52 protein-coding genes are annotated in these 56851 nt (G+C 62.8%); 31 read left to right on the top strand and 21 right to left on the bottom strand.

Features of this window, described 5'->3' with window-relative positions; genetic code table 11:
• Positions 1-226 precede the first annotated feature (226 nt).
• Positions 227-1144 (bottom strand): LysR substrate-binding domain-containing protein, encoded by a 918-nt coding sequence (locus ACIPL0_RS27100; RefSeq protein ID WP_400601087.1) that lies wholly within the window; start codon positions 1142-1144, stop codon positions 227-229.
• A gap of 182 nt (positions 1145-1326) precedes the next feature.
• On the opposite strand from ACIPL0_RS27100, the gene ACIPL0_RS27105 reads away from it, so the two are divergent.
• From ACIPL0_RS27105 to ACIPL0_RS27115, 3 genes are all read left to right on the top strand, one after another.
• Positions 1327-2589, top strand: a complete 1263-nt coding sequence (locus tag ACIPL0_RS27105) for an MFS transporter (RefSeq protein WP_400601089.1) — start codon at positions 1327-1329, stop codon at positions 2587-2589.
• 43 nt (positions 2590-2632) lie between these two features.
• Positions 2633-3301, top strand: a complete 669-nt coding sequence (locus ACIPL0_RS27110) for a type 1 glutamine amidotransferase domain-containing protein (RefSeq protein WP_400601091.1) — start codon at positions 2633-2635, stop codon at positions 3299-3301.
• Between the two features lie 235 nt (positions 3302-3536).
• Complete coding sequence (locus ACIPL0_RS27115) at positions 3537-3842, top strand: DUF1330 domain-containing protein (RefSeq protein ID WP_400601093.1); 306 nt, start codon at positions 3537-3539, stop codon at positions 3840-3842.
• 574 nt (positions 3843-4416) lie between these two features.
• Here ACIPL0_RS27115 and csgH read toward each other — a convergent pair.
• From csgH to ACIPL0_RS27150, 7 genes are all read right to left on the bottom strand, one after another.
• Positions 4417-4722, bottom strand: coding sequence for a curli-like amyloid fiber formation chaperone CsgH (csgH, locus tag ACIPL0_RS27120; RefSeq protein WP_400601095.1), 306 nt, complete (start codon positions 4720-4722; stop codon positions 4417-4419).
• Between the two features lie 5 nt (positions 4723-4727).
• Entirely contained in the window at positions 4728-5249 is a 522-nt protein-coding gene (locus ACIPL0_RS27125; RefSeq protein ID WP_400601097.1) for a curlin-associated protein, read from the bottom strand.
• Positions 5233-6132 carry a CsgG/HfaB family protein gene (locus ACIPL0_RS27130; protein WP_400601099.1) on the bottom strand — a complete coding sequence of 300 codons (900 nt, stop codon included), beginning with the start codon at positions 6130-6132 and terminating at the stop codon, positions 5233-5235. Before ACIPL0_RS27130 ends, ACIPL0_RS27125 begins: the two co-directional genes overlap by 17 nt.
• Before the next feature lie 95 nt (positions 6133-6227).
• On the bottom strand, positions 6228-7463 hold the full coding sequence (locus tag ACIPL0_RS27135) for a hypothetical protein (RefSeq protein ID WP_400731628.1): 1236 nt from the start codon (positions 7461-7463) through the stop codon (positions 6228-6230).
• Positions 7464-7593: 130 nt separating this feature from the next.
• Entirely contained in the window at positions 7594-8016 is a 423-nt protein-coding gene (locus ACIPL0_RS27140) for a curli assembly protein CsgF (protein WP_400601103.1), read from the bottom strand.
• Positions 8017-8027: 11 nt separating this feature from the next.
• Entirely contained in the window at positions 8028-8471 is a 444-nt protein-coding gene (locus ACIPL0_RS27145) for a CsgE family curli-type amyloid fiber assembly protein (protein WP_400601105.1), read from the bottom strand.
• 422 nt (positions 8472-8893) lie between these two features.
• On the bottom strand, positions 8894-10225 hold the full coding sequence (locus tag ACIPL0_RS27150) for an amidohydrolase (protein WP_400601107.1): 1332 nt from the start codon (positions 10223-10225) through the stop codon (positions 8894-8896).
• A 281-nt stretch (positions 10226-10506) separates the two neighbouring features.
• Here ACIPL0_RS27150 and ACIPL0_RS27155 point away from each other — a divergent pair, with 281 nt between their 5' ends.
• From ACIPL0_RS27155 to ACIPL0_RS27175, 5 genes are all read left to right on the top strand, one after another.
• Positions 10507-11433, top strand: coding sequence for an MBL fold metallo-hydrolase (locus ACIPL0_RS27155; RefSeq protein ID WP_400601109.1), 927 nt, complete (start codon positions 10507-10509; stop codon positions 11431-11433).
• A gap of 1007 nt (positions 11434-12440) precedes the next feature.
• Entirely contained in the window at positions 12441-13862 is a 1422-nt protein-coding gene (leuC, locus tag ACIPL0_RS27160; RefSeq protein ID WP_400601111.1) for a 3-isopropylmalate dehydratase large subunit, read from the top strand.
• A 1-nt stretch (position 13863) separates the two neighbouring features.
• Positions 13864-14493, top strand: coding sequence for a 3-isopropylmalate dehydratase small subunit (leuD, locus tag ACIPL0_RS27165; protein ID WP_400601113.1), 630 nt, complete (start codon positions 13864-13866; stop codon positions 14491-14493).
• A 24-nt stretch (positions 14494-14517) separates the two neighbouring features.
• Complete coding sequence (locus tag ACIPL0_RS27170) at positions 14518-14973, top strand: GNAT family N-acetyltransferase (protein ID WP_400601115.1); 456 nt, start codon at positions 14518-14520, stop codon at positions 14971-14973.
• A 110-nt stretch (positions 14974-15083) separates the two neighbouring features.
• The gene (locus ACIPL0_RS27175; protein WP_400601117.1) at positions 15084-15590 is read left to right on the top strand and encodes a GNAT family N-acetyltransferase; all 507 of its coding nucleotides are present in this window, start codon (positions 15084-15086) and stop codon (positions 15588-15590) included.
• A gap of 157 nt (positions 15591-15747) precedes the next feature.
• On the opposite strand, the gene ACIPL0_RS27180 is transcribed toward ACIPL0_RS27175, so the two are convergent.
• The 3 genes from ACIPL0_RS27180 to ACIPL0_RS27190 form a co-directional block, all read right to left on the bottom strand.
• Positions 15748-17391 (bottom strand): acetolactate synthase large subunit, encoded by a 1644-nt coding sequence (locus tag ACIPL0_RS27180; RefSeq protein ID WP_400601119.1) that lies wholly within the window; start codon positions 17389-17391, stop codon positions 15748-15750.
• A 236-nt stretch (positions 17392-17627) separates the two neighbouring features.
• Positions 17628-18185: a GNAT family N-acetyltransferase gene (locus ACIPL0_RS27185; protein ID WP_400601121.1), complete on the bottom strand. Its 558-nt coding sequence runs from the start codon at positions 18183-18185 to the stop codon at positions 17628-17630.
• A 121-nt stretch (positions 18186-18306) separates the two neighbouring features.
• A complete protein-coding gene (locus tag ACIPL0_RS27190; protein ID WP_400601123.1) occupies positions 18307-20130 on the bottom strand; it encodes an NAD(P)/FAD-dependent oxidoreductase in 1824 nt (607 codons plus the stop codon).
• A 257-nt stretch (positions 20131-20387) separates the two neighbouring features.
• Between ACIPL0_RS27190 and ACIPL0_RS27195 the strand changes: the two genes are divergently transcribed.
• The 5 genes from ACIPL0_RS27195 to ACIPL0_RS27215 all read left to right on the top strand — a co-directional run bounded on the left by ACIPL0_RS27195 (position 20388) and on the right by ACIPL0_RS27215 (position 27911).
• Positions 20388-22292 carry a sigma-54-dependent Fis family transcriptional regulator gene (locus ACIPL0_RS27195; protein ID WP_400601125.1) on the top strand — a complete coding sequence of 635 codons (1905 nt, stop codon included), beginning with the start codon at positions 20388-20390 and terminating at the stop codon, positions 22290-22292.
• Positions 22293-22792: 500 nt separating this feature from the next.
• Positions 22793-23245 carry a (2Fe-2S)-binding protein gene (locus ACIPL0_RS27200; protein WP_400601127.1) on the top strand — a complete coding sequence of 151 codons (453 nt, stop codon included), beginning with the start codon at positions 22793-22795 and terminating at the stop codon, positions 23243-23245.
• On the top strand, positions 23245-25497 hold the full coding sequence (locus tag ACIPL0_RS27205) for a molybdopterin cofactor-binding domain-containing protein (protein WP_400601129.1): 2253 nt from the start codon (positions 23245-23247) through the stop codon (positions 25495-25497). Before ACIPL0_RS27200 ends, ACIPL0_RS27205 begins: the two co-directional genes overlap by 1 nt.
• Before the next feature lie 17 nt (positions 25498-25514).
• On the top strand, positions 25515-26879 hold the full coding sequence (locus tag ACIPL0_RS27210; protein WP_400601131.1) for a c-type cytochrome: 1365 nt from the start codon (positions 25515-25517) through the stop codon (positions 26877-26879).
• Positions 26880-26891: 12 nt separating this feature from the next.
• The gene (locus tag ACIPL0_RS27215; RefSeq protein ID WP_400601133.1) at positions 26892-27911 is read left to right on the top strand and encodes an XdhC family protein; all 1020 of its coding nucleotides are present in this window, start codon (positions 26892-26894) and stop codon (positions 27909-27911) included.
• Here the strand turns inward: ACIPL0_RS27215 and ACIPL0_RS27220 are convergent.
• Entirely contained in the window at positions 27883-29214 is a 1332-nt protein-coding gene (locus tag ACIPL0_RS27220) for an MFS transporter (RefSeq protein WP_400601135.1), read from the bottom strand. The genes ACIPL0_RS27215 and ACIPL0_RS27220 overlap by 29 nt on opposite strands.
• Positions 29215-29365: 151 nt before the next feature.
• Here ACIPL0_RS27220 and ACIPL0_RS27225 point away from each other — a divergent pair, with 151 nt between their 5' ends.
• Entirely contained in the window at positions 29366-29803 is a 438-nt protein-coding gene (locus ACIPL0_RS27225; RefSeq protein ID WP_400601137.1) for a GFA family protein, read from the top strand.
• On the opposite strand, the gene ACIPL0_RS27230 is transcribed toward ACIPL0_RS27225, so the two are convergent.
• A complete protein-coding gene (locus tag ACIPL0_RS27230) occupies positions 29794-30492 on the bottom strand; it encodes a phytanoyl-CoA dioxygenase family protein (RefSeq protein WP_400601138.1) in 699 nt (232 codons plus the stop codon). The genes ACIPL0_RS27225 and ACIPL0_RS27230 overlap by 10 nt on opposite strands.
• 178 nt (positions 30493-30670) lie before the next feature.
• Between ACIPL0_RS27230 and ACIPL0_RS27235 the strand changes: the two genes are divergently transcribed.
• Positions 30671-31534 (top strand): DMT family transporter, encoded by an 864-nt coding sequence (locus ACIPL0_RS27235; RefSeq protein ID WP_400601140.1) that lies wholly within the window; start codon positions 30671-30673, stop codon positions 31532-31534.
• A gap of 38 nt (positions 31535-31572) precedes the next feature.
• Here the strand turns inward: ACIPL0_RS27235 and arsH are convergent, their stop codons facing one another.
• The 3 genes from arsH to ACIPL0_RS27250 are packed head-to-tail and all read right to left on the bottom strand — an operon-like array spanning position 31573 to position 33198.
• On the bottom strand, positions 31573-32286 hold the full coding sequence (arsH, locus tag ACIPL0_RS27240) for an arsenical resistance protein ArsH (RefSeq protein ID WP_400601142.1): 714 nt from the start codon (positions 32284-32286) through the stop codon (positions 31573-31575).
• A gap of 45 nt (positions 32287-32331) precedes the next feature.
• A complete protein-coding gene (locus ACIPL0_RS27245; RefSeq protein ID WP_400601143.1) occupies positions 32332-32802 on the bottom strand; it encodes an arsenate reductase ArsC in 471 nt (156 codons plus the stop codon).
• A gap of 39 nt (positions 32803-32841) precedes the next feature.
• Positions 32842-33198 carry a metalloregulator ArsR/SmtB family transcription factor gene (locus tag ACIPL0_RS27250; protein WP_400601215.1) on the bottom strand — a complete coding sequence of 119 codons (357 nt, stop codon included), beginning with the start codon at positions 33196-33198 and terminating at the stop codon, positions 32842-32844.
• A gap of 274 nt (positions 33199-33472) precedes the next feature.
• Between ACIPL0_RS27250 and ACIPL0_RS27255 the strand changes: the two genes are divergently transcribed.
• Complete coding sequence (locus tag ACIPL0_RS27255; protein WP_400601217.1) at positions 33473-33871, top strand: DUF411 domain-containing protein; 399 nt, start codon at positions 33473-33475, stop codon at positions 33869-33871.
• 58 nt (positions 33872-33929) lie between these two features.
• Here the strand turns inward: ACIPL0_RS27255 and ACIPL0_RS27260 are convergent, their stop codons facing one another.
• Positions 33930-34241, bottom strand: coding sequence for a hypothetical protein (locus ACIPL0_RS27260; protein WP_400601145.1), 312 nt, complete (start codon positions 34239-34241; stop codon positions 33930-33932).
• A 180-nt stretch (positions 34242-34421) separates the two neighbouring features.
• Positions 34422-35306, bottom strand: a complete 885-nt coding sequence (locus ACIPL0_RS27265) for a LysR family transcriptional regulator (RefSeq protein ID WP_400601147.1) — start codon at positions 35304-35306, stop codon at positions 34422-34424.
• Between the two features lie 133 nt (positions 35307-35439).
• On the opposite strand from ACIPL0_RS27265, the gene ACIPL0_RS27270 reads away from it, so the two are divergent.
• From ACIPL0_RS27270 to ACIPL0_RS27280, 3 genes are all read left to right on the top strand, one after another.
• Positions 35440-36429 (top strand): zinc-dependent alcohol dehydrogenase family protein, encoded by a 990-nt coding sequence (locus ACIPL0_RS27270; RefSeq protein WP_400601149.1) that lies wholly within the window; start codon positions 35440-35442, stop codon positions 36427-36429.
• 446 nt (positions 36430-36875) lie between these two features.
• On the top strand, positions 36876-38249 hold the full coding sequence (locus tag ACIPL0_RS27275; protein ID WP_400601150.1) for a purine-cytosine permease family protein: 1374 nt from the start codon (positions 36876-36878) through the stop codon (positions 38247-38249).
• A gap of 217 nt (positions 38250-38466) precedes the next feature.
• Positions 38467-39681, top strand: a complete 1215-nt coding sequence (locus ACIPL0_RS27280) for an MFS transporter (RefSeq protein WP_400601152.1) — start codon at positions 38467-38469, stop codon at positions 39679-39681.
• Between the two features lie 185 nt (positions 39682-39866).
• Here the strand turns inward: ACIPL0_RS27280 and ACIPL0_RS27285 are convergent, their stop codons facing one another.
• Entirely contained in the window at positions 39867-40895 is a 1029-nt protein-coding gene (locus ACIPL0_RS27285) for a LacI family DNA-binding transcriptional regulator (protein ID WP_400601154.1), read from the bottom strand.
• Between the two features lie 547 nt (positions 40896-41442).
• Between ACIPL0_RS27285 and ACIPL0_RS27290 the strand changes: the two genes are divergently transcribed.
• From ACIPL0_RS27290 to ACIPL0_RS27345, 12 genes are all read left to right on the top strand, one after another.
• Complete coding sequence (locus ACIPL0_RS27290) at positions 41443-43098, top strand: choline dehydrogenase (protein WP_400601156.1); 1656 nt, start codon at positions 41443-41445, stop codon at positions 43096-43098.
• Positions 43099-43171: 73 nt separating this feature from the next.
• A complete protein-coding gene (locus ACIPL0_RS27295; RefSeq protein WP_400601158.1) occupies positions 43172-43924 on the top strand; it encodes an SDR family oxidoreductase in 753 nt (250 codons plus the stop codon).
• Positions 43925-43934: 10 nt separating this feature from the next.
• Positions 43935-44534: an NIPSNAP family protein gene (locus tag ACIPL0_RS27300; RefSeq protein WP_400601159.1), complete on the top strand. Its 600-nt coding sequence runs from the start codon at positions 43935-43937 to the stop codon at positions 44532-44534.
• 63 nt (positions 44535-44597) lie between these two features.
• On the top strand, positions 44598-46085 hold the full coding sequence (locus ACIPL0_RS27305; protein WP_400601160.1) for an aldehyde dehydrogenase family protein: 1488 nt from the start codon (positions 44598-44600) through the stop codon (positions 46083-46085).
• 63 nt (positions 46086-46148) lie between these two features.
• Complete coding sequence (locus ACIPL0_RS27310; RefSeq protein ID WP_400601162.1) at positions 46149-47183, top strand: proline racemase family protein; 1035 nt, start codon at positions 46149-46151, stop codon at positions 47181-47183.
• A 72-nt stretch (positions 47184-47255) separates the two neighbouring features.
• Positions 47256-47789, top strand: a complete 534-nt coding sequence (locus ACIPL0_RS27315; RefSeq protein ID WP_400601164.1) for a cupin domain-containing protein — start codon at positions 47256-47258, stop codon at positions 47787-47789.
• A 10-nt stretch (positions 47790-47799) separates the two neighbouring features.
• On the top strand, positions 47800-48567 hold the full coding sequence (locus tag ACIPL0_RS27320) for an alpha/beta fold hydrolase (protein ID WP_400601166.1): 768 nt from the start codon (positions 47800-47802) through the stop codon (positions 48565-48567).
• On the top strand, positions 48564-49376 hold the full coding sequence (locus tag ACIPL0_RS27325) for an aspartate dehydrogenase (protein WP_400601168.1): 813 nt from the start codon (positions 48564-48566) through the stop codon (positions 49374-49376). The genes ACIPL0_RS27320 and ACIPL0_RS27325 overlap by 4 nt, the downstream gene beginning before the upstream one ends.
• 225 nt (positions 49377-49601) lie before the next feature.
• Positions 49602-50360, top strand: coding sequence for a precorrin-6A synthase (deacetylating) (cobF, locus tag ACIPL0_RS27330; protein ID WP_400601170.1), 759 nt, complete (start codon positions 49602-49604; stop codon positions 50358-50360).
• A 141-nt stretch (positions 50361-50501) separates the two neighbouring features.
• Complete coding sequence (locus tag ACIPL0_RS27335) at positions 50502-51209, top strand: tRNA (adenine(22)-N(1))-methyltransferase (RefSeq protein WP_400601172.1); 708 nt, start codon at positions 50502-50504, stop codon at positions 51207-51209.
• 389 nt (positions 51210-51598) lie between these two features.
• Positions 51599-53797: an OsmC domain/YcaO domain-containing protein gene (locus ACIPL0_RS27340; protein WP_400601174.1), complete on the top strand. Its 2199-nt coding sequence runs from the start codon at positions 51599-51601 to the stop codon at positions 53795-53797.
• Between the two features lie 642 nt (positions 53798-54439).
• The gene (locus ACIPL0_RS27345; RefSeq protein ID WP_400601176.1) at positions 54440-55618 is read left to right on the top strand and encodes a GGDEF domain-containing protein; all 1179 of its coding nucleotides are present in this window, start codon (positions 54440-54442) and stop codon (positions 55616-55618) included.
• A 25-nt stretch (positions 55619-55643) separates the two neighbouring features.
• Here ACIPL0_RS27345 and ACIPL0_RS27350 read toward each other — a convergent pair whose 3' ends face one another.
• Entirely contained in the window at positions 55644-56078 is a 435-nt protein-coding gene (locus ACIPL0_RS27350) for a nuclear transport factor 2 family protein (RefSeq protein ID WP_400601177.1), read from the bottom strand.
• A gap of 235 nt (positions 56079-56313) precedes the next feature.
• Positions 56314-56718 carry a nuclear transport factor 2 family protein gene (locus ACIPL0_RS27355; RefSeq protein ID WP_400601179.1) on the bottom strand — a complete coding sequence of 135 codons (405 nt, stop codon included), beginning with the start codon at positions 56716-56718 and terminating at the stop codon, positions 56314-56316.
• Positions 56719-56851: the final 133 nt, after the last annotated feature.

The following is a 56851-nucleotide window of genomic DNA, read 5'->3' on the forward strand; positions in this document are numbered from 1 at the left end:
AGCGTTGTGTCATTCAATGTTGCATTGGCTGACCGGATGGGTTCGCCAGCAAGCCGGCTCCTACAGGTTTTTGCGTCATGCCTACATTCATCCGACACCACTAAACCTGTGGGAAGGAGCCCTGCTCGCGAAAGCGTCGGGTCAGTCGACATCGTGGTATCTGACCTATTGCCATCGCGAGCAGGGCTCCCTCCCACGGCCTTCGGCCGGACTCAAAAACCGGATGCTACGAGGTGGCCGTTTCTGCACATACTGCGTCCGCCATCTCCACCAGCAACTCGCGAAACCAGCGATGTGCAGGGTCGTGGCGGTAGCGGACGTGCCAGGCGATTTCCACCGGGAAGGTGCCGAGGTCGACCGGTGATGGCACGATTTTCAGACGCGGGTCCTTGGCGATCTGTCGGCAGATGTGCCGGGGCAGGGTGGCGCAGTATTCGGTGGTGGCGATGATTTCCGGCACGGCGAGAAAGTGCGTGACCGAGATCGCCAGTTCGCGGCGCAGGCCCTGGCGTTCCAGGCTCTGGAACAGGCCGACGCGCAATCGCCCCGGTGGCAGCACGTTGACGTGGCGCAACTGCTCGTATTGTTCCCGCGACAGGCTGTCGCCGATGTCCGGGTGATCGGCGCGCACCACGCAGGCCAGGCCGTCGTCCATCAGGTGCTGGATCACCACGTTGTCCGGCGGGTCGACGATCCGCCCCAGGGCCATGTCGGTGGTGCCCGAGGTTACGCCGGTGTCGGCCAGGTCGTTGCCGAACGGCGTCAGCGACATCTTGATCCCCGGCGCCAAATGGCGCAGGCGAGCGATGATCTTCGGCATAAGGACGATTTCGACGTAGGGGTTCGGCGCAATGTTGAACTGCCGGGTCGAGGTCGCCGGGTCGAAATGCTGACGCCCCAGCACCACGTCGTCGAGCCGGGCCAGAGTTTCGATGATCACTGGCGCAATCTCTTCGGCGAACGGCGTCGGCTTGATGCCATAGCGCTCGCGGATGAACAGCGGATCACGCAGGGTGTCACGCAGCCGGTTCAGCGCGTTCGACAACGCCGGCTGGGTGATGCCCAGACGCGTAGCCGCGCGAGTGACGCTGCGCTCGTCCATCAGGGCGATGAAAACCGGCAGCAGATTGAGGTCGTAACGCATGTCTTATAACGCTCGGTGAATATCTAAGATCCAGAAAGTAAATTTCTCGAATATCTGGCGCTGGAGCAAAGTTAGGCCATCCGAAGGGAAACGCCAACCGCGGAACGCTGACACCCGTCGAGCTTCCCCACCCGGCCCCTGCAGTTCGCCTGAACGCGTCCATTTATATCGAGGAATTGAACATGACCACTCCGGCACAACTGACGGGTGACGGCGCACACAGCGCCAGCGCTGAACGCGCTCAGCCCGCCACCGATCTCGCCCGCCGTCTGGCACTGTTTGCCCTGGCGCTGGGCAGTTTCTGCATCGGCACTTCCGAATTCGCCAGCATGGGCGTGATTCAACTGTTCTCCGCCAGCCTCGGCATCGACGTGCCGGAAGCGACCAACGCGGTGACGGCCTACGCCCTGGGCGTGGTGGTCGGCGCGCCGTTGGTGACGCTCGCGGCGGCGCGCCTCAACCGGCGGACCTTGCTGTTGGCATTGATGGCGCTGTTCGTGGTCGGCAACGTGCTGTCGGCGGCGGCGACCAACCTGCCGCTGCTGATGGCGGCGCGCTTTATCAGCGGTCTGCCGCAAGGCGCGTATTTCGGCGCCGGGGCGATGGTGGCTTCTTACCTGATGGGACCGGGCCAGGCGGGCAGGGCGTTTGCCATCGTCATGACCGGCCTGACTGTGGCGACCATCATCGGCTCGCCGCTGGCAACCTTCCTCGGTCAGCACCTCGGCTGGCGGGAAACCTACCTGGCGGTTGCCGCGTTGTCCGGTCTGGCCTGGCTGGCGATCCGCCAATGGCTGCCGCGCACCGCTGCGCTCAACGGCGCGCCGGTGACTCAGGAACTCTCGGCCCTGCGCAAGGGCCAGGTGTGGGGTGTGATGGCTGTCGCCACCACCGGCATCGCCAGCCTGTTCGCGGTGTACACCTTCGTCGGCCCGATCGTCACTGATGCTGCTCATCTGGCGCCGGCGATGATCCCGGTAGCGCTGGCGATCTTCGGCATCGGCATGACCGCCGGCAACGTCGTCGGCGGTCGTCTGGCCGACCTGTTCCCGATGCGCGGCATCGTGCTGGGCTTCGGTGCGGCCCTTGCGGTACTGGCGATCATCGCCACCAGCGGGCAAACCCCCTGGGTGCTGTTCCCTGCGCTGTTCGTTCTCGGCGCCGGACTGATGGCGTCCATTCCGACCATGCAAGTGCGCTTGACCCGCTTTGCCCCCGAGGCGCCGTCGCTGATCGGTGCCATGACCCTGGCCGCCTGCAACCTGGGTAACGCCCTCGGTGCGTGGGGCGCGGGTGTCTCGATCGACGCCGGATTCGGCTTGCTGTCTGCGGGCTGGGCCGGGTTTGCGATGACCCTCACAGGCCTGCTGATTTTTGCCTTCACCCTGATCAACAGCCGTCGTCTGGTCCCTGCGGCCGACTTGGCGACCGTTTCCAGCAACTGACCCGTTCCATCACCGTTCTTTCTTGAAGCATGAGGATTCAACCATGAGCATCAAACACGTTCTGTTCATCCTGACCAACGCTGCTGAAATCGGTCCGAACCAGCGCCGCACCGGCTACTTCTTCCCGGAAGTCGCCCACCCTTACGAAGTCTTTGCCGAAGCCGGTGTGGCCGTGGAATACGCCTCGCTGCAGGGCGGCACGCCACCGGAAGATGGCTACGACGAAACCGATCCGGCGCAACTGGCCTTCCGCAACAGCGCCGCAATCCGTCGCATGGCCCGCAGCCGCAAGCTCTCGGAAGTCGACGTGCTGGACTACGACGCGATCTTCTTCCCCGGCGGCCTTGGTCCGATGGTCGACATCGCCAACAACCCTGAAATCCGGCGTGCGGTAGAACGCGCCTGGAACGGCGGCAAGATCGTCGCTGCGGTGTGCCATGGCCCGGCGGCATTGCTGGGGGCAAAGCTGCAAGACGGCACGCCGCTGGTGCGAGGTCGCAAACTGACCTCGTTCTCCAACGATGAAGAAGCCGGCTATGCCCAGGCCGACGTACCGTTCAACCTGGAAGACGCCCTGCGTGCCGAAGGCGCCGACTACTCGGCCGCCGATGTCTGGCAGGAAAAAGTGGTGGTCGATGGCCGCCTGATGACCGGCCAGAACCCGGCGTCCGGCGGTCCGCTGGCCAAGGTGATTGTTGAAGCGCTGCGCTAGCTTTGCCCGAAAAGTGGCTGCGCTCAGCCATGCAGCGTTAAAAACAGGCTCGGAATGCTCATTTACAACCCGTAGAGTCGGGCGCGACCCCGGCCGTTCCTCGCCTGTTTTTGCCTTGCCTGGCTTTCGCTCGCCGACTTTTCGTACAAACCTTTGCTTTTTCTTGTGAAAACCCGGCTAGACCGCAGGTCGAAACCGGGTTTTCATGCCTGTCGAATTCACTCAAGGAACCCTCATGTCTGCCTACGTCATCTTCATCCGCGAAAACACCCTCGACGCTTCCGAAATGCAGCAGTACGCCGAAAAGGCACCAGCAGCCCGTACCGGCCATGACATCACCCGCGTGGCGTTCTACGGCGACCTCGAAGTGCTGGAAGGTCAGGCCACCGAAGGCGTCGCCATCCTGCGCTTCCCTGACATGGACGCCGCCCGCGCCTGGTACAACAGCCCGGCGTATCAAGAAGCCCGCCAACACCGCCTCAAAGGCGCCGAATACCGCATGTTGCTGGTGGAAGGCAGCGATGTGATTCCGGCCAACTGAGCTGACATTGGTTTGTAGGAGCGCGCTTGCCCGCGATTGGGTTGGGTCAGACAGCTCTGCATTGCCTGACCTGACGCCTTCGCGGGCAAGCCACGCTCCCACGGGTTTGTGTCGTTCACAAAAATGGCGACGGGTACTGACCCTGTGGGAGCGGGCTTGCCCGCGAAAATGTTGTGTCAGTCGACATGGTGGTGTCGGAACCACCGCTATCGCGAGCAGAGCTCCCTCCCACGGCCTTCGGCCAGAATCAAAGGCGATGGCGCGCACGTATCTGTAGCCGTCCGGCTTGCCGGCGTCGGCATTCCGGAGATCGCAACCGCCGGCAAGCCGGACTGCTACGGGGTGGTGGTGTCCTGCCTGAATTTTGCTGACACCACAGAACCTGTGGGAGGGAGCTCTGCGTCGTTCACAAAAATGGCGACGGGCACTGACTCTGTGGGAGCGGGCTTGCCCGCGAAGGCGGTGGGTCAGTCGATACAGGTGGGACTGGTCTGACGCTATCGCGAGCGGAGCTCACTCCTACAGGTCTGTGTTTGTCCCGGAATCTGCATCCATCCTGTTCACGCGGAAGGCCTCAGGTACGGGTGTCGTCGCAGTTCTGGTCCAGGGTCTTGATCAGCACGCCGTCCTGAAACAGCTCCAGGTGAATCTGGCATTCGGCCTCGGGCGGGATGCTCAGGCGTACGAAGGCCGGTGTGGTGCCGGTCTGGACGTCGCCTTGCTGGCTGATGCTGGAGGTCCCCGCCGAGCTGCGCTGACGCACCGCCATGCGGTAGCGCAACGTCAGGGGCGTGGGGTTTTCGATGTGCGGGCGAATCAACACCGCCGTGCCTTCACGGTGGGTGTCGATGGCGACGATCAGTTGCGACAGATCGATCATGGCGTTCACTTCTGGGTGACGGAGGCGTTCATGTTGTTGCCGTATTGCTGGACGGTCACAGTACCACCGAAGCCGTTCTGGCTGACGGACGCTTGGTTGCCCTGACCGTACTGGCCGACGTACGCCTGATTGTAGGCGCCGCTTTGCACCACGTTGGCCTGATTGTTGGAACCGACCTGGCGGATCGCCGCCTGGTTGTAGCGGCCGCTCTGTTCCAGGCTCAGGGCGTTGGCGTAACCGCTCTGTTGCGCGTAGGCAGCGTTGTAGGCGCCGCTCTGGTTGATCCGTGCGCTGTTGGCGGTGCCGGTCTGCAATTCGACCAGACGCTGGCGGGTGCCGCTCTGGCCGACGTTGGCCTGGTTGGCCGAGCCGATCTGGCTCAGATCGACCCGGCTGCCGCTCTGGCCGAGTTCCGCGTAACGGGCCTCGGGCACCAGATCGCCGGCCTGACACAGCGGGCCGGCGAGTGCGCCGAAAAGCAGCGCGGCGGCCAGCGGCCACGGCGCGGATCTATTGCGTCTCTGCATGGGTTTCCCCTCGGAGCTTGCTCTGTTCGGCCGCGCTGATCGGCACGTTCATGGTCTGCTCGTCGTAGGCTTTGAGGTAGCCGGCGAGCAGCGGTTTCTGCAGGTCTGCCGGGTTTTTCAGGTTCCAGCTGCCATCACGTGCGCCTTGGGCGATCAGGTGAATCAGGCCGGCTTCGATGGCTTCGCGCACGCATTGCTGCACCGGTTCGTTGCGCGACAGGCCGGTCTCGACTTCCAGCAAATGACGCAGCGAGACGAACTTGAACACGCCGAAATCCAGCTGCACGGAAAACACCGTCTTGGTGGTGGTCACGCTCTGGATGATGTCGCCGCTGCGGATATCCACGGCGCGCAGGTTGACCGTCACCTGATCCTGGCGATACAGGTCCGACGGGCCGATGCCCAGATAACGCACGCCGAAACCGCCGGTGCGCACGTTGCTTTCGTAGGCGACGATGGCGCCTTCGATGATCAGGTTGGCCGGCCGCAGCGGAGGCAACTGGCCGACGGCTTTGTCTTGTGGCTGTTCGAGGGCTCGGACGATCTTGCGCTCGGTCAGCAGGTCTTGCAGGTTTTCGCGTTCCACCGGCCGGAACCAGCGCGAATCGCGCAACGCGTTGACCAGCAGCGACGCAGCGCCCTGGGTCACCGACGTGGAAAAGGAACTGTCCGGCGAGGGTTTGTACTGGCCGGTCTGGTCGCGCATGCCGTACACCGCCACCGGAATCACTCCGGCCGGAGGCGGCAGGGTGGCCAGATCACGGGTCGACTGCGTGGGCGGCGACACGGTCGCCGGAGAAATGGTGCCCGCCGGGCGCGAAGTAGCACAGCCGCTCAACAGGGCAGCGGCAAGGATCATCAGGGATAGCGAGCGGGCGCTCATGGTGTTGCTCCAATAAAACCCGCCAGCGAACCAGAGTGGGTAAAAACCTTCATGACGTTCTTAAGCACTCTGGAGCCGGCGGGATACGACCTGGATTAGCGCTGGGTGACGGTGGCTTTGTTGTTCGAACCGCCGGTTTGCGTAACGTTGGCGGTCAGGTAGCTGCCGGTCTGGGTGACGGTAGCGGTGTTCCAGGACGCGCTCGCGGTCTGGGTGACGTTGATGTTGTTGTAGTTACCCGACTGGGTCAGGTAGTCCTCGTTGTTGCGACCGGACTGGGTGCTGGTGACCTTGTTGCCGGTGCCATCCTGGCTGATCTCGGCTTTCAGGTTGGCAGCGTTGGGGTTGTTGCCACCGCCGGCGACGGTCTGGGTCGCGGTGATTTCGTTGAAGCTGCCGCTTTGCGAAGCGTTGATGCTGCTGTAGTCGGCGTTGTCCTGTTTCAGGTAACCGGTGTTGTTGCTGCCGGTCTGGGTCAGGCTGGCGTGGCTGTAGTCGGCATCGGTCTGGTAGACGGTGCCGTTGTTGAAGCCGCCACCGCGCTGGGTGACGGTCGCGTCGGAGCCCCAGGCCCAGTCCTGCGTCACGTTGGCGGTGTTGTTGTTGCCGCTCTGATCGACCTTGGCGGTCGAGGACCAGGTGTCGCCCTGCTGGGTGACAGAGCCCTGGTTCCAGCTGCCGCTCTGGGTGATTTCGCCCTTCGAGTCACGGGTGTTGGTCTGGGTGATCGAACCGGAGTTGTGGTCGCCCGACTGGGTGAAGTTGGCTTCAGCGTTGCTGTTGCGCTGTTGGGTGACCCAGGCCTGGTTCTGGTCGTTGTTCTGAGTGACCTTGGCGCTGACCTTGTTGTTGGAATCCTGGTTGATCCAGGCGCCGTTGCCGGTGCCGTCCTGTTTCAGCGAGGCGCTGTTGTCACGGCCGGTGTTCAGGTTCTGGGTGATGCTGCCGTTGTTCCACGCGCCAGCCTGGTTCAGCGAAGCGCTTTGCAGGTTGGTCTGGAAGAAGCGCTGGCCGGCGGCGGTCTGGTCGATGTTGCCGGTGTTGTGGTTGCCGGTCTGCGAAGCCGCGGCGCTGTTGTTGTCGTTTTTCTGATTGATGGTCAGGTTGCTGTCGCTGGAAGCCTGGTAAACCGCCGCGCCTTTTTTACCGGCGACGTTGTTGTCACCGGTCTGGTTGACGGTGATGAACGAGTTGATCGAGCCGCTCTGTTCTACCACGGTGCCGTTGCCGGAACCGTTCTGGGTAGCGTCGACATTGCCGTTACCGGCAAACGCGGCGCCCGAGAGAGAAGCGAGTACAGCGACGGCGATAAGCGATTTACGTGCTTGCATGGGTCATTACCTTCCTGATGATTTATTGATTTCCAGTTTCCTGCGGGCGAACGAGCCCGCAAGTTGATCGCACAGGGCACAACAAGGCTTACGGTGGAGTTACAGCAGAAACTTTTTTATCGGCGCTACATCATTGATTGATCTGGAATGATGTGGTTTGTCCGGTGGTTTTATCTGTCGTGGTGATCTGCAACAGGCCGGGAGACAAGTTGACGATTGAAATCGTGAAGTCGGTGGTTTCGACAGTGCCCGGGGTCAACTTGCCGTCGGCGCCGACAATGCTGGAAGTGATCGCCGAAGAGACCCGGCTGAGAATCGCACTCTGCAACATGCTGTTGAACTGGGTCAGGGTGTTTTGTGCAGAAGACGAGGAAGACGAATGATCGGTGAAGCCGTTCTGCGCGTTGGCCTGGTTCAGCAGCACCGGGCCGTTCAGCGGGTTGCCGCCGAACGACGGGTTGACCGGCACGTACACCAGTTCGCTGGCCTGTACGCTGGCCGACGCACCGGCCAGGGCCAGCAGACTCACGAGCACAACCGAAAATCGCTGCATGATGATTCCTTTCAGAGTTCGTCGCGTGCCAGGTCGCGATCGCCAAAAAATTGGGCCAGCTGGTAGTCCAGAATCGCCTGAAACACTTGTGCTGCCGTGTCTGCGCCAAGGGCGGGGATCAGGCTGCGGTTGGGCGGCAGGTTCAGTTGCAACATGCGGCGGTTGCCGTAATTGATGAAGACCTGGCTGCCCAGCCGTGCGGTCGGTCGTTCGGTGACCGATACGCTGAAACGTCCTGCTTCGTCTTTTTCACTGAAGGCCTGCGCGAAACTGTCGTAGAACGCGCGGCCGTTCTGAGTCACCGTCTGGCCCACCACCAGGCCTCCCACCTCCAGCCGATTGAGCGTGCGCTGGGTCGACAGCGCCGGTGTCGTGTTGACGCCGTTCTCGGCAAACGCCACGGCCGAACAGCAAAGGGAGAGCACCGTCATCATCCTTAAAGTGGTGTACTTCATGGGCCACACATGCAAGGTGTATTGAAGTTGACACAGTCTAAATACAGATAATGGGAAAATGCCACCACAAACTTAAAAATAATTTAATTATTTATTGGCGTCAGAAAGGCGACCGCGAACCGTGGCCCGCAAGGCCATTAACCGTGTCTGTTGGGAAGTTCGGTCTGTCTCTTTGATTGGAAGGGGGTGTCGCCATGTGTTTGTTGTGATTAATAAAATGGATTCGTTTGAAGGGCAAGGCGGGGCATGTTAGACGGGTATCTAATTAAATAAAGTATGTTTGTTGGCGCCAAATAATTGTTTGGCGGAAAGAGTGTTCAAGTGCAATTTCGACGGTGCAGAAGTGAGCCAGCCGGCGGCCGCGGGTATGGCGCCACCGCCGGCAACGCAGCGTGCGTCGCCGGCGGCAAGTTCGGCTTGGGTCAGCCTTGCGTGTTGCGCTGCGGGTAGTTGAGCACGAACTGCACGTGGGCTTTCACACCGGTCGCCAGGGTCGCGTCGTCGGCGGTGAAGTACGGGCTGTGGTTGTTCGCCACCTTGCTCATGTCCTGGCCTTCCGGGGTCGCGCCGAGAAACACGAACAGACCCGGCACCTTGCGCGCGTAGTACGAGAAGTCCTCACTCGGTGACAGCGACGAATCCAGTCGCGACACCTTGCCCGGTGCAGCCAGTTCCAGTGCTGGCACCATGGCTTCGGTGAGGGTCGGATCGTTGGTGGTCACCGGGGCGTTGTTCACCAGTTGCAACGTCGCCTGGGTCTCGTAGGCATTGGCGATGTTGCTCACCAGCGGCGGCATCTTCTGCAGAATCGCTTCGCGAATCTCGGCGTTGTTGGTGCGGATGGTGCCGCTCATTTCTGCCGTCTCGGGAATGATGTTGGCCGCCGAACCCGCGTTCAGGGTGCCGACACTGATCACGCCCATGCCCTTGGTCAGGTCGATGCGGCGGCTGACCAGCGTCTGCAAGCCACTGATGATGCCCTGGCTGGCAACGATCGGATCGACCCCGCTCCACGGCGCGGAACCGTGGGTCTGATGGCCTTTGACGGTGATGCGGAACGAGTCGCTGCTGTTGAGCACCGTGCCGGATTTGTAATACAGGTGCCCGGTCGGGTAACCCGCCATCACATGCACGCCGAATACGGCATCGACCTTCGGTGAGTCGAGCGCGCCGTCGCGGATCATTGCCTGTGCGCCAATCAGCGTGCCGGTCTGGAATTCGTCCACGTCGGCGGCGCCTTCTTCGGCCGGCTGGAACAGAAACACCACCGTGCCGTGGATCTCTTTGCGGTGTTCGGCCAACACTTTGGCTGCGCCGAGCAGCATCGCGGTGTGGGTGTCATGCCCGCAGGCGTGCATCACCGGCACGTCCTTGCCCAGCCGTACGCTGGTGGCCTTGCTGGCGAAGGGCAGGCCGGTCATTTCCTTGACCGGCAGCGCGTCCATGTCGGCACGCAGCGCCATCACCGGCCCCGGCAAGCCACCCTTGAGCACGCCGACCACGCCGGTCTTGCCCACCTGAGTACGCACCTCGATGTTCGACGCGCGCAGGCGTTCGGCGACCAGAGCGGCGGTCTTGAATTCCAGATTGCCGAGCTCCGGATGCTGGTGGATGGTGTGGCGCAGATCGATGACTTCCGGGTTGACCTTCGCGACGGCGCTGTCGATCCAATCGGCGCTGGCGGCGTGGCTGGAAGTGGTGGCGAGGGTGGTCAGCAGGGCGAGGCACAGCGGCGCTTTGCAGAAGCGGATCAAAATGGGGTTCCTTCCTGTGATTGTTATTGGCGACAAGGACTTGCCGCGCCCAAGGGTATGTTGCGAGGCCGTCGGGGACAAAGGTGAGTGGCCGGTAATCGCACGGCTTTTGCCTGGAGCAGAGGCGTCTTGCGTGGCCGAAACGGGCAATTATCGGGCCTGCATTTCTATACCTGAGTATGTATCGCGGGTGATGGAGGGCCGTGCACACTCGTTGCCAATGCGATTCACCGAGGTGGGTCGCGACCGAGATTTCTGCTCTGAACCTGAGGTGACCGAACATGACAACGCATCTGGACATTCCTGCTTCCGCGACAGCCGACAGCCACACCCACGAAGAGCTGGTGCCGTCGCGCTATGCCCTGAAGGTCGGCGACATCGACGTGATGGTGGTCAGCGACGGCGTGCTGCCGCTGCCGACTTCGACCATGTCCACCAACGTGGCGCCGGATGATCGCGAAGCCTGGTTCAAGGGCATGTACCTGGGGCCGGATGCGTTCGACTGGGCACTCAATGTCATGGTGGTGCGCAGCGGCGAGCAGGTCATTCTGGTCGACGCCGGACTGGGCGGGCAGTTCCCCGGCTTCCCCCGTGCCGGGCAGTTCCCCAAGCGCTTGGCGGCGGCAGGTATCGACCTGGCGTCGGTTACCGACATCATCATCACCCACATGCACATGGACCATATCGGCGGCCTGCTGGTGGAGGAGGTCAAGAACCGCCTGCGGGCGGACGTGCGGATTCACGTCACAGCCACCGAAGTCGCGTTCTGGGAGACCCCGGACTTCTCCATGACCGACATGCCTGCGCCGGTGCCGGATGTGTTGCGGACCACCGCCAACCAGTTCATCGAGGCCTATCGCAGCAGCGTGCGCACCTTCGACGACGAATACGAAGTGGCACCGGGCGTGGTGGCGAAACTCACCGGCGGGCACACGCCGGGGCATTGTGTGGTGTACGTGAACTCTGCGGGCGAACGCCTGACCTTCGCTGGCGACGCGCTGTTCCCGGTGGCCTTCGACCACCCCGACTGGCACAACGGCTTCGAGCACGACCCTGAAGAGTCGGTGCGGGTCCGCGTACGCCTGTTGCAGGAAGCGGCAGCCTCGGGCGAACTGTTCGTCGCCACCCATTTGTCATTCCCGTCCGTGGGCCGGATTGCCGTCGACGGCGACACGTTCCGCTGGATCGCGGCGATCTGGGATTATTGAGTCGTTGGCAGAGTTGATGTGCTGGATGATCTCCATTCCCTGTGGGAGCGGGCTTGCGCGCGAAAGCGGTGTGTCAGCCGACACTGATGTGTCCGGACGGGCCCCTCGCGAGCAAGCTCACTCCTACGAGGATTGCGGTGGGCCATTCGACGTTGTGGTGTGTGAGCGGACGGGTTCGCCAGCAAGGCGGTTCCAACGGGATTCCGGACATGACACAAAACCTGTAGGAGCCGGGCTTGTCCCGCGACCTGGCGCGCAGCGGCAGTCAATCCGGCAAATGCGGTGTGTCAGGAACGCATAGTCGTCAGGGTTTACGACGTGTTCCCCGCCGGTCGCAGGGCAAGCCAGCTCCTACAGGTATGAGGCCATTCAGGCACCCTTGCAGCGATTGGCACAGTCGCCATCGTCCGAATGCGGCCCAGACCAGGCGCGCTCCTGCGGGAATGTTCTGGATGATCTGCATCACTTGCATTCCCTGTGGGGGGGAGCCCTGCTCGCGAAAGCGTCATCCCAGGCGATGCAAAACTGATTGACCACAAACGATCCTGTAGCAGCATGACTTGCCAGCGGCGACTGACTTGAGATCGCTGCCGCCGGCAAGCCGGACTGCTACGGGGGTTGTGTGAGTGTTCGGGATGACCTGCATCATTTGCATTCTCTGTGGGAGGGAGCTCTGCTCGCGATAGCGCCAGTCCGGACAATGCTGTGTTGACTGACCCACCGCCATCGCGAGCAGAGCTCCTTCCCACACAAAAAATGCAGCGCACACTCTGTAGCAGCATGGCTTGCCAGCGGCGACTGCCTTGAGATCGCTGCCGCCGGCAAGCTGGACTGCTACGGGGGCTGTCAGGCGGCTGCGGTTCTTTTGTTCACGAATCGTAAATCGAGCAAACTCGATTGGCCCGTTTATCCATTTCCGCAGCTCTATAAGCTGGTACGCAGCACTGCAAGGCAGTGACCGTGACGCCTCCAGGGCGTGCCAATTACAACATTGGGTACCTGCTGCGATGAATGCCCCCAAGACGCTCTACCAGAAGCACATCGATTCCCACACCGTCTGCGAACTCGACGATCAAGGCCACGTTCTCCTTTATATCGATCGTCAGGTCGCCAACGAATACACCAGCCCGCAGGCGTTCAGCGGTCTGCGCGAGGCCGGGCGCCGAGTCTGGCGACCCGCGTCGACGCTGTGCGTGGTCGACCACGTCAACCCCACCGCGCCTGAGCGAAATGCCGACATGGCGGACGCCGGCGGCACCTTGCAGGTCAACTATTTCGAGCAGAACTGCCGCGACTTCGGCATCGAGCTGTTCAACGTCATGGACAAGCGCCAGGGCATCGAGCACGTGGTCGCGCCGGAACAGGGATTCATCCTGCCCGGCATGGTGATCGCCGCCGGTGACAGCCACACTACCACCTACGGCGCGCTGGGCGCCTTCGGCTTCGGCATCGGCACCTCTGAAATCGAACACCTGCTGGCCACGCAGACGCTGGTCTACAAACGCCTGAAAAGCATGCGCGTGACGGTCGAGGGCCGCCCCGGCTCCGGGCTGGTGTCCAAGGACATCATCATGGAGCTGATCCGCCAGATCGGTGCGGCGGGCGCCACCGGCTACGCCATCGAATTCGCCGGGCCGGCCATCAGCGCGCTGAGCGTCGAGGCACGGATGACCATCTGCAACATGGCCGTGGAAGCCGGCGCTCGTGGCGCCTTCATGGCCCCGGACGACAAGGTGTTCGCTTATCTGGCCGATAAACCCCGCGCCCCCAAGGGCGCAATGTGGGAACAGGCAGTGGCGCAATGGCGCAGCCTGTTCAGCGACCCGGGCGCGGTGTTCGACCGGGAAGTGCACATGCATGTCGACGACCTGCAACCGATGGTCACCTGGGGCACCAGCCCCGACCAGGCCGCCGCCATCACCGACCGGGTGCCGGACCCGATGCAGCAGCCCGATCTGATCCTGCGCCGGGACCTTGAGCGTGCCTTGCGCTACATGGATCTGACGCCGGGCACGGCGCTGGACAGCATCCGCATCAGCCATGCGTTCATCGGTTCCTGCACCAATGCGCGCATCGAAGACCTGCGCGATGCTGCCCGCGTGGTCAGCGGTCGCAAGGTCGCCGACGGGGTGCGCGCGATGATCGTGCCGGGATCGACCCTGGTCCGTGATCAGGCTGAAGCCGAGGGGCTGGCTCAAGTGTTCCGCGAGGCCGGATTCGAGTGGCGTCAATCGGGCTGCTCGATGTGCCTGGCAATGAACGACGACGTACTCAGCGCCGGCGACCGCTGCGCGTCCAGCACCAATCGCAATTTTGAAGGGCGCCAGGGGCAGGGCGCACGTACCCACCTGATGAGTCCGGCCATGGTCGCTGCGGCGGCGGTCACAGGTCATCTGGTCGATGTTCGTTCACTGGTCCGGGAGGCCTGACATGCAACCATTCCAAAACGTTGAGGGCGTGGCTGCGCCAATCCTGGCCGCGAACGTCGACACCGACGTGATCATGCCCAAACAGTTTCTCAAGGGCATCGACCGCAGCGGTCTGGACCGTGGTGCGTTCTTCGACCTGCGCTTCCTGGAGGACGGCTCGCCCAATCCGGAATTCGTCCTCAACCAGGCGCCCTGGCAGCAGAGCGCATTTCTGGTGGTGGGGCCAAACTTCGGCTGCGGTTCCAGCCGCGAGCACGCGGTGTGGGGCCTCAAGCAACTGGGTATCCGTGCGCTGATTGGCACCAGTTTTGCCGGGATCTTCTACGATAACTGCCAACGTAACGGGGTGCTGACCATCCAGCTCGCGCCGGCCGAACTCAAGGAACTGGGCGAGGTGGTCAGCCAGCCGGAGACGGCACATATTGCGGTGGATCTTGAGGCGCAGCATATTCTGTTGGCGGACGGGCGAGTGATCGCCTTCAACATCGACGCGCTGCGCAAAGATGCGCTGCTACAAGGCCTGGACGCCATCGGCAGCACCTTGCAGCGCAGCGAGCAGATCCGCGCGTTTGAAACCCGTCATCTGCAAGCCAACCCCTGGCTGCTGAACGGCGAAGCCGGGGCAGCCTGAACCCATACCGAGCGGAGTTTTTCATTGCACAACAGCGAACCCCTGCGCCGCGCCACGCCGGACGATGTCGACGGCATCACCGCGCTGGTCCACGAGGCCTACAGCCCCTACATCGCCAGAATCGGCAAGGCACCCGCGCCGATGCTCGACGACTATCGGCAGGTGCTGAGTGAAACCGACACCTTCGTGATCGAAGACTGCGGGCAGGTCGTTGGCGTGCTGGTGATGTGTGTGGAGGATCAGGACCTGCTGTTGGTCAACGTCGCGGTGCTGCCGCGCTGCAAGGGCAAGGGCATCGGCAAGCGCTTGATGGCGTTCTGCGAAGACTACGCGCGAAGCCGGCACTGCGATGCCGTCCGGCTTTACACCCATGAACGGATGGTCGAGAACATCGAGATCTACAGCAGGCTCGGCTATCAGGAAACCCACCGCGCGACGGAGGACGGCTTTGCCAGGGTGTTCATGCGTAAGGTAGTTTGAGGGCTGACAGGATGAAAAAGCCGGGCATGCCCGGCGTTTTCTTTTCACGCGTCGGCCGCCACGCCCAACGCCGGTAGACAAGCACTCCACTCGGGAAAGAAGGAACGACCATGTCGCTTCAAGTGCGGGACGCATTGCAAGAGGATTGCCAGTTCATCAGCGAAATCGCTGCCCGGACGTTTGCGCTGGCCTGCCCGGCAAACACACCGGTCGAGGAAATCGAGCGGTACATTCAGAGCCATTTGTTGCCGGCCCATTTCAAGGCACTCGTAGAGGACGACCGGAAAGAGCTGCGTGTCGTGCTCAAGGAGGCCGACGTGATCGGCTACAGCCTGATCGACCTCGCCCCCAAAGGGCTGGGCATCGCCGCCGCCGACCACGCCAGGGAGCTGACTCGCTGTTACGTGTCTGCCGCCGAACACGGCACCGGCGCCGCTCAGTTGTTGATGGATCGCTCGCTGGAACAACAGACCGGGCCCGTTCGGCTGACCGTCAATGAAACCAATGACAGAGCGATCCGCTTTTATCAGCGCAACGGCTTCGAGATCGTGGGCGAGACCACGTTCGTGTGCGGGGAGGATCTGCATCGGGACTGGGTGATGGTGCGAAAGGCTTGAGATGAGCGTTCGCTGGCGGCGCGGTCCGAAGCAGTCCAGCGCTCTTGTGTAACTGTGTGCGGTCTTGAGGGCGCATCAGTAGCCACGCCGCCTGTGCAGGCGGCAAGGCAAGCACGGCGGGCCATGGGCAGCCCGCCGTGGTTCATCTCAAACCGGATCAGATCGAAGCGGCGCGCTCGCGCAACTGGATGTTCAGGATGCGGTCGTTCTCGGAGTAGTCGACCGGGCAGTCGATCACGTGCACGCCCGGCGTCTTGATGCAGTGCTCCAGCAGCGGCAGCAGACCTTCGGCGCTTTCCACGCGGTGGCCGTTGGCGCCGTAGGCTTCGGCGTATTTGACGAAGTCCGGGTTGCCGTAATCCAGGCCGAAATCGGTGAAGCCCATGTTCGCCTGCTTCCAGCGGATCATGCCGTAGCCGTCGTCACGCAGGATCACCACGGTGATGTGCATGCCCAGACGCACGGCGGTTTCCAGTTCCTGGCTGTTCATCATGAAACCGCCGTCTCCGCATACCGAAATCACCGGACGATCCGGGTGTACCAGATGCGCCGCCATCGCCGATGGCAGGCCGGCACCCATGGTCGCCAGGGCGTTGTCCAGCAGCACGGTGTTCGGCTTGTGCGCCTTGTAGTTACGGGCGAACCAGATCTTGTAGATGCCGTTGTCCAGGGCAACGATGCCTTCGGACGGCAGCACGCGGCGGATGTCGGCGACCAGACGCTGCGGGTAGATCGGGAAGCGGTTGTCGTCGGCGCCTTCGGCGATCTGCTCTTCGTTGGCTTCGCGAATTTCCAGCAGGCGGGTGAAGTCCCAGTGGCTGGTTTCGGTCAGCGCTTCGCCGATCTGCCACACGGCGTTGGCGATGTCGCCGATCACTTCGATCTGCGGGAAGTACACGGCATCGACTTCGGCGGAACGGAAGTTGATGTGTACGACTTCAGTGCCGCCACGGACCATGAAGAACGGCGGCTTCTCGATCACGTCGTGGCCGATGTTGATGATCAGGTCGGCAGCTTCGACGGCGCGGTGCACGAAGTCACCGGACGACAGTGCCGCGTTGCCGAGGAAGCGCGGGTGGCGCTCGTCGACCACACCTTTACCCAGCTGGGTGGTGATGAACGGAATGCCGGTCTTGTCGATCAGTTGCTGCAGGACCTTGGCGGTCATCTTGCGGTTGGCACCGGCGCCGATCACCAGAATCGGGCTGCGGGCTTTCTGCAGTTTCTCGACGGCGGCTTCGACCGACTTGTGCTCGGCCAGCGGACGACGGTGCAGGCTCGGCGGAATCGGCATGCTGTCGGTCTGCTCGGCAGCGATGTCTTCCGGCAGCTCCAGGTGCACGGCGCCCGGCTTTTCTTCTTCGGCGAGGCGGAAGGCTTCACGCATGCGCGCCGGGATGTTGTCCGCCGAGGCGAACTGGTGGGTGTACTTGGTGATGGGGTCCATCATTCCGCACACGTCGATGATCTGGAAACGGCCCTGCTTGGATTTCTTGATCGGCTTCTGGCCGGTAATCATCAGCATCGGCATGCCGCCCAGGTAGGCGTAGGCGCCGGCGGTCACCAGGTTGGTAGCACCCGGGCCGAGGGTCGAGAGGCTGACGCCGGTCTTGCCGGTCAGACGGCCATAGGTGGCGGCCATGAAGCCGGCCGACTGCTCGTGGCGGGTCAGCACCAGCTTGATCTGGGATTTGCGCAGGGATTCGAGGAGGTCCAGGTTTTCTTCGCCGGGAATGCCGAAAACGTATTTAACGCCTTCGTTTTCCAGACATTGCACGACGACATCTGCGGCCTTGGCCATTCGCTTGTTACCTTGATCAGGAATTGAATGAAAAAGAACGATCCCCATCAGCCAGGCTGATGCGGCCCGCCCTCGCGAATTGTGTCAGGTCCAGTAAAGACGCTGGGTGTTTTCTATGGGTACTTTTTGTCGCACCTGTGGATGGCCGGTACTGCCGGATCAGGCAGGGCCATTAGTAGCGTTCAGGGGACAGGGCTGGCAAGCGAGGCAAAACTGTTTTGCCCGGAAGGAACGCCTTAGTGGTTGGGGTTGTCGGTGCTGACTTCGTCACCGTGAAACCGGCTTTCACTGATCTCGAACACCAGACTCGCCGGCTTGCCCGGCACGTCGTCGAGCAGCCCGCAGCGCTGCATACCGATCTTTTCCAGCACGCGAATCGACGCCACATGGTCCGGACGCACCAGCGCCCAGACCCGCTCGATGCCCGGCGTATTGAACGCGCAGCTCAACGCGGCCTTGCCCAGCGCGGTGCCATGGCCCTTGCCCCAGGCTTCGGTGGCAAAGCGATAGCCGAGATTGACCCGCGATTCACCCAGATAATCGTAATGACCCACACCGCCAAAGCCGATCAGGTGGTCAGGCCTGTCCCGCTCGGCCACGGCCCACCAGCCATAGCCATGCTGTCGCCAGTGCTCGATCCAGCCGCACAGCAACGCCTCGGCCTGAGCGACCTCGGTCAACGGCCCGGCGGGGTTGAAGCGTTGGGTCTGGGGATCGCTGTAAATGTCGAACAGGCGAGCCAGATCGCTCATCTGCGGCGGGCGATAGATCAGTGGGTCGGGAGCAGAAGACATGTTGTCGCGCCATGGGGTTGCGTCGGTGAGGTGTGTCCAACACTAGCGCGGTGATGGCATGGGGTCCAGCATCTGAACGCGTCCAGCAGACCGCCCGGCAAGCACCGGGCGGTCGTTCCCATCAGCCGATATGGTGACGCTCGGCCAGCGCATACACCGGCGTCGGCAGGCCTTCGAAGCGCGCCTTCAACTGCAGCGCCAGGTACAGCGAGTAGTGCCGCGACTGGTGCAGGTTGCCGCCGTGGAACCACAGGTTGTCCTGCTGTGTCGGCTTCCACATGTTGCGCAGTTCGCCTTCGTACGGGCCTGGGTCCTTGGTGGTGCCGGAGCCGAGCCCCCAGCAGCGACCGACCTTGTCGGCGACTTCCTGGGAGATCAGCTTGGCCGCCCAGCCGTTCATCGAGCCGTAGCCGGTGGCGTAGACAATCAGGTCGGCCGGTAAGCGTGTGCCGTCGTTGAGCACCACGGCATCGGCTTCGATGCGTTCGACGCCCAGACCGGGGGCGCTCTTGAGCTTGATGGTGCCGTTGGCGATCAGTTCCGAGGCACCGACGTCGATGTAATAGCCGGAGCCACGGCGCACATATTTCATGAACAGCCCCGATTCGTCGTCGCCGAAGTCGAGCATGAAACCGGCCTTGCTCAAGCCGTCGTAGAAGTCCTTGTCGCGTTCCTTGATCGCCTCGAACACCGGTTTGTGGAAGCTCGGCATGACTTTGTACGGGATCGACGCGAACAGCATGTCAGCCTTGTCGGTGGTCAGGCCGCCTTCGACGGCTTCTTCCGAGTACAGCCCGCCGAATACCAGGTCCATCAAGCTGTCCGAGCGCACGATGTGGGTGGAAGAGCGCTGCACCATGGTCACATCGGCGCCGTTTTCCACCAGATCGGCGCAGATGTCGTGAGCCGAGTTGTTGGCGCCGATCACCACCGCACGCTTGCCGCGCCAGGCATCGCCACCGGGGTGGCGGCTGGAGTGATGCTGCTGGCCCTTGAAGGCTTCGGCCCCCGGATAGCCGGGCACATTGGCGACGCCGGACATGCCGGTGGCGAGGATCAATTGCTTGGGCTGCAACACCAGACGTTCGCCGTTGCGCTCGACTTCCACGGTCCAGGTGCCGGCCTTTTCGTCGAAGCTGGCGCCGATGCACTCGGTGCGCGCCCAGTAGTTGAGCTCCATGACCTTGCTGTACATCTCCAGCCAGTCGCCGATCTGGTCCTTGGGCGTGAACACCGGCCAGTGATCGGGGAAGGGCAGGTAGGGCATGTGGTCGTACCAGACCGGGTCGTGCAGGCACAGCGACTTGTAACGCCCACGCCACTGGTCGCCGGGGCGTTCGGCCTTGTCGATGATCAGGGTCGGCACGCCCAGACGCTTGAGCCGCGCCGCCAGACCCAGGCCACCTTGGCCGCCGCCGACGATCAGGCAGTAAGGCTGCGTGGTGATGCCCAGCGAGGCCTCTTCGTCGCGGCGGCGTTCCAGCCAGTTGCGTTTGTCGGGGTGCCCATGGCCGTGACTGGCGCCCAATGGGCGACGACGGCCGCTGGGCTCTTCAAAGCCTTTGAGTTCGCGCATGGTGGTCAGCAGCGTCCAGCACAGGCCGTCCTTCAGGCGCACGTAGCCTTTGCCGCGTGCCGGGCCGGTTTCCAGGCTGATCCAGCCTTCCACCACGCCATCGTTCAGCGTCGCCTCGCCTTCGACCTTCCATTGCTCGGGGCGGGTCTGTTCCAGACGTTCTTGCAGCATGTCGCGGATGGCCGGCTTGCCTTCCAGCGTCACCAGGTTCCAGCTGAACAACAGCAGATCGCGCCAGTAGCATTCCTCGGCGAACAGTTCGAGGGTGCCGTCCAGATCGCGGCGGGTGAGGTGATCGTCGAGGTGCTCAAGCCAGGCGTTGAGCTGGGCAGTGGGGGTCTGCAGCGGCGTTTCAATCGCAACGTTCATGGGGCTTCTCCCTGTTTTTTGTTGTTGTGGCAACAGGGCTTCAGCAAGCACCGGGCCACCTCGCGCAAAGCCTTGTGGCAGAGCCGTTGCGGGATAAAAAGGAGAGGGGCGGGTGGGGCAGGGTCCTGCGCACTGTCACGATTTCGAGAATCGCCGTTGAACAAAGTGTCACGCGGGCAAATGAACATGGGGCGGCGTCTTTTGATCTAAGCTGCGCAACTGAACTGTGTCTTGCAACGCAGCGGAGAATAAAAACGATGACCTCTGCCTTGATCAGCGCCCATGCCCAGCAGGTGCTGCAAGCCGTGCATGGCTCGCCCGAGCGCCACGGCCCGACTGCCGATCCCGCCATCACCCGGTCCTGGCGCCGCTGCCTGGATCAACACCGGCTCGATCCGGCCAGCCACCGCGCGCCCAACGTGCTTGAACGCCAGTTTCTGCAGGATCACCGCGCGCCGCTGGAGCACATCATCAAGGTGGCGCGCTGGCAGATGAGCAGCCTGCATCAACAGCTTGGTGGCGATGGCCACGTGGTGCTGCTGACGGATGCCCAGGGCGTGGTGATCGACAGCGTGTTCAACGAGGCCGAACGGGTCGAGTTCCAGCGCGCCGGGCTGTGGCTCGGGGCGATGTGGAGCGAGGATCACGAAGGCACCAACGGCGTTGGCACCTGCCTGGTCGAACGCCAGCATGTGACCATCCGCCGCGACGAGCACTTTCGTGGTCGGCACGCGGGCTTGAGTTGTTCCGCCAGCCCGATCTTCGATCCGCGAGGCGAGCTGCTGGCGGTGCTCAATCTGTCCTCGGCGCGAGAAGAACACAGCCTGCACCAGCGCTTCCAGGCGATGGCGCTGACCAACCTGTCGGCGAAGCTGATCGAAAGCTGTTTCTTCCTCGGCCACGAACCGCAGCGCTACCTGCTGCGCTTTCATCCCGAGGCGCGCTTCGTCGGGTTGCTGGGCGAGGGGCTACTCAGTTTCGACGACAGCGCGCGCATCTGTTCGGTCAATCAGGCGGCACTGGATCTGCTGGGCCTGAGCCGCGAGCAACTGGTCGGCCAGCCGCTGGCGGCCTTGCTGGAAACGCCAGTGGAGCACGTGCTTGAGCACGCCAGTCCGCAACCGGGCATCTGTTGGCCGCTGCGCCTGGCCGACGGACGCCTGTTTTACGGCCAGTTGCGCACGCCAATCCGCGTGCCGGTGCGTGCCACGCCGAGCGAATTGCCCGGCATCGTCGATACCCGCGTCTGCCTCGAAGACCCGCGCCTGCAACGCGGCCTGAGCCGTGCCCTGCGGGTGCTGGAGCGAGATGTGCCGGTATTTTTGCACGGTGAAACCGGCACCGGCAAAGAGGCCTTCGCCGCTGCGCTGCACCGTGCCAGTTCGCGGGCCAGCCAGCCGTTCGTGGCGATCAACTGCGCGGCCATTCCGGAAACCCTGATTGAAAGCGAGCTGTTCGGTTATCGCGGCGGCAGTTTCACCGGCGCCCGCAAGGAAGGCATGGTCGGCAAGCTGGAACAGGCCCATGGCGGTATCCTGTTCCTCGACGAAATCGGTGACATGCCGCTGGCCCTGCAAACCCGTCTGCTGCGCGTGCTGGAAGAGCGCCAGGTGGTGCCACTGGGCAGCGCGACCCCACGGCCGCTGGACGTGCGCGTGATCAGCGCCAGCCACCAGGACCTGCAAACCGCCGTCAACGAAGGCCGCTTCCGCGAAGACCTGTTCTACCGCCTCGGCGGCTTCACCGTACAACTGCCACCCCTGCGCGAACGCTCGGACAAAGCCGGCCTGTTCGACCTGCTGCTGCGCGAAGAGGCCGCAGACGCCGCGCTCCAACTGGACCCCGGCGTCAAGGAGCACCTGCTGGCGCAACCCTGGCCCGGCAACGTCCGTCAGCTGCGCACCTGCCTGCGCACGCTGGTGGCGCTGGCCTGGGAAGGGTGCATTAGCCTCGACGACGCCCTCGAACTGCTACCGGGTGCTGCCTCCATCAAACCGCTGGACGACGACCCGCTGGGGACCTCCGAACGGCAGACCCTGATGACGCTGATCGACGATGAACACTGGCACATCGGCCGAGTGGCGGCGCGACTGGGGATCAGCCGCAATACGTTGTATCGCAAGCTGAAACTGCACGGGATTGTGCGGCGGGGTGGGGAGTGAACGGCGGTGATCAGCCTTGAGCGCGGGCGTGGCATGAACAGTGGCCGACGCCTCGCGCACCCTGAGCCAGACACCTCGCACCAGCGCGTCTATGTCTTGAAACGGGCCGAATTACTCATCGACACCCCCGGTCGTAGCGCAATCCTCTTGAATCCTTGCCTAATCCTCTGAGCTTGCAGGTGGCTGGATAGGCATGCCCCCGTCAGCGGACTAGAGTTTGGGCAAAGGAGTCTGTTAAACGATCCACGCCAGTTCCCGTGAGGCATCGCCTTTGGCGTCAAGCATCGATCCGCATCAGCCTGCCAGGGGATTGCAAACCCCGATCCCGTCGCTCCCGCTGAACTACATCGCATGGCTGCCCATCGAAGCACTGGCTCCGGACGTGATGACGCTCCACGGCAAAGCGCAACCAGAACCGCTCAGGCCTGAACAGATGACACGCCCCGATGCGCGTCACTGCCTATAACAACGCAATTGAACCGATGATCAGCGGGTGAGCCATGGAATTACGAATCAACCAGAAGACCTATCAGGTCGATGCCGACGCCGACACGCCTTTGCTGTGGGTGATCCGCGATGACCTGGGCATGACCGGTACCAAGTACGGCTGCGGCCTGGCGCAATGCGGCGCGTGTTCCGTGCTGGTGGACGGTAACGTTGTGCGCGCCTGCGTGACCCCGGTGGCCGGGGTCGTCGGGCGTGAGGTGACAACCATCGAAGCCATTGAAGCGGATGACGTGGGCAAGCGTGTGGTGGCGGCCTGGGTCGAACATCAGGTGGCCCAGTGCGGTTACTGCCAGTCCGGGCAGGTCATGGCCGCTACTGCCTTGCTCAAGCACACCCCTAAACCCAGCGACGCGCAGATCGAGGCCGCCATGGTCAACCTCTGCCGTTGCGGCACCTACAACGCGATCCATGCCGCGGTGCATGATCTGGCAAAAGGGGAAGCCTGATGAATGCTCGTCTTGATGCCATCGAACAGGCACTGGGCCAGCGGCTGACCGAGCCGGTCAACTTCTCCCGTCGCCGCTTTCTGACCGGCACTGCCTTGGGCGCGCTGGTGCTGGGTTTCGGGCTGCCGTTGGGCGCAACCCGTGTGCAGGCCGCTGTCGCCGGCGCAACGGCCGAGCGGGGCACCCAGGTTCCGGCCTTTCTGGAAATTCGCCCGGACAATACCGTGCACCTGCGCTGCCCGTTCATCGAAGGTGGGCAGGGCACGTTCACCGCCATGGCGCAGATCGTCGGTGAAGAGCTGGACGTCGATCCGGCCCAGTTCTTCGTCGACGCCGCACCGCCCGGTGACGCCTATTACGTGATGGAAAATGGCATGCGCATCACCGGTGGCAGCATGTCGGTGCGCATGAGTTATCCGACCATGCGCCGCATGGGCGCTCTGGCCCGTGCCATGTTCTTGCAGGCCGGGGCAGAGAAATTCGGCGTGCCGGTGAGCGAGTTGTCCACCGAGCCTGGCAAGGTGGTGCACGCCGCATCCGGTCGTTCGATCACCTATGGCGAACTGGCCGAGCGCGCCATGGATCTGCCGGTGCCGGACGCTGCCAGTGTGCAACTGCGCGATCCGAGCCAATTCCGCTGGATCGGCAAGCCGGTCAAACGTCTCGACGCCTACGACAAGTCCACGGGCAAAGCGATGTACAGCATCGACATGAAAGTCGACGGCATGCTGCATGCGGCGGTTCAGCACGCCCCGCGTCTGGGCATGACGGTGGGCAGTCTGCGTAACGAAGAACAGGTCAAGGCCATGAAAGGCGTGCATTCGGTACACCGCTTGCCGGGTGCGGTGGCGGTGGTCGCCGAGCGGTGGTGGCATGCCAAGCGGGCAGTGGAAGCCATTCAGGTCGACTGGCAGGAAGCGAGTGCAGATTCGGGCATGCGGGTGATGCCTGCGAATTTCTCCAGCGACGCGTATGTGCAGCGTCTGGCCGCCGAGAAAGGCCCGGCCCGCGATGACGAGCACGAAGGCGACGTGGCGAGTGCGTTCGTCAACGCCAAATCAAAAGTCGAAGCCACGTATAACAACCAGTACCTGAACCACGCCCAGCTTGAGCCGTCCTCGGCATTGGCGCGGTTCAATCCCGATGGTTCGCTGGAGGTGTGGCTGCCCAATCAGGCGCCGGACATGTTCCGCGCCGACATCGCCAAGCGCACCGGCCTGAACCCTGCGCAAATCACGCTGCACTCGCCACTGCTGGGCGGATTTTTCGGGCGGCATTTCCTGTACGAATCGGCCAACCCGTACCCGCAGGCGATCGCTCTGGCCAAGGCGGTCGGGCGACCGGTCAAGTTGATCTGGAGCCGCGAGGAAGAGTTTCTGCGTGACGCCATGCGCCCCATTGCGGCCGTCAATTTTCGCGGCGCGCTGGACAATGACGGCTGGCCGCTGGCAATCGAAGCGGTCAGTGCCACCGAAGGGCCGACCGAGGCGCTGGCGGGCAAGCAGGGTGAGAAAATCGACCCGACCGCGCTGGAAGGGTTGGCAGGCAAGTCCTACGCCATTCCCAATAAGCGCATCGCGCAGATCTACGTGAAGGGCTCGGTCATGCTGGGTTACTGGCGCTCGGTCGGCAATTCGCTCAACGACTTTTTCTATGAGTCGTTCCTCGACGAACTGGCGGACAAGGGCGGCAAGGACCCGTTCGAGTTGCGCCTGCATCTGCTGCGGGACAATAAGCGTCTGACGACCTTGCTCAACGCCGTGGGCGAATTGTCCGGTGGCTGGAAGCGCGGGCCGTTTACCGCCGAGGACGGCAGCAAGCGTGCACGCGGTGTCGCCATGGCGTCGCCGTTCGGCACGCAGACGGCGGTGATCGCCGAAGTGTCGATCAAAAACGGTGAGGTGGTCGTTCACGACATCTGGCAGGCCATCGATCCGGGCAGCATCGTCAACCCGGCGATTGTCGAGGCACAGGTCAACGGCGCGGTAGCGCTGGGGCTGTCGCAGACGCTGGTGGAGGAGGTGGTGTACGTCAACGGCGTGCCGAGAGGGCGTAACTACGACCTGTACCCGATCCTGCCGCCGTCGCGAATGGCACGGGTGCATGTGCGGGTGGTGGAGAGCGGGGAAAAAATGGGCGGCATCGGTGAACCGCCGTTGCCGGCTGTGGCGCCTGCCGTGGCCAACGCCGTGGCGACATTGACGGGGCAGCGGGTGCGTAGCCTGCCGTTGAGCCGACACACTTTTTCCTGATCTGCACTGGAGTGCCCATGAATAACAGCCGATTCGCAAGAACCGCTGGCTGGTTGGCCGTGCCGTGCCTGATCGCGGCCGGCGTGCTGGCCTGGTATGTCACCCGCGAGCCTGCCTCGCCTTTGCAAAACGATGCGCTCGCTACGACCAACGCCGGCGCCAACATCGACCCGGCGCTGGTCAGCCGTGGCGAATACGTCGCCCGGCTCAGCGACTGTGTTGCCTGCCACAGCGTGCCCAATGGCCCGCCCTTTGCCGGTGGCCTGGAAATGGCCACACCGCTGGGGGCTATTCATGCCACCAACATCACCCCGGACAAGGACACCGGTATCGGCAATTACAGCCTGGCCGACTTCGACCGCGCCGTGCGCCATGGCGTGGCGCCCGGTGGCCGACGCCTGTACCCGGCGATGCCGTATCCGTCCTACAGCAAGCTCAATGACGAGGACGTGCGGGCGTTGTACGCCTTCTTCATGAAGGGCGTGGCGCCGGTCAAACAGGCCAATGTCCCGAGTTCGATTCCGTGGCCATTGAACCTGCGCTGGCCCATCGCGCTGTGGAATGGCGTGTTCGCCGACACCGCGCCGTACGCGGCGAAGGCTGGGCAGGATGAACTGTGGAACCGCGGCGCCTATCTGGTTCAGGGCGCCGGCCATTGCGGCAGTTGCCACACGCCGCGAGGGCTGGCGTTCAACGAGAAAGCACTGGACGAATCCGGCACGCCGTTCCTCGCCGGCGCCTTGCTCGATGGCTGGTATGCACCGAGTCTGCGGGCCGATCACAACACCGGCCTGGGTCGCTGGAGCGAAGCCGAGATCGTGCAGTTCCTCAAGACCGGTCGCAACCGACATGCGGTGGTGTTCGGTTCGATGACCGAGGCGTTCAATAACTCCACGCAGTTCATGAATGACCAGGACCTGGCGGCCATCGCCCGTTACCTGGAGTCGCTGCCGGGCGACAGTCAGCGTGACGGTGCGCCCTGGCAGTATCAGACCGTGTCGGCGGCGGATCGGCAGGACTCGCCGGGTGCGCATACCTATGTGACCCGCTGCGCGTCCTGCCATGGTCTGGACGGCAAGGGCCAGCCCGATTCGATGCCGCCGTTGACGGGTGCCACGTCGGCACTGGCAAAAGAGGCGGCCTCGGCAATCAACATCACCCTCAACGGTTCGCAGCGCGTGGTGGCGGCCGGGGTGCCGGATGCCTACCGCATGCCGGCATTCCGCGAGCAGCTGTCGGACCAGCAGATCGCCGAGGTGCTGACCTTCGTGCGCGGCACTTGGGGCAATCAGGGCGGGGCGGTGGATGCACAAGCGGTCGGCAAGCTACGCGAGCACACCGATCCGGCCAGTAGCAGCCCGATCATCTTGCAGATGCGTTAACCGGAGCCCTCAATGGAAAGCATCGACCTGCTGGTGTTGCGTACCGCCCGGGACTGGCTTGCTGCCGGCGACCGTGTGTTGCTGGCGACCGTCGCCCGCACCTGGGGCTCGTCGCCACGCCCGGTGGGGTCGATGATGGCCCTGCGTAACGACGGCCGCGTGGTGGGCAGCGTGTCAGGCGGCTGCATCGAAGACGACCTGATCCACCGTTACACCACCGCCCATGGCGGCAGTGGTCTGGCGGACGGGCTGCCCGAGGTGGTGCGCTACGGCGTCAGCGCCGACGAGGCCCACCGCTTCGGCCTGCCCTGTGGCGGCACGCTGGAATTGATTCTGGAATTCAGCCCTGACTGGCAATCCCTCGATGAGTTGCTGACTCACCTCGACGCCGGGCGTCTGATGCGTCGCCGTCTGTTGCTGGACGGCAATCAGGTGACGCTGGAGCACAGCCCGGCGCCGGAGCAGTTCAGTTTTGATGGCCGGCAGATGGTCAATACGCTGGGGCCGGGCTATCGCCTGCTGATGATTGGCGCCGGAGTGCTCGCCGAGTACCTGGCGACCATGGCGCTGTTCAACGGCTTCAAGGTGGCGGTGTGCGACCCGCGTCCCGAGTACGTCGAGACGTGGACGGTGAACGGCGTCGAATGCCTGACCGGCATGCCGGATGACGTGGTGCGCGATTTTTCGGTCGACCTGCGCACCTGCATCGTCGCTCTCAGCCACGACCCGAAACTCGACGACCTGGCCCTGCTGGAGGCGTTGCAGAGCCCGGCCTTCTACATCGGTGCCATCGGCTCACGGCGCAACAGCCAGTTGCGCCGCGAGCGTCTGATCGAGCATTTCGGCGAAACCGAAACTTCACTCAAGCGCCTGCACGGCCCGATCGGCATCTACATCGGCAGCAAGACCCCGGCGGAAATCGCCGTCAGTGTCATGGCCGAAATCCTCGCCGTGAAAAACGGCATCGTCTTGCCCCGCGACGCCAGTGTGGCCGAGGCCAAATTCATGCGTGAGCAGGCGCTGTCAGCGTGACTTGCTGCGGCCGAATGATCATCAGCGCCGCCGCTGCAATCACCAACGGCACGACCAGCGCCGAGTAGTAACCCGCAGGCCCTCCGTGTTCCAGAAACCAGCCGCCGCTGGCCGAGCCGATGATCGCGCCTACCCGGCCGAGGGCGATGGCCCAGCCGGTGGCCGTTGCGCGCAGGGCGGTGGGGTAGGCCTGGGCGACCATGTAGTTGAGGACGATCTGCTGGCCGCCGATGCCCAGGCCGGCGCAGCCGGCAAGGATGAACACCAGGGTCCAGTTGTCGCCGCTGCCGGCCAGCCCCAGGCACAGCACGATGCCGAACAGGAACAGCGCCAGCAGCAACAGGCGGGTGTTGATTTTCGGCAGGATCAGCGACAGCGGGATCGCGCAGGCGACGAACACCGCGTTGACCGCCACCGTGCCCATCGGCGCCTGTTCGGTGGGCAGCCCGGTGGCTTTGAGCACCGTGGGCAGCCACGACAGGAACATGAACCAGGCAATCCAGTTGAACAGGTAGATGGTCCAGATGCCTACCGTGTTGCGCGCAAGGCCACTGCGGAACAGCGAGCTGACGCGGGTCTTGGCATCCGCTTCCGGGACGCTGAAGACGCTGTCGGCTGCGACTTGCTGACGGGTGATCGCCGCAATCACGGTTTCGATCTTGCCGCGACTGGCGACGGGCCGATGGCGGGTCAGAAAGTACAACGATTCCGGCAACGCAATGATCAGCACGCCCACCAGCGCCAGCGGCACGATGCCGCCGATGGCAAAGATGCCTTGCCAGCCAATGGAGGGCAGCATGCGCGCCGCCAGCATCCCGCCGAGGATGGCGCCGGCAGGCAGGCCGAGCAGCACTGTGGTCATGATCGTGCCGCGATGCCGGGCACTGCCGTATTCAGCGGCCAGCGACAGGACCACGGGCGTTGCGCCGCCCATGCCCAGGCCTGCAATGAAGCGCAGGATCAGGATCTGTTCGGTGGTCTGGGCGAAGGCGGTGGCCAGCGAGGCGACGCCGAACAGGGTGACTGCGGCGATGATCACCGGGCGGCGGCCGAATTTGTCGCCCATCAACCCCAACGCCATTGCGCCGAGTACCATGCCGACAATGCCGGCGGTCAGGATCGGCGCCAACGCACCCGCGCCGAGCCCGAAGGCCTGGATGATCGAGGGACCGGTGAAGGCAATCGCCTGGGTATCGAAGCCGTCCAGAATGGCGATGAAAAAGCACAGCGCGAAGACTCGCCACTGAAACGGGCTGAGGCGCGAACGGTCGATCAGTTCGGGAATCGAGATGTGAGTGCGCATGGCGACTCCTGTCATGGGGCATTTTTATAATTGTTCTGCGCAGGCAAAGCCTGACGAGCCAGAGCCTAAGCGGCGTCTGGTGCGGGGTCTAATATCGTTTGGGTGCGGCACCATACCTGTCAGGTATGCAGGGCTGCTCAAGGGGAAAGGCATGAACAGAGAACAGACGGATTTCGAAGGCGCCTGCCACTGCGGCACGGTGCGTTTCAGGGTGAAACTCAGCGGCGGACTGAATTCGGCGCGCCGCTGCAACTGCTCCTATTGCCGGATGCGCGGGGCAGTGGCGGTCACCGCGACTCAGGACAACTTTCACCTTGTGGCGGGCGAAGACGCCCTCACGCTGTATGAATTCAACACGCACACGGCGAAGCACTATTTCTGTTCGCTCTGCGGGATTTACATCCACCATCGGCGGCGCTCCAACCCGGATCAGTTGGGCGTCAATGCGGCGTGCCTGGACGGCGTCAGCCCCTTCGATTTCGCCGAGGTGCCGGTGAACGACGGGGTCAATCATCCGTCGGACCGCACGGACAAAAACGCCAACGGGATTCTCGGTGTGCTGCGTTTCGTGCCTGCCGATCAGGGTTGAATGAGCCCATGCAAAGGGATGTCGGCAAAATCATCCGGATTGAACCGCTCGCGGGTATCCATCTGCACATTGCGCAACTGCGCGGTGGCCAGGTGTGACGCATAGAGCGCGTGCGATGCATAACCGATCAGGATGGAGCGACGGCGGCTGCCGACGCTGTTCAGGCTGGCGGCGTGGATCAGGTCGGCGTCGAACACCAGGATGTCCCCGGCACGGCCTGCCAGCTGCACGACAGCCGATTCGTCGCTGAAATCTATCGGCGGAGCGTGCCGCTCTGGGCGATGGCTGCCGGGCACCAGGCGCGTTGCGCCGTTCTCGGGGCCATAGTCGTCGAAAAAGACCAGCGCGTTGGCGCTGTCACCCGGCCGTTGCGCCGACAAATCGCGGTGCAGTACCTGATGACCGCCGCCGGGCAACGGCTCGCGTCCGTCCACCTGGGACAGGAAAAACCGTTCGCCGATCAGTGCGCCAATCGCCGCCAGAACCTGCGGCAGCCGACACACCGCCTGCACCGTCGCATCACGATCCAGCAGCGAATGGCGCCAGTCGTGGCCGCGCGGCGTCGGCCATTGTTCCGACGGCAACACGCCGGCGTCGAAGGCGGCGCGCAGGTTCGCCAGCCATTCGCCGGGGAGCGCCTGGCGCAGCAGGATGTAACCGTCGCGGTGGAGTGGTGTGCGGTCCGTCATGAAGGTGTCCCTGGAACGTCGGGCATAAGAGTGGATGTGGATGGGCTCCCGTTCAAGCTAGACTCGCAGGACGCTGGCCAATGGCTGCCAGCCCAGCGCTTTACCTGAGCCACGTTTCTGCTACAGGACCGATCACCTTCGGACTCGATAGACGCCTGACTTAAGGATCACCTTCGCAATGGAAAACCGTATCGCCGATACCCGCCCATGGCTGTGGCTCGGCGCAACACTGTTCAGCCTGATCGCCTTTGCGACGAACTCCATCTTCTGCCGTCTGGCCTTGCGTCACGGCGACATCGATCCACAATCCTTCACCGCCATTCGCTTGCTGGGTGGCGCGCTGTTTCTGCTGGTGCTGGCAAGGCCCGGTAGCGGCAGGGCGGTCGGCGGAAGCTGGCGTGGCGGCTTTTACCTGTTCGCCTACGCCTGGCTGTTCTCGCTGGCCTATATCCAGCTGGACGCCGGGGTCGGGGCGCTGGTGCTGTTCGGCGCCGTGCAGATCACCATGTTCGCACTGGGCATCCGCAGCGGTGAAAAGCTGCGCGTGCGAGTGCTGGCGGGCATGTTGGTGGCGTTTAGCGGATTGATCGTCCTGCTGGCCCCCGGCGGCAGCGCGCCGCCCTTGAACAGTGCGCTGCTCATGCTGCTGGCCGGGGTGGCCTGGGGCGCGTATTCGGTGCTGGGCAAACGCTCGGTCAACCCGGTAGGGGATACCGCTGGCAACTTCCTGCGCAGCCTGCCGCTGGTGGTGTTGGCTGTGGTGCTGGGCGTGACGCAGGCATCGTTGCAGGCCACCGCGAAAGGGGCGTTGTATGCGGCCGCGTCTGGGATATTGGCATCAGGAGCGGGCTACGCCGTGTGGTATGCCGTGCTGCGCAGAATGGCCGCGCAGACCGCCGCCACCCTGCAGCTCAGCGTGCCGGTGCTGGCATCGTTGGCCGGCGTGCTGTTGCTGAATGAACCGCTGTCGGCGCGCCTGCTGATCGCTTCGCTGGTGGTGCTGGGCGGCATTGCTCTGGCGTTGGTGGCGAAACGCAGCTGAGCGTGTCACACAGCCCGAAAGGCCATGGGCGCAACCCATCAGATGGCGCGCTGATTGACCCGCCGGGACAGCTCCTCTGCCGATTCCTTGCGCTCGGAATATCGGTCCACCAGATAGTCCTGGCGATCCCGCAGCAGCAAGGTGAACTTCATCAGCTCTTCCATCACATCGACCAGGCGGTCGTAATAGGAGGAAGGTTTCATGCGTCCCGCTTCATCGAACTCGGCAAATGCTTTGGCGACCGACGATTGATTGGGGATGGTGAACATCCGCATCCAGCGCCCCAGCACACGCAGCTGATTGACCACGTTGAATGACTGGGAACCACCGCAAACCTGCATCACCGCCAGAGTCTTGCCTTGAGTGGGGCGTACTGCGCCCATGGCCAGCGGCACCCAGTCGATCTGCGCCTTGAACACCGCACTCATGGCGCCATGGCGTTCGGGAGAGCACCAGACCTGGCCTTCAGACCATTGCATCAGCTCGCGCAGCTCAAGCACCTTGGGATGGCTGTCGGGCGCGTCGTCCGGCAGCGGCAGGCCCGATGGATCGAAGATCCGCGTTTCGGCGCCGAACGCTTCAAGCAGGCGTGCAGCTTCCTGAGTGACCAGGCGGCTGAACGAGCGCTCGCGGGTCGAACCGTACAGCAACAGGATGCGCGGCTTGTGCGTCGACGGGTTACCAGCCACCAGTCGCTCCAGTGACGGAATGTCGATCAGATCTGTGTGCAGATTGGGCAATGTGTCTTGCATGAAAACTCCTTCAGGCCAGCGGATAACCGAGCCCGGATTGTCGGCTTACAGCGTGCCGATGCGATTCAATTCAGCTTTCAGTTCGTCAGCGCTCATCGTGCTCAAGGGCAAGCTCAGAAATACGCCTACGCGCTCCTGGATCTTGGCCAGGGTCGATTCAAATGCCGTTGTGATTTCAGCCTCCGATGCCGTCACTTCGGAAGGGTCGGACAGCCCCCAGTGCGCTTTCAGCGCGGGCCCGAAAAACACCGGGCAGGCTTCACCGGCTGCCCGGTCGCACACCGTGATCACGATGTCGGGTGGCGAACCTTCAAAGGCGTCCGAGGATTTGCTGCTCAGACCCTCCGTGGAAATGCCGGCACTTTGCAGTGTCTGCAAGGCTCGCGGGTTGACGCGACCGCTTGGGAAGCTGCCCGAGCTGACCGCCTCGACTCCAGCTGGGGCCAGATGATTGAACACGGCCTCGGACAGGATGCTGCGGCAGCTGTTGTGGGTACACATGAACAGGACTTTCATGGGATGCCTCTTGGACTCGACGGTCAGGGAGCGGAACGCTCAGCAGCACATCGGCTGATTGACGGGGCGGCCATTCATGTCGCACAGGCGTTGTGTTTCTACGTCCAGCCATTGCCGGTTCGCCTCGACGATGTCGTTCAGGACGGCTGTGACCCAGGCTGGTAGATCCGGATTCAGGCGGTAGTACACCCACTGTCCCTGACGGCGATCCATCAGCAAGCCGGCTGAGCGAAGCAAGGCCAGATGTCGGGAAATCTTCGGCTGGCTGAGGTCCAGCGCTGCGGTAAGTTCACAGACGCACAACTCTCGCTCGCGCGCGACCAGCAGCGTGATTCTGCTGCGCGTGTCATCGGCGAGGGCTTTGAACAGGGTTGTGGGTGTCATGGCGGCGGTCATATCGATGGGGGCAGACATGGCTGGCTCTGAAACATATGGAAAAACGAATATACGTATTTTCGAATATTCGGTAAAGCATATGTTCTTTTCATGCCAGTGGGGTCATGTCTGACTCGCTATCAGGAAACAGCCGGTTACAGCTCCGGCAGACACAATTTGTCGGAATCATCGAGACTCTCTCGCACCTTCACCTTCAGGAGCTTCGCCCGTGCGATCCATTACCCGTTCTGCCAGCCTGCGCTTTCTCTGCGCAGGCGCGGCCTTCAGCGCCAGTCTGTTTGCCAGCGTCGTTTCGGCGGCGACCATCGATGTCCACCGTGACCCCAATTGCGGCTGCTGCACGCAGTGGATCAGTTACCTGGAAAAGAACGGCTATCAGGTCAACGATCACCTTGAAAACGACATGCACGCCTTCAAGCAAGCGCAGGGCATCCCTGACAAGCTGGCGTCGTGTCACACCGGGATCATCGGCGGCAAATTTATCGAAGGGCACGTGCCGGTCGAGCAGATCGCCGTGCTGGAGCAGCGCGACGATCTGCGTGGCGTGGCCGCCCCCGGCATGCCGATCGGCTCACCGGGGATGGAGCGGGGCGGGGTGCGCGATGCCTACCCGATCATCGGTCTGACGCGCCAGGGTGATGAAGAGGTGGTGGCTCGTTACGAGGCGCAGTGACGGTGGACGGGGCCGCTGACCGAGAACACGTCAGGGCAATCCTCGTCGTCGCCAACCTTTAGTTGCTCTTCGACCCCGAGCTGCTGTCTTTCGAACCCGCCCCGGACGAGGTCGAGTTACCAAAACTGGAGTTACCACCGCTGCCGGCTTCGCCGCCCGAGCCGGGCAGCGCAGTGCCTTTGGTACTGGCGCCGTTTTCGCCTTTGGGTTTGGACGATTCGCCGGATTTCGCCGAGTCGGCTTCCGAGGACGATGGCTGGCTCATGCTGCTGCCGCTCGAACCGGTGGTGCTGGTGGCGGCCTGAGTGGGCATCGCCAACACGCAGGTCAGGCTCGCGATTGCCAGGGCACAACTGAATGTCTTGTTCATGGGATCAAGCCTCTTGGTCACTACTGCAGAGGGAATGCACGCCGGCCTGCTTGGTCGGCGGCGATATCTGTGTGACTCGGAGGGCTGTTGGAAAGGTTGGAAAAAATGCGGATGGGGCGATGAGTGGTTGCTGGCTGCGGTTTGGCGATTGTGCCGGCGTCGCTGACGGGGCGCTGGCTGTCAGTGCTTGAACGAGGCAATGGCAAAGTCCAGAAAGCTCCGCAGCTTGGGCGTCAGGCGCCGGTCCGGCGCGTAAAGGATGTGCATCGGCGTCGCGGGTGCCTGATAGCTGGGCAGCAGGCTGACCAGCGTGCCGTCGCGCAGCGCATCGCCGACCAGCTCCACCGGTTGCAGGACCACGCCCAGCCCGGCAACGGCGGCGGCAAGCAGCGGGTCGCCCTGATTGATCGTCAATCTGCTTGTAATCGGCACGTCCATCTTTCCCTCCGGCCCCTCGAAACTCCAGTGCGTGCGGCCATCGGAAAAGCTGAACCCCAGGCATTCATGTTGCTGCAGATCCCAGGGGCTGGTGATGGCCGGGCGTCGGGCCAGATAGGATGGCGCGGCGCACAGCACCTGGCGGTAAGGCGCCAGCGTGACGGCCTTGAGACCGCAGTCGGAGAGCTCGCCGATGCGGAACACCACGTCATAGCCATCATCGACCAGATCCACCAGTTCGTTGGACAGGGTCAGGTCCACCGACACCTGCGGATACCTGACCATGTAATCCACCAGCCGTGGCGACAGGGTGCGGATGCCGAAGGTCACCGGCGCGTTGATACGCAGTCGGCCGCTGGGGATGCCACGGGTGACGGCGGCCAGATTTTCCGCCGCCTCCATGTCGGCCAGGATCATCTTGGCCCGCTGATAGAAAGCGTGACCGAAGTCGGTCAGGCTCTGACGGCGGGTCGTGCGGTTGAGCAGGGACACGCCCAGATGCTGTTCGAGCATCTTCACCTGCTTGCCGACCAGCTGTGACGACAGCTTGAGGTCGTCCGCCGCTGCGCTGAAGGAGCCGGTTTCCACGGCTTTGACGAAAGTCGCCATTTGGGTCAGGCGGTCCATTACAAACCTTTTGTTTCAAGTGTCGGGCAATCCTAGGCCTTTATCCCCCTGCCGGCCAGCACCTAAATTGTCAGCCATGACGCGGGTCGCCGGGAGGTGGCCCGGGCTTTTCACTGTTCAGGAGGTATCAACCATGGCACGCATTGTCAGATTTCATGAATACGGCGACGCCAGCGTACTCAAGCTTGAGACGTTGGATATCGCCGCTCCGGCGGCGGACGAGGTGCAAATCAGCGTCAAGGCCATCGGCCTCAATCGTGCGGAGGTGATGTTCCGCAATCATGCCTATCTGCAGGAGGCCGAGTTTCCGACCCGGTTGGGTTACGAGGCGGCCGGTGTGGTGGCGGGGGTCGGCAGCGCGGTCAGCGAAATCAAGGTCGGCGATGCGGTGAGCCTGATCCCGCCACTGGACATCGCTCGCTGGGGGACTTACGGGGAGGTGGCCAACGTGCCCGCGCATCTGGTGGTCAGGCACCCCGAGAACCTGTCCTTCGAGCAGGCCGCCGCTTCCTGGATGCAGTACGTCACCGCCTGGGGCGCTCTGATCGAGCAGGCTCGGCTGACCCGGGGCGATGTCGTGCTGGTCACGGCAGCTTCCAGCAGTGTCGGGCTTGCGGCGTTCCAGATTGCGCGGATGGTCGGTGCCACCGCCGTTGCGATCACCCGCACGCGCGCCAAGGCGCAGGCGTTGCTGGAGGCTGGCGCGGCCCATGTGATCATCAGTGATGAAGAGGACATCGTCGAGCGGGTGATGACGCTGACCGATGGCAAGGGTGCGCGCGTGGTGTTCGACCCGGTGGGCGGCCCGTCCTTCGAGCCGCTGACGCAAAGCATGGCCCGTGGCGGCATTCTGCTGGAGTACGGCGCGCTGAGTCCGGAGCCCACGCCGTTTCCGCTGTTCACTGTGCTGGGCAAGAGCCTGACGCTCAAGGGCTATCTATATGCCGAGATCGTTGCCGACCCGGCGGCACTGTCCCGCGCCAAGGCGTTCATTCTGTCTGGACTGGAATCGGGTGCGCTGAGCCCGGTGATCGCGAAAACCTTCACGCTGGATGACATCCAGGACGCGCACCGCTTCCTTGAGGCCAATCAGCAGATTGGCAAGGTAGTGGTCACCGTCTGACCGCTGTCGATATGAACCGGCAGTGCCCGGGTCTTGCGCAATGGCAGGGCCCGCGCACTGTTTCTGGGCGACTCGCTTTCCCTTCAGCGGAAACGATAGGGTGTTACCAAAGCAGACAAACCCGCTGTGCGCGCGGCTGCAACGCCCGGCACGCGCCGGGGCAGGGCGGCAGGGAAGCGGCGTGGTAGCGCGTTACGGGAGTTGTCGACGATATCTGGCATGAACGGTGCTTTGTAATCCTTTACAGAGGTTTTCTGTGCAGCCTGCCGCTGGGGATGGTGATACCGTCTTCATTCCGGGATATCGGGCAGGTTGGGCAGAAATCCTTTTTTTGCGATGTGCATGTAATCCTTTACAGAGCGTCGCGCCCATAGACCGTTCTCGGCAGACACGAGAGCTCCACCGCAGCCGAACGCCAACCGGTTGCGCGCCCAAAGAGAGGCCCAATGATGGACATCGAAAAAAGAAGCATCGAATTTGTTCCTTTGTCGGAACGCTATGGTCATCCCCGCCGGCTGTTCACCATCTGGTTCAGCGCCAACATGCAGGTCACCACGTTGGTGGTGGGTTCGTTGGGCATCGTCGCCGGGTTGAGCCTGGCCTGGACGTGTCTGGCGCTGATTCTGGGGTGTGTGATCGGCACGATTTTCATGGCCGCGCATTCTACCCAGGGGCCACATCTGGGCATTCCGCAGATGATCCAGAGCCGTGCGCAGTTCGGCGTGCTGGGCGCGGGCTTTCCACTGTTGATCAACTACATCTCGTTCATTCTGTTCACGGCAGCCAACGGCGTGGTCATGCGCGACGCCATCAAGTCGTTCATGGATGTCGGCGACAACACGGCGATCATTCTGTTTGGCCTGGTGTCGTTCATCATCGGTTTCGTCGGCTATGAGCTGATTCACCGCCTCGGCGCGATCATGTCGGCGTTGTCCGGGATCATCTTTCTGGTGGTGGCGGTGCTGGCGTTGCAGCACCCGATGCCGGTCGGTGCGATGGACCTGTCCCAAGGCTTCACCATGGCCGCGTTTGCCTTGACGGTGACGCAGGCGGCGTCGTGGACGCTGGGCTTCGGGCCTTATGTGGCGGACTATTCGCGCTATCTGCCGGCAAACATTTCCAGCAAGCAGACGTTCTGGTTCAGCTATGTCGGTAACTTGCTCGGTGCCGGTCTGGTGATGCTGCTCGGCGCCTTGTTGGCGACTATGTTCAGCGATGTCACCTCCAACCCCGGCAATGCCATCGCCAGTTTCTTCGGGCCCTGGTCGAAAGTCGCGATGGTCATCGTCGTGCTCGGCGTGCTGGAGATCAACTCGCTTAACCTGTACAGCGCCTATATGTCGGCCATGACGATCTTCTCCGGCCTGCGTGGCATGACCCGCATCAGCCGCACCACCAAGTTCATCGCCATGGGCATTTCTGCCGTGGCCGCCACGGCGATTGCCATCGCTACCCAGTACGATTTCAACGCTTACTTCGCCGATATTCTCATCGCCCAGGTGTACTTCCTGGTGCCGTGGAGCTCGATCAACCTGGCCGACTTCTATCTGGTGAAGAAGGGCAAATACGTGGTCGAGGACATGTACAACGTCGACGGCATCTACGGCAAATACAACTGGTCGACCATGGTGATCTTCCTGATCGGCGTGGCCTCCACCGTGCCGTTCATGGACATGTCGTTCTACCACAGCTATTTCGCCAGACTGATCGGCTCAGACATCTCCTGGATTCCTGCGCTGGTGGTGCCGGCCGCGCTGTATGTCGGCTATGCGCGTCTGCGTTTCAATCGTTCGGCGGGTGCCGTACGGGCGGCGGCCTGATGACGCCGGATGATGTGATCGGTGTGGCAGCGCTATTTTTTTGAACTGCGATGTAATCGATTACGAATATTGAAGCGCTAGGACCGGGCCGCTTGCTAAAGGTGGCCCGGTCTTGTCAGTCGTGACCAGTGGTGGCCGAGGCTGGAATGAATCCTGCTGCGTTGTGCGACAAAAGCGCGAGGCTTCCACGCAACCCCTGTTGGCCTTCGAGGTATTGATGCCGTTTTCCAACGTTTTAAGACGGGCACGGATCGCCGCGTCTGCCATCTTTTTCGCCAACGGAATGGTGCTGGCGATCTGGGCGACCAATATTCCCGGAATGAAGCAGGCGCTGGCCCTGACCGACGCGGAGCTGGGTTTTGCTCTGAGTGCGTTCGCCGCCGGCACCATGCTGACCCTGTATCTGGCCGGCGCCCTGGTGACCCGCCTTGGCAGCCGCAACACCTTGCTGCTGGGCGGCGTGCTGGTGGCGCTGGTGCTGCCGCTGTGTGCGTTTGTCGGTTCGGCGCTGGCGCTGGCCGTCGCGATCTTTTTGCTGGGGGTGACCAACAGCGTGCTGGACGTGTCGATGAACACCCACGGCGCGCTGGTTGAAGCACAGCGCGGGCGGCCGCTGATGTCGTCGTTTCACGCGGTGTTCAGCATTGGCGGCCTGGTGGGCGCTTCGACGGTCGCCACGTTGTTGTCGGACAGTCTGGGGCTGATGCAATGCCTGCTGTTCGCCGGTGCAGTGATGGGCGTGACGACACTGCTCAGCGCCCGCTTTCTCGGCAATCTGCTGCCGCAGGTGGCGGCGGTCGAGGAGGGTACGCCTGCGCGCACTTTTGCCTGGCCGAACAAGCTGCTGCTGTGCATCGCCGGGCTGACCTTTCTTGCGCTGTTCATCGAACGCACGGTGATCGACTGGAGCGCGCTGTTTCTCACCGATGTCAGCCACGCCAGCAGCAACGTCGCGGCGTTCGCCTTTGGCGCCTTCAGTTTGGCAATGGCGGTGGGGCGGTTGTCCGGTGATTTCGCCATCCGCCGTTTCGGCGCCAACCGGGTGCTGGCGGTGTCTGGCGCAGTGGGCGGTCTGGGCATGGCGCTGGCGATTGCCGTCCCGCAGCCGTTGGCGTCGATTGCCGGCTTCATTCTAGTGGGGATGGGGCTGGCCAACATGACGCCGTTGCTCTACAGCCAGGCCAGCCGCGCCTACCCCGACGCGCCCGGTCTGGGCCTGGCAATGAATGGCACTCTGGGCTATGCGGGCTTTCTGCTGGCGCCGCCGGTGATCGGCTATCTGTCAGGAGCGGTCGGCCTGCAACTGGCGATGATCCTGCCGGTGGCAGCTTTCGTGCTGCTGATGAGCAGTCATCTGCGAAAGTCCCGACGGGAACGTCGGGTTGAGTCGCTGCAGAGCGCCCCGCAAGTTGCTGCTGTCCGTAGGGCGTAGGAGTGCGGCTTGTCCCGCGACCGGCGACAGCGTCGTCGTAAATTCCTGGTGTGCGGAGTGTCAGGCAGGCCGCATGTGCAGGCTTTGCTGCCGATTCCCGGCAGATCGCGGGCAAGCCACGCTCCTACGCCCTTTGGGCAGAATCTGAAGCTGCAAGCTTGCGGCTTGCAGTTCAACCCCTGTGATCAGATCGAATGGCTGGACTGGCGAATCATCAGTTGCGTACCCAGCAGCAGCGGTTTGATCTCGGTGCCGTTTTTCAGGTTGGCGATGATCGCTTCGGCGCTGCGCAGGCCCATGTCGCCGGCCGGAATCGCCAGCGTTGTCAGCGGCGGGTCCAGGTACTCGGCAAACTCCAGGTTGTCGTAGCCGATGACCGACATTTCCTTGGGCACGTCGATGCCCAGTTTCTTGCAGGCCGACAGCACGCCGAAGGCAATCACGTCGCTGTTGCAGATGATCGCCGTGGTTTCCGGGCATTCCAGGCGAATGCGCCGCAGGGTCTTCTCGCCGAACTCAATGGTGTAGCCGCCTTCGCTTTCATAGACCGAATGGCTGCACTGATGCTTGTGCGCTCCGAGGGCATCGGTGAAGGCTTTCAGACGCGCCTGCTGGCGGTCGTTGCCCTTCATCGGACCGGTCAGCATCGCCATGTGGCGGTGGCCGAGGCCCAGCAGGTATTCGATGATCTGCCGCGTTGACTGGTAATTGTCGAAGCCGATGAACGGGAAGGGCTTGTCGTCGAAATACGAGTAGGTACACACCACCGGCATGCGGTACTCGGTGAGGTATTTGGTCAGCGCCGGGTCGGCGATGTCGCCGACGATCAGCAGCGCTTCGGCGCCACGTTCCACCAGCAGGCGCACCTTTTCATAGATGGCGCCGGAGTCGAAACCGCAGCTGAGGACGTACACCACGTAGCCGTACTCGGCGAGTTTGTCCTGAAAGCTCTTGATCATGGTTGCGTAGATCGAGTGATCCAGCGTCGGAATGATCGCGCCGATGACGTTGGTTTTCTGCAACCGCAGCGCCTTGGCCGCCGAGTTGGGCGTGTAGCCCATTTTGCTGGCGACTTGCAGCACTTTTTCGCGCACGTCTTCGCGCACGTGGTGTGGCAGGTTGAAGCTGCGGGACACGGTGGCCACGGAAACGCCTGCCGCCTTGGCGACGTCCGTCACGTTGACCCGGGCCGATGGTTTTTTGCTGGCGCTCACACAGATCCCTCATCGCTGCGGTGTTCTGCGCTGATTCTGCGGGATTAACCGGGGCGCCGCATCAAAAAAATGCGAACGATTACAGCGCTGCGCAGCGCGGCCCATACTGGCGTTGCGCCGGAAACATCCTGGTGCAGGGGACGGTGATGCAGATCGGGCCTCCTGCGGCAGATAAAAGGAGGCGAACAAGGCCATGGGTCCAGGCCACGGTTTTACAGGGGGACAGGTGTGTGAAATTGCTCTGTAATCAATTTCAGTAAACGTTACCAAAATTCGCACTGCTCTGATGCGGTAACACCCTTTTTGGCATTTTTACGGTGCACAGGTTTGGCAAAAGCACCTCAATTCAGCCCTGTTCAGGCAGAAAATCAGAAAGGCCGGCAATCGGGCATGGCTTTTGCTCCTGTGAAATCAGCAAGCAGTCAACGAGCAAGCGGAATCAACCGGTAATAGCCTTCCAGGGCGGATTATTTTTGTTATTCTGTGCGCGTATTTGTAAACGTTTACAGATTGCCTTCAAGGCTTTCTCCGCACTTCAGGTGAAACCATGCGTGATATCAACGGCCGTACCCTCGCAAACGCCTACGACTACATCGTCATCGGTTCCGGTTCGGCAGGCAGCGTCATCGCGGCGCGGCTTTCGGAAGACCAGGGCCGTTCGGTGCTGATGCTGGAAGCGGGTCCGTCGGACAAAAGCATCTTCATCCAGATGCCGGCGGCCCTCGGCTTTCCGCTGATGAACGACAAGTTCAACTGGTACATCCACTCCGAGCCGGAAAAGGAGCTGGACGGCCGCAGCATCTATGAGGCCCGTGGCCGGGTGCTCGGCGGTTCGTCGTCGATCAACGGCATGAACTGGGTCCGTGGCAACCCGTGGGACTACGACAACTGGGGCGCGATGGGACTCAAGGGCTGGAGCTACGACGAGTGCCTGCCGTACTTCCGCAAGGCCGAGACGTTCGATCAGGGCGGCAACGACTATCGCGGCGACAGCGGGCCGATGCATATCCAGACCTGCGCCGCCAACAACCCGCTGTACAAGGCGTTCATCGATGCCGGTGTGCAGGCCGGTTATCCGTACATGCAGGACCACAACGCCTACCGTCAGGAAGGCGTGCACATCACCCAGCGCAACATCCACAAAGGCATTCGCTGGAGCACCTCGCAGGCTTACATCCACACCAACAAGCAGCGGGAAAACCTGCACGTCGCCGACAAGGCCCAGGTGACTCGCATCGAGTTTCAGGGCAAGCGTGCGGTGAAGGTGCATTTCCTGCGTGATGGTGAGCCCCATGTGCTGGCCGTCAACAAGGAAGTGATCCTGTGTGCCGGCGCGATCCACTCGCCGCACCTGCTGATGTTGTCCGGGATCGGTGACGCCGAACACCTGGCCGAGTTCGGCATCCCCTGTGTCGCCGACCTGCCGGCAGTGGGGCAGGGCATGAAGGACCACATCGCCGCGCCGGTGCAGTACCGCGCCACGCAGAACGTGTCCATCGCCAAGCAACTCACGCCGCTGGGCAAGCTCAAGCTTGGCGCCATGTGGACGCTGTTCAAGAAAGGTCTGGGCGCGACCAACTTCTTTGAAGTCGGCGCATTCATCCGCACCAGCGACGCCATCAAGGTGCCGAACGTGCAGTTCGAATTCATCCCGATGCTGGGCGAATTCCAGCACGGCAGCGTCAAGCTGGAAAACGGCTTCCAGTACTTCTTCAGCCTGATGCGCCCGACCAGCACCGGGCGGGTGTGGCTGGGTTCGGCCGATCCGCTGGCGGCGCCGAAGTTCTGCTTCAACTTCCTCTCCACCCAGGAAGACCGCGACGACGCCGTGGCTGCCGTGAAAGCCATCCGCAACGTGGTTGCGCAGCCGGCCTGGGACCCTTATCGCGGCGAGGAAGTGACGCCAGGTCCGGAGGTGCAGACCGACGAGCAGATTCTGACGGCGTTGCGCCAACTGGCCGGCACCAACTATCACCCGTCCTGCACCTGCCGCATGGGCACCGGCCCCGACAGCGTGGTGGATGCCCGTGCGCGCGTGCATGGCATCGAAAACCTGCGTGTGGTCGACGCCTCGATCATGCCGGAGATCGTCAGCGGCAACCTCAATGCCCCGGTGATCATGATGGCCGAGAAGATCGCCGACGACATTCGTGGTCGAGCGCCGCTGCCCAAGGCAGCGGCCAGGTACTACTCGCCCGCCTGAATACGCAACGGGTGCGCAAGTGCGCGCCCGACCCTGTAATGAAAGCCGTCAAACGACGTGAAGGAAGTGAACGATGAAACTGCAAGACAAGGTGGCACTGATCACAGGTGCAGGCGCCGGCATCGGCGAAGCGACGGCGCGGCTGTTCGCCCGTGAAGGAGCGACGGTGATCGTCGCCGACCGCAACATCGAACTGGCGCTGAGCGTGGCCGAATCCATCGGCGCCCAGGCGTTCGCAGTGCAGGCCGACGTGTCCGACGCGGCGCAGGTCAAGGCCATGATCGACAAGTCGGTGGCGCATTTCGGCGGCCTCGACATCCTGGTCAACAACGCCGGTTTCGGCACCCTCGGCACCGTGGTCACGCTGGACGAAGACACCTGGGATCAGGTGATCGACGTCAACCTCAAGGGCGTGTTCCTCTGCTCCAAGTACGCAATTCCGCACATCGTCCAGCGCGGCGGTGGCGCCGTGGTCAACCTGGCCTCGACCATCTCGGTGGTGGGCATCAAGGACCGCGCGGCCTACGTCGCCGCCAAGGGCGGTGTCGCTGCACTGACCCGCGCCATGGCGCTGGACCACGCGCTGGAAGGCGTACGGGTGAACAGCGTGGCGCCGGGTGTCATCGCGTCGAGCTATTACGACAAAATCTTCGAAAGCGTGCCGGACCCGGTGGCCTTCAAGAAAGGCCTGGAAGCCCGTTCGCCGCTGAACAAGATGGGCGAGCCGGTGGACATCGCCAACATGATCCTGTTCCTCGCCTCCGAGGATTCCAGCTTTGCCACCGGCGCCATGTTCACCGTCGATGGCGGTTATACGGCCTGGTGAGGACGTGGCGATGATCGATGAATTTCGTCAGTACGAGTTCACTGCCAACGCGTGGGAACACTACTGGGAGCTGTTCGAAAACCTCTGCCTGCCCATTCGCGGCGACCGTTTCGGCGCCTTGCAGGGCATGTGGCAGGAGCGCATTGGCGACAACGTGATCTTCCGTCACCTGTGGCGCTACGACTCGCTGGACGAGCGTGCCCGACTGCGGGGCGAGCTGATCAAGGTCGCGGCCTGGCGTGAAGAATTTCTGCCGCAGGCGGCACGTCACGTTGGCAAGCAGTTTCTGCAGGTGCTGGTGCCCAGGGTCGAGTTCGCTGTCGGAGGGCTGGCGCCGGTGCGCTATCTGCATGTCTACCGGTGTCCGGTGGGCAAGGCCGGGGCGGTGATCGAGCAGGTCAGCGATGCCGGCGCACGGAAAAAACATCGGGTCTTTGGCGTATGGGCCACCGAGTTTGCCGACCCGAATCAGGTGGTGGTGATGAGCGCCAGGGCCACAGCGCCTGCGGTCGATGTACAGGCCTCGCTGGTGATCGAGACCCGCAGCCTGCAACCGTTGGGGCTGGACGTTCGCCAGCCGGACAATCGGTCGGTCGTCGCGGCGGTGTGAAATCGCTGTATTTTTTTGCGTTGCCTTGTAAACGTATACAACGCGAGTTTTGAGGAGTCGGTAATGACAGTCAGAAAGTACAACCACTGGATCAACGGCGCAGAACAGGCGCCTGCCGGTCACGAGTACATTGAGCGTGTGTCGCCCGCCCACGGTGCGCTGCTGGCCAGTTTCGCCGCCGGTAACGTGGAGGACGTCGATGCGGCGGTGGCCCATGCCAAGCGCCTGCATGACACGGCGGCATGGTCGTCGGTGCCGGGTTCCGAGCGCGCCAAACTGCTCAACAGGCTGGCCGATCTGATCGAGCGCGATGCCGACCGCCTCGCGGAGATCGAAGCCGAAGAGGTGGGCAAGCCGATCGGTTACGCCAAGGGGGAAGTGCTGTGGTCCGCCGAGCTGACCCGTTTTGCCGCCTCGCTGGCATGGCAGATTCAGGGCCAGGCCTATAACCATCTGGGTGATGACAAGCTCGGTCTGGTCACCCGTGAAGCGCGCGGTGTGGTGGGCCTGATCGTGCCGTGGAACTTCCCCATGGTCTGCCTGTTCCAGAAACTGCCGTACGCCCTGGCGGCCGGTTGCCCGGTGGTGATCAAACCGTCCGAGCTGACCTCCGGCACCACCCTGGAAGTGGCGAAGCTGGCGCAGGAGGCCGGTTTCCCGGCCGGTCTGATCAACGTGGTGACCGGCCGTGGCGCGGTGGTGGGCGAGCGCCTGACCCGCCACCCGGACGTGTCGATGATCTCCTTCACCGGCTCGACCCGCGTCGGCAAACAGATTGCCGCGACGGCGGCGTCCGACCTGACCCGCGTCGCCCTGGAACTGGGTGGCAAGGCGGCCAACGTGGTGTTTGCCGATGCCGATCTGGAGGCAGCGCTGGACGGCGTGCTGTTCGGCGTCATGCTCAACCAGGGTGAAGAATGCGTGGCTGGTACCCGTCTGCTGATCGAAGCGTCGGTCGCCGACGAGTTCGTCGCCCGGCTGGTCGAGCGCGCCAACAAAGTGGTGGTCGGCATGCCGCTGGACGCGAACACCCAGATCGGTGCTCTGATCCACGCCCAGCATCTGGAAAGCGTGCTGAACTACATCGAGATCGGCAAACAGGAAGGCGCGCGGCTGGTCTGCGGCGGTGAGCGCCTGACCGGTAATGGCCTGGACGCCGGCTACTTCGTCGGCCCGACCATCTTCACCGAGGTCAAACCCGAGCACCGCATCTTCCGCGAAGAAATCTTCGGTCCGGTGCTGGCGGTGACCACGTTCGACACGGTGGAGCAGGCCATTCAACTGGCCAACGACACCGAGTACGGCCTTGGCAACGGCCTGTGGAGCAAGGACATCGACAAGGCCCTGCGCGTCGCGCAGAAACTGCAAAGCGGCACCGTGTTCGTCAACACCTACCTGGAAACCGCGCCGCAACTGCCGTTCGGTGGCTACAAGCAGAGCGGCTACGGTCGCGAGAACGGCGTCGACGGTCTGAACGAGTTCCTGGAGATCAAGTCGACCTTCATCAAGATGGGCCCGCGCACGCCGCTGCTGCCCAACACGATCGGCTGATCCGTTGCGGTGCGCCGTGTTTGGCGGCGCACCGACTCACTGACTGACTGTGAAAAGTGACCTATGAAATTCAAGCGAATGATCAATGTGGTGGGCGCCCATGTCGCCGGTGAACGCAATGACGTGATCACCGGTGGCGTGCTCGATGTGCCCGGTCAGACCATGTTCGACAAGATGAAATACCTGGAAACCCGTGGCGACGACCTGCGCAAGTTTCTCTTGCAGGAGCCGCGGGGCACGGTGACCCAGTGCGTCAATCTGGTGTTGCCGTCGTCGCACCCGGAAGCCGATGCCGGCTTCGTGATCATGGAGTCGGAGTTCTACCCGCCGATGTCCGGCAGCAACACCATCTGCACGGTCACCGCGCTGCTGGAAACCGGCATGATCCCGATGGTCGAGCCGCTCACCCGCCTGACCCTGGAAGCGCCAGGCGGGCTGGTGCGGGTCGAGGCCGAATGCCGCGACGGCAAATGCCTGAGCGTGAAATTCGCCAACGTGCCGTGCTTCGTCTTCGGTCTGGACCAGTTCATTGAGGTGCCGGGGCTGGGCACGCTGAAAGTCGATGTCGCCTACGGCGGCATGATCTATGTGCTGGCCGATGCCCGGGCGCTGGGTTTCGCCATCACTCCGGACGAAGCCGCCGAGCTGGTCAGCGTCGGAGAAACCATCAAGGCGGCCGCCGCCGAGCAACTGCCTGCGGTGCATCCTGAGCAGCCCGAGATTCACACCATCAACCAGACCCTGTTCGCCGGCCCGGTGCGCGACGACCCGCAGGGTAAGCGGGCGCGCAATGGCGTGGTCGTTTCGCCCGGGCGCATGGACCGCTCGCCGTGCGGCACCGGCACCAGCGCACGGCTGGCGGTGATGCACGCACGCGGGCAGATCAAGCCGGGCGAGAAGCTGATCCACGAATCGATCCTGAGCACCGAATTCGTCGGCGAAATCCTCGAAACCCTGACCGTCGGCGACCGTCCGGGCATTCGTCCGGCGATCAGCGGCCAGGCCTTTCTCACCGGCTTTCACCAGTACGTGCTGGACCCGAACGACCCGTTTCCGACTGGCTACACCCTGAGCGACACCTGGCGCAAAAACCACTGATGCACTGAACCGGCGTAGATGCGTGCATCTGCGTTCGACATGATTTGTAATCGATTACCAACGAGGTGTGACATGACCCATTCCGTTGCAACACCCGCCCCGACAGCTGAACAGACCGCCGAAGAAAAGGGCACCCTGATCTACGTCACCCGCGAAACCGAAGTCAGCTACTGGCAGCCCAAACCGGCCAACGGCTACGTGTCGGTGGCGGTCTCTCCGCAGCTGTTCAAGATGACCCACAACTTCTCGGTCGGCACGCAAATGCTGCCGCCGGGTGGCCGCGTTCGCGAGCACGCTCACGCCACCAACGAGGAGGTGCTGCACTTCATCGCCGGCACCGGTTCGGCGGTGGTCGATGGCAAGGAATACAAGCTGGAGCCGGGGGTGACGCTGTTCCTCGGCGAGCACAACTCGCACACCTTCAGCAACGACGGCGATGTCGATCTGCACTGGGTCTGGTTCATGAACCCGAGCGGTCTGGAAACCTTCTTCCGTGACGTCGGCCGCCCGCGCCAACACGGCGAACCGACCCCCGAGCCGTTCGACCGTCCGGCGAACATCGAGCAGATCGAGTCCACCGGCATTTTCGCCTACACCAAGAGCTGAGATCGCTGCCATGTCGAACACGATCTACAGCCGCGAGCAGGGCAGCGGTCCGGCGGTGGTGCTGATCTCCGGCCTCGGCGGGCTGGCGGCCTTTTGGGAACCGGTGGTGGCGCTTTTGCGCGATGACTACCGGGTGATCACTTTCGATCATCCGGGCGTCGGCCAGAGCGGTATCGACGGCCTGCCGAACATTCCCGGCATCGCCGATGCCTTGCTCGGCATTCTCGATGACAAGGATATCCAGCGCGCTCACCTGGTCGGTCATTCGACCGGCTCGCTGGTGGCGCAGACCCTGGCGCTGGATCACCCCGAGCGGGTCGCCAGCGTGGTCCTGAGCAGCGGCTGGGCCAGGCCCGACAAGCGCTTCGAGGATTTTTTCGCCTACCGCAAATACCTGCTGGAGCGGCTGGGCGGCACCGCCTACAACGCCTTGACCCGTCTGGTCGCGTACCCGTCGAGCTTTTACGGCGAGCACTTTGCCGAAGCCGCCGCGCTGGATTTCGATCAGCCGTCGACGCTGGACACGGCGATGACCCAGGCACGCATGGACATGCTGCTCGGCTATTCGCGCCGCGCTGAACTGCCGTCGCTGAAGCTGCCGGTGGCAGTGATCGGCGCGGCGGACGATTACGTCATTCCGTTCCACCATTCGCAGGAACTGGCCGCGGTGATTCCTGGCGCGCGCCTGCACGAACTGAGCGGCGGCCACTTTGCGCCGGTGACCCGCACCCAACCCTACACCGTGTTGTTGCGTCAATTCTGGGAGGCTCAAACATGAGCAATCACACCATTCGCCGCGTCGGCATCATCGGCCTCGGCGCCATCGGCAAGCGCGTGCTCCATGCGCTGCAGACCCAGCACCTGCCGGACGCGGTCTACGCCGCCATCGACCACGCGCCCCATGCCGAGGGCTATGTGCTGGAAAAACAACTCAGCCTGTTCACCGAGGTGCAGCACCTGATCGACTGGCAACCGGATCTGGTCATCGAATGCGCTGGCCACGGCGCGGTGGTGCATTCGGTGCCAGCGTTTCTGCAGGCCGGAATCGACGTGGTCATCGCCTCGATCGGCGCGCTGGCCGATACCGCGCTGGCCCATGATCTGGAGCAGGCCGCACAACGTGGCGGCGCCCGGTTGATTCTGGTGTCGGGCGCCATCGGTGGCCTGGATGCGATGCGCTCGGCCCGTGCGGCGGGTCTGGACGAAGTGCTCTACGTCGGCCGCAAGCCGCCGCAAGCCTGGGCCGGTACGCCAGCGGAAGAGCAGTTCGATCTGGCGCAGATCACTGTGCCGACCACGATCTTTCGTGGCACCGCAGCCCAGGCCTCCAGCCGTTTTCCCAAGAACGCCAACGTGACTGCGGCGGTGGCCTTGTCCGGGGTGGGCTTCGACCAGACGCAAGTGGAACTGGTGGCCGACCCGACCGTCGACAAGAACGTCCATGAGGTCAACGCCCGTGGCGCGTTCGGGGAGCTGTCCATCCGCCTGGCCAACAACCCGTTGCCGGATAACGTCAAGACTTCGTGGCTGGCAGCGCTGAGCATCGAAGAAGCGGTAAGCAAGCAGTTGCTGACCCTGGTGTTCTAAAGCTGAGTGCGGGGCTTGCCTGTTCTGTGGGAGCGGATTTATCCGCGAAGGATTTGGCCGGCGACGCAGATATGTCGTCTGCCCCGGCCAATCGCGAATGAATTCGCTCCCACAGTGCTGCGCGCGCTTTGCCTGTTCTGTGGGAGCGAATTTATCCGCGAGAGATTTCATGGGCGACAACCGCTACCGTTACCTGCATCCGCGACCCCGTAACGCAGGCCCCCCATGAAAAAGATACTGATCATCGGCATCGGTGCCGGCAATCCCGAATACATCACGATACAAGCGGTGAACGCACTCAACCGCGTCGACGTGTTTTTCCTGATGGACAAGGGGCCGAGCAAGGAGAAGCTCAATCACCTGCGCAAGGACATTTGCGAGCGCTACATCACCGGGCGCAACTACCGGGTGGTCGAGGCGCTGAACCCGGAACGCCAGCGCGAGGGCGTCGATTACCTCAATGCTGTCGACCATCTGAACCGCGACAAGCAACTCACCTTCGAACGGCTGATCGCCGAAGAAATGCAGGACGGAGAGTGCGGCGCCTTTCTGGTCTGGGGCGATCCATCGCTGTACGACAGCACGATCCGTATTCTCGACGCCATCATCAAAAGCGGCCGGCATCAGCTCGACTACGAAGTGATCCCCGGCATCACCAGCGTCCAGGCCCTGACGGCGCAACACAAGATCCCGCTGAACAACATCGGCCAATCCATCGAAATCACCACCGGACGCCGTCTGGCCGAAGGCTTGCCTTCAGATGTCGACAGCGTGGTGGTGATGCTCGATGCGGACAACGCCTACAAAACCCTGGCCGATCAGGGCATCGATATCTACTGGGGCGCGTACCTGGGCACCGAGGATGAAATTCTCATTGCCGGGAAGTTGCGCGATGTGGCCGACGAAATCGAGCGCGTGCGCAAGGCGGCGCGGGAGGCCAACGGCTGGATCATGGACACGTATTTGCTCAAGCGCGGCAGTTGATCGCTCACCCTGGGCGGCGAAAAGATCGAAGCGTCTTGAGTCAGTTGATCGCACACATTTGAAATACCCCCGCCCACCCGCCAGAATCGCGCCCCGATCCGGCCCGAGTTGCCGGGCAGGTTTGGCGAGAAGGGGCGGCAGTTGAACGAACAGACATTGTCCATGCGCCTTGAGCGTGTGGCGGCGCATGTGCCGGAGGGCGCGCGGCTGGCCGATATCGGCTCGGACCACGGCTATCTGCCGGTGGCGTTGGCGCGCCGGGGTGTCATCGCCATGGCGGTGGCGGGTGAAGTGGCGCTGACGCCGTTCAGCGCCGCCGAGCGTACCGTGCGCGAGAACGGTCTGGAGCAGCAGATTCAGGTGCGCCTGGCCAATGGTCTGCAGGCCATCGAGGCGGGCGACGGCATCACCGCGATCAGCCTGTGCGGCATGGGCGGTGAGACCATTCGCGACATTCTCGACGCCGGCAAGGCGCGCCTGAACGGCCGCGAGCGACTGATCCTGCAACCCAACGGCGGTGAACAGCCGTTGCGTCTGTGGCTGATGGAGCAGGGCTATCGCATCGTCTTTGAGGAAGTGCTGCGGGAGAACCGGTTCGATTACGAGATCATCGTTGCCGAGCCTTCAGGGCCGCTGTCGTATAGCGCCGAAGAGCTGTATTTCGGGCCGCTGCTGATGCGCGAACGCAGCCCCGCGTTTTTCACCAAATGGCAACGGCTGTTGCGTTTGAAGCAAAAGGCGCTGGGCCAGTTGCGCCGGGCACAGCCGGGTCTGCTTGAGGAAAAAGTGCAGGACCTGGCCCGGCAGATTCGCTGGATTGACGATGTGCTGGCAGCGGAGCCGGTGTAAGCCTGCGATCGAGAGCGCTACACGGACTGCTAAGGGTCAGCGAATACCCATCCACTTTTGCTGCTGGCCGAAGGCCGTGGGAGGGAGCTCTGCTCGCGATTGCGGCAGAGCAGCCCCTGGGCGTCGACTGACCCGACGCTATCACGAGCAGAGCTCTCTCCCACGGGGTATGTCGTTGCCAAGGCCCCCGGGGTTTGCTGTACCTTGCCTGTCGACATCACAGGAGCAAGCATTCATGGACATGGCCGGAAGAGCGTTTCGTTCTGGTGCTCTGAGCCCGTTGCACGCGGCTGACCGACCGGCGGCGCGGGCTTAAAAACGCAAGACTTCCCACAGAAAAACCGGATAATGGCCGCCATTTCGTTTTCTGGTTCTTCTGGTAATCCCGCATGGAAATCAAGGTCAACTTTCTCGACAATCTTCGGCTTGAAGCCAAGTTCGATGACTTCACGGTGATCGCCGATCAGCCCATTCGCTATAAAGGTGATGGCTCGGCACCGGGTCCGTTCGACTATTTCCTGGCTTCGTCTGCCCTGTGCGCGGCTTACTTTGTCAAGTTGTACTGCCAGACCCGCAATATTCCCACCGACAATATTCGCCTGTCGCAGAACAACATCGTCGACCCGGAAAACCGATACAACCAGATCTTCAAGATTCAGGTCGAGCTGCCCGCCGACATCTCGGACAAGGACCGTCAGGGCATCCTGCGCTCCATCGACCGCTGTACGGTGAAGAAAGTGGTGCAGGCCGGCCCCGAGTTCATCATCGAAGAGGTGGAAAACCTCGACGCCGATGCGCAGGCCTTGTTGATGCCGACATCGGCAGCCGACTCCAGCACCTATATCGTCGGCAAGGATCTGCCGCTGGAGCAGACCATCGCCAACATGTCGGGCATCCTCGCCGACCTGGGCATGAAGATCGAGATCGCTTCGTGGCGCAACATCGTGCCCAACGTCTGGTCGCTGCATATTCGCGATGCGCAGTCGCCGATGTGCTTCACCAACGGCAAGGGTTCGACCAAGGAAAGCGCACTGGCTTCGGCGCTGGGCGAGTTCATCGAGCGGCTGAACTGCAACTTCTTCTATAACGACCAGTTCTGGGGCGAAGACATCGCCAACGCCGAGTTTGTCCATTACCCAACCGAGCGCTGGTTCCGGCCGGGTCCCAAGGACGAACTGCCGACGGAAATCCTCGACGAGTACTGCCTGAACATCTACAACCGCGACGGCGAACTGTGCGGCTCGCACCTGTACGACACCAACTCCGGCAACGTCGAGCGCGGCATCTGCTCGCTGCCGTATGTGCGGCAGTCCGACGGCGAGACCGTGTACTTCCCGTCCAACCTGATCGAAAACCTCTACCTCAGCAACGGCATGAGCGCTGGTAACACCCTGGTTGAAGCCCAGGTGCAGTGCCTGTCGGAAATCTTCGAGCGCGCGGTCAAACGCGAAATTCTCGAAGGTGAAATCGCGCTGCCCGACGTGCCGCAAGAGGTGCTGGCGAAATACCCTGGCATTCTGGCCGGCATTCAGGGGCTGGAAGAGCAGGGCTTCCCGGTGCTGGTCAAGGACGCCTCGCTGGGCGGCGAATTCCCGGTCATGTGCGTGACCCTGATGAATCCGCGTACCGGCGGCGTGTTCGCCTCGTTCGGCGCACACCCGAGTTTCGAAGTGGCGCTGGAGCGCAGCCTCACCGAGTTGCTGCAGGGCCGCAGTTTCGAGGGTCTGAACGACCTGCCGCAGCCGACCTTCGCCGGTCACGCGGTGATGGAGCCGAACAACTTCGTCGAGCACTTCATCGACTCCAGCGGCGTGGTGTCGTGGCGTTTCTTCAGTGCCAGTGCCGACTACGAGTTCGTCGAGTGGGACTTCTCCGGCCAGGGTGAAGACTCCAACGCCGAAGAAGCCGCGACCCTGTTCGGCATCCTCGAAGACATGGGCAAGGAAGTGTACATGGCCGTCTACGACGACCTCGGTGCCAACGCCTGCCGGATTCTGGTGCCGGGTTATTCCGAGATCTATCCGATCGAAGACCTGATCTGGGACAACACCAACAAGGCGCTGTTCTTCCGCGAAGACATCCTCAACCTGCACAGCCTGGACAACAAAGGGTTGAAGGCACTGCTCAAGCGTCTGGAAGACAGCGAGCTGGATGACTACACCGACATCACCACGCTGATCGGCGTCGAGTTCGACGACAACACCGCGTGGGGCCAGTTGACCATTCTGGAACTGAAGCTGCTGATCAACGTCGCGCTGAAGAAGTTCGACGAGGCGAAGGATCTGGTCGAGGCGTTCTTGCAGTACAACGACAACACCGTCGAGCGTGGCCTGTTCTATCAGGCGATGAACGTGGTGCTGGAGATTCAGCTGGACGAAGACCTGGAACTGGCCGATTACGAAACCAACTTCCGCCGGATGTTCGGTAATGAGCGGATGGACGCGGTGATCGGTTCGGTCGAAGGCAGCGTGCGTTTTTACGGCCTGACCCCGACCAGCATGAAACTGGAAGGCCTCGACCGCCATCTGCGCCTGATCGACAGCTACAAGAAACTGCACGCGGCGCGGGCCAAAGCGGCGGCAAAATAGCCGTCCGCGCAACTCCATCCCTAGCAGTCCGGCTTGCCGGCGGATTCGTCCGCAAGATCGCTGCCGCCGGCAAGCCGTGCTGCTACGGGTGATTTTCACGGTTTCTGTAGGAGCTGGCTTGCCCTGCGAGCGCGCCGGGGTCGCGTCCGACCGAAGTCGTCGTAAAACCGGTGAACGCGGTGTGTCAGATATACATGGCCGTCTGGGTTTACTGCCGCTTCGCGCCAGGTCGCGGGACAAGCCCGGCTCCTACAGGTTTTGTGTCACGCCCGGAATCTGTAGGAGCGCGCTTGCCCGCGAATGCGTTGGGCCAGTCACGTTGGTGCTGGATGACCCACCGCTATCGCGAGCAGGGCTCTCTGCCACAGGTTGCGGGGTGTCAGTCGAATGTCTGCATGACGTGGTGTATCTCCTCTGAAATCAAGCCGTCGTAATGTACATACCCGACGCTGTCAGACTGTGCGCAGACGGCGCTCCGATGGGCTGGCATCAACCTTCGCCGACGTCTGCCGATAAGCTGGACGACCCCTTGTGGCGGCACATCCGTGCAAGGCGGTTGCTGCGACAGCGCGGCGCTGTGCAAACCCAGCGTAAACGCTACAATCGCGCCCTTTATCGCAAACCTGACAGGCCAGTCCGTTTATGGCGCTCGATCCTCCTACCATGTTGACCCTCTCGATAGCCCTGGCAGCCGCGGCCGCGCTGTATCTGGCGATCGAGTGGCGCAGTGTGCGCGAGTCGTCGTTGCTGTTCTGGAGTGCCGGTTTCGCCACGATCACCGTCGGTTCGACCCTGGCACTGCTGCGCAGCAGTGGCTTGCTGCTGATCGGTATCTGGTTCGCCAACGGTCTGCTGGTGGTCGCGCACTGGCTGTTTCTGCTGGGCGTTGCGCGCTTTACCGAATCCCGACTGTCGCGGGCCTGGTACCTGATGTTCGTCGGCTGGCTGGGCCTGCTGTTGCTGCCGGAAGACCCGTCGTGGTCGAAGATCATGTTGATGGTCAACTCACTGCTGGTGTCCGTGCTGATGCTGCGCGCCAGTTTCCTGCTGCGCCCCCATGGCAAATCCTTGAGCGTCGGCGCCGTCCAGCTGCGTTACGTGTTGCTTACCCACGGCTTGTTCTACTTCGCCAAGGCCGTCACGGCGGTGCTGCCGGGCACGTTGATCGATCTGGCAGCGTTTCGCGGTGAAATCATTCAGATTTCGCTGGTCGAGGGCACCATGGCGATCATGTTGATCGCCCTGTCCATGACCGGCACCGAGCGTCATCGTCGGGAAAAACGCATCGAACGGCTGGCAGCGCGCGATCCGCTGACCGCGCTGTATAACCGCCGCGCCCTGGAAATGCGTGCGCCGCGCCTGCTCGAAGGCGTGTCGCCGTCACGGCCGGCGGCCTTGCTGCTGATCGACATCGACAACTTCAAACTGGTCAACGACCTGTTCGGCCACACCGCAGGCGACCGTCTGCTGGTGGCATTGAGCGAGATGATCCGTGCCGCGCTGCCGGAAGGCGCACTGGCCGCAAGGCTGGGCGGCGACGAATTCGTCATCCTGCTGCGGCAGGCGTCGGGGGAGGGGGTCGTCGAATTGGGCAATGGCCTGCGCGAGCAGTTTCACCGGGCCACGGCAGCCACTTTCAGCACCCCGGAGGCGGTCACCCTGAGCATCGGCGCCACGCTGTTCGATCAGCCGCCCAACAGTTTGACGGCGCTGATCGAGCAGGGCGACGTTGCCCTGTATCAGTCCAAGCGCGGCGGCCGGGACAGCATTCGTCTGGTGGATCGCACCGTGTCCCGCGGCGAGGCGCTGCCGGCCGACTGAGGCAACCCGCCCGGCGCCAAACCGCTTATTTCGCGCCTTTGTGCGCTGCCAGATAGGGCGCCAGACGGCGGCCCATTTCCTCGCCCAGCGCCTGCAAGCCGCTCAACGGACGGACCATCACTTCGAACTCGACGATCTTGCCGTGCTCGTCGAAGCGGATCATGTCGATGCCCTTGAGTGCCTTGTCGCCAACCCTGGCGCTGAACTCCAGAACCACGTTGAGGCCGTCGTCCGTCGCCAGTTCCCGGTGATAGCGAAAGTCCTCGAACACCTGCAGCACGGTGCCGAGAATCGTCGCCACCACCGGCGCGCCCGGGTACGGGCTGTGGGCCATGGGCGAGCGAAACACCACGTTGGGCGCGAGCAACCCGGGCAGCGTCGAAAGATCCGCGGCGGCAACCATGGCGTGCCAGCGTTGCAACGAGGCGGCGGCTTCGGGATGGAGGGTGGGAGTGGTCATGGGCGGTCCTTTTTCTTGTTGTCGGAACGCTTGACGTTAGTCCGCCAACAGCAGGGCCTCAATGACCGGAAAAGACAGGTTGATGATCGTGGTGTACAGAAACCGGGCGCAGACGATCTCGGTCCTGTGGGAGGGAGCGCTGCTCGCGATGGCGGTGTGTCAGCCAACCATGAATCGGCTGGAAGAACGTTATCGCGAGCAGAGCTCCCTCCCACAGGTGTTCTGTACGGTGGTGTCAGTCCGCTTCCACCGGCGCAAACGCCCGCTGCGCGGCCACGGTGTCCAGCGATTCGCGCAGCAGCTGGATCTTGCCGTCGCGGGCGACCAGGCGGCCGGCGTAGGACTGCTTGTAGACGCGGCCGGTGGCGGGCACCAGCGCTTCCACGTCGTATTCGGCGAAAGCCTGATCCGGTGTATCGATGTAGAAGCGCACGCAGCGGAACTTGAAGTCCGGCACTTTGGCCAGCAGGCCACGGATGAACTGTTCGATCTGCGCCGGGCCTTCGGCGCGGTGGGGAATACCCAGAGTCTGCAGGTAGGGCAGTTCCAGTACGCCATCGGCGGCGAACAGCGCGGCAGCGGCTTGCGGGTTCTGAATCGACTCCAGATAGCTTTGCAACAGTTGTACGGGGGTGTTCATGGTCGGTGTCCTTGGGTGGATGCCCTTGAGAGGAAGCAGCGGTGTGCTGACCCATTCAAGGTAAAGGACTGCCGACAATGCGAAAACGGCAACTGTAGAAAGTCACCGTTTCATATTTGTAATGACGTGGCTC

Origin of the sequence: Pseudomonas sp. NPDC090208 (genome assembly GCF_044746785.1) — a bacterium.
In the GTDB taxonomy this organism is placed as follows: Bacteria; Pseudomonadota; Gammaproteobacteria; order Pseudomonadales; family Pseudomonadaceae; genus Aquipseudomonas.

Bases quoted from the DNA above. Each gene is read 5' to 3' on its own strand.
- ACIPL0_RS27100 (WP_400601087.1), bottom strand. From the start codon at position 1,144: ATGCGTTACGACCTCAATCTGCTGCCGGTTTTCATCGCCCTGATGGAC.
- ACIPL0_RS27105 (WP_400601089.1), top strand. From the start codon at position 1,327: ATGACCACTCCGGCACAACTGACGGGTGACGGCGCACACAGCGCCAGC.
- ACIPL0_RS27110 (WP_400601091.1), top strand. From the start codon at position 2,633: ATGAGCATCAAACACGTTCTGTTCATCCTGACCAACGCTGCTGAAATC.
- ACIPL0_RS27115 (WP_400601093.1), top strand. From the start codon at position 3,537: ATGTCTGCCTACGTCATCTTCATCCGCGAAAACACCCTCGACGCTTCC.
- csgH (WP_400601095.1), bottom strand. From the start codon at position 4,722: ATGATCGATCTGTCGCAACTGATCGTCGCCATCGACACCCACCGTGAA.
- ACIPL0_RS27125 (WP_400601097.1), bottom strand. From the start codon at position 5,249: ATGCAGAGACGCAATAGATCCGCGCCGTGGCCGCTGGCCGCCGCGCTG.
- ACIPL0_RS27130 (WP_400601099.1), bottom strand. From the start codon at position 6,132: ATGAGCGCCCGCTCGCTATCCCTGATGATCCTTGCCGCTGCCCTGTTG.
- ACIPL0_RS27135 (WP_400731628.1), bottom strand. From the start codon at position 7,463: ATGCAAGCACGTAAATCGCTTATCGCCGTCGCTGTACTCGCTTCTCTC.
- ACIPL0_RS27140 (WP_400601103.1), bottom strand. From the start codon at position 8,016: ATGCAGCGATTTTCGGTTGTGCTCGTGAGTCTGCTGGCCCTGGCCGGT.
- ACIPL0_RS27145 (WP_400601105.1), bottom strand. From the start codon at position 8,471: ATGAAGTACACCACTTTAAGGATGATGACGGTGCTCTCCCTTTGCTGT.
- ACIPL0_RS27155 (WP_400601109.1), top strand. From the start codon at position 10,507: ATGACAACGCATCTGGACATTCCTGCTTCCGCGACAGCCGACAGCCAC.
- leuC (WP_400601111.1), top strand. From the start codon at position 12,441: ATGAATGCCCCCAAGACGCTCTACCAGAAGCACATCGATTCCCACACC.
- leuD (WP_400601113.1), top strand. From the start codon at position 13,864: ATGCAACCATTCCAAAACGTTGAGGGCGTGGCTGCGCCAATCCTGGCC.
- ACIPL0_RS27175 (WP_400601117.1), top strand. From the start codon at position 15,084: ATGTCGCTTCAAGTGCGGGACGCATTGCAAGAGGATTGCCAGTTCATC.
- ACIPL0_RS27180 (WP_400601119.1), bottom strand. From the start codon at position 17,391: ATGGCCAAGGCCGCAGATGTCGTCGTGCAATGTCTGGAAAACGAAGGC.
- ACIPL0_RS27185 (WP_400601121.1), bottom strand. From the start codon at position 18,185: ATGTCTTCTGCTCCCGACCCACTGATCTATCGCCCGCCGCAGATGAGC.
- ACIPL0_RS27190 (WP_400601123.1), bottom strand. From the start codon at position 20,130: ATGAACGTTGCGATTGAAACGCCGCTGCAGACCCCCACTGCCCAGCTC.
- ACIPL0_RS27195 (WP_400601125.1), top strand. From the start codon at position 20,388: ATGACCTCTGCCTTGATCAGCGCCCATGCCCAGCAGGTGCTGCAAGCC.
- ACIPL0_RS27200 (WP_400601127.1), top strand. From the start codon at position 22,793: ATGGAATTACGAATCAACCAGAAGACCTATCAGGTCGATGCCGACGCC.
- ACIPL0_RS27205 (WP_400601129.1), top strand. From the start codon at position 23,245: ATGAATGCTCGTCTTGATGCCATCGAACAGGCACTGGGCCAGCGGCTG.
- ACIPL0_RS27210 (WP_400601131.1), top strand. From the start codon at position 25,515: ATGAATAACAGCCGATTCGCAAGAACCGCTGGCTGGTTGGCCGTGCCG.
- ACIPL0_RS27215 (WP_400601133.1), top strand. From the start codon at position 26,892: ATGGAAAGCATCGACCTGCTGGTGTTGCGTACCGCCCGGGACTGGCTT.
- ACIPL0_RS27220 (WP_400601135.1), bottom strand. From the start codon at position 29,214: ATGCGCACTCACATCTCGATTCCCGAACTGATCGACCGTTCGCGCCTC.
- ACIPL0_RS27225 (WP_400601137.1), top strand. From the start codon at position 29,366: ATGAACAGAGAACAGACGGATTTCGAAGGCGCCTGCCACTGCGGCACG.
- ACIPL0_RS27230 (WP_400601138.1), bottom strand. From the start codon at position 30,492: ATGACGGACCGCACACCACTCCACCGCGACGGTTACATCCTGCTGCGC.
- ACIPL0_RS27235 (WP_400601140.1), top strand. From the start codon at position 30,671: ATGGAAAACCGTATCGCCGATACCCGCCCATGGCTGTGGCTCGGCGCA.
- arsH (WP_400601142.1), bottom strand. From the start codon at position 32,286: ATGCAAGACACATTGCCCAATCTGCACACAGATCTGATCGACATTCCG.
- ACIPL0_RS27245 (WP_400601143.1), bottom strand. From the start codon at position 32,802: ATGAAAGTCCTGTTCATGTGTACCCACAACAGCTGCCGCAGCATCCTG.
- ACIPL0_RS27250 (WP_400601215.1), bottom strand. From the start codon at position 33,198: ATGACCGCCGCCATGACACCCACAACCCTGTTCAAAGCCCTCGCCGAT.
- ACIPL0_RS27260 (WP_400601145.1), bottom strand. From the start codon at position 34,241: ATGAACAAGACATTCAGTTGTGCCCTGGCAATCGCGAGCCTGACCTGC.
- ACIPL0_RS27265 (WP_400601147.1), bottom strand. From the start codon at position 35,306: ATGGACCGCCTGACCCAAATGGCGACTTTCGTCAAAGCCGTGGAAACC.
- ACIPL0_RS27270 (WP_400601149.1), top strand. From the start codon at position 35,440: ATGGCACGCATTGTCAGATTTCATGAATACGGCGACGCCAGCGTACTC.
- ACIPL0_RS27275 (WP_400601150.1), top strand. From the start codon at position 36,876: ATGATGGACATCGAAAAAAGAAGCATCGAATTTGTTCCTTTGTCGGAA.
- ACIPL0_RS27280 (WP_400601152.1), top strand. From the start codon at position 38,467: ATGCCGTTTTCCAACGTTTTAAGACGGGCACGGATCGCCGCGTCTGCC.
- ACIPL0_RS27290 (WP_400601156.1), top strand. From the start codon at position 41,443: ATGCGTGATATCAACGGCCGTACCCTCGCAAACGCCTACGACTACATC.
- ACIPL0_RS27295 (WP_400601158.1), top strand. From the start codon at position 43,172: ATGAAACTGCAAGACAAGGTGGCACTGATCACAGGTGCAGGCGCCGGC.
- ACIPL0_RS27300 (WP_400601159.1), top strand. From the start codon at position 43,935: ATGATCGATGAATTTCGTCAGTACGAGTTCACTGCCAACGCGTGGGAA.
- ACIPL0_RS27305 (WP_400601160.1), top strand. From the start codon at position 44,598: ATGACAGTCAGAAAGTACAACCACTGGATCAACGGCGCAGAACAGGCG.
- ACIPL0_RS27310 (WP_400601162.1), top strand. From the start codon at position 46,149: ATGAAATTCAAGCGAATGATCAATGTGGTGGGCGCCCATGTCGCCGGT.
- ACIPL0_RS27315 (WP_400601164.1), top strand. From the start codon at position 47,256: ATGACCCATTCCGTTGCAACACCCGCCCCGACAGCTGAACAGACCGCC.
- ACIPL0_RS27320 (WP_400601166.1), top strand. From the start codon at position 47,800: ATGTCGAACACGATCTACAGCCGCGAGCAGGGCAGCGGTCCGGCGGTG.
- ACIPL0_RS27325 (WP_400601168.1), top strand. From the start codon at position 48,564: ATGAGCAATCACACCATTCGCCGCGTCGGCATCATCGGCCTCGGCGCC.
- cobF (WP_400601170.1), top strand. From the start codon at position 49,602: ATGAAAAAGATACTGATCATCGGCATCGGTGCCGGCAATCCCGAATAC.
- ACIPL0_RS27340 (WP_400601174.1), top strand. From the start codon at position 51,599: ATGGAAATCAAGGTCAACTTTCTCGACAATCTTCGGCTTGAAGCCAAG.
- ACIPL0_RS27345 (WP_400601176.1), top strand. From the start codon at position 54,440: ATGGCGCTCGATCCTCCTACCATGTTGACCCTCTCGATAGCCCTGGCA.
- ACIPL0_RS27350 (WP_400601177.1), bottom strand. From the start codon at position 56,078: ATGACCACTCCCACCCTCCATCCCGAAGCCGCCGCCTCGTTGCAACGC.
- ACIPL0_RS27355 (WP_400601179.1), bottom strand. From the start codon at position 56,718: ATGAACACCCCCGTACAACTGTTGCAAAGCTATCTGGAGTCGATTCAG.